Origin of the sequence: Pseudomonas sp. RIT-PI-o, assembly GCF_001297215.1 — a bacterium.
GTDB lineage: Bacteria > Pseudomonadota > Gammaproteobacteria > Pseudomonadales > Pseudomonadaceae > Aquipseudomonas > Aquipseudomonas moraviensis_A.
Genome location: NZ_LHPA01000046.1, coordinates 57,195 through 114,865, shown reverse-complemented (window position 1 = coordinate 114,865; position 57,671 = coordinate 57,195). Strand labels below are relative to the sequence as shown.

General features: G+C 60.9%; 43 protein-coding genes (2 of these 43 cut by a window edge). 22 read left to right on the top strand and 21 right to left on the bottom strand.

All coding sequences use genetic code 11. From position 1 onward, the window contains the following. The 8 genes from AEQ63_RS25785 to betI all read right to left on the bottom strand — a co-directional run. A protein-coding gene (locus AEQ63_RS25785) for an NAD(P)/FAD-dependent oxidoreductase (protein ID WP_064365336.1) crosses the window boundary here: on the bottom strand, positions 1-432 show its 5' portion. It extends 747 nt beyond the left edge of the window; only the first 432 of its 1,179 coding nucleotides appear in the window; its start codon is at positions 430-432; the stop codon falls past the left edge of the window. A 153-nt stretch (positions 433-585) separates the two neighbouring features. Beyond that, on the bottom strand, positions 586-1,971 hold the full coding sequence (gene dbpA / locus AEQ63_RS25780; protein WP_024014613.1) for an ATP-dependent RNA helicase DbpA: 1,386 nt from the start codon (positions 1,969-1,971) through the stop codon (positions 586-588). Between the two features lie 229 nt (positions 1,972-2,200). Next, on the bottom strand, positions 2,201-3,628 hold the full coding sequence (gene mdtD, locus AEQ63_RS25775) for a multidrug transporter subunit MdtD (protein WP_064365335.1): 1,428 nt from the start codon (positions 3,626-3,628) through the stop codon (positions 2,201-2,203). A gap of 212 nt (positions 3,629-3,840) precedes the next feature. Beyond that, entirely contained in the window at positions 3,841-5,178 is a 1,338-nt protein-coding gene (locus AEQ63_RS25770; RefSeq protein ID WP_042606618.1) for a TldD/PmbA family protein, read from the bottom strand. Continuing rightward, on the bottom strand, positions 5,178-6,620 hold the full coding sequence (locus AEQ63_RS25765) for a TldD/PmbA family protein (RefSeq protein WP_064365334.1): 1,443 nt from the start codon (positions 6,618-6,620) through the stop codon (positions 5,178-5,180). The genes AEQ63_RS25770 and AEQ63_RS25765 overlap by 1 nt, the downstream gene beginning before the upstream one ends. Before the next feature lie 252 nt (positions 6,621-6,872). Further along, the gene (gene betA, locus AEQ63_RS25760; protein WP_064365333.1) at positions 6,873-8,576 is read right to left on the bottom strand and encodes a choline dehydrogenase; all 1,704 of its coding nucleotides are present in this window, start codon (positions 8,574-8,576) and stop codon (positions 6,873-6,875) included. Between the two features lie 209 nt (positions 8,577-8,785). Next, positions 8,786-10,258 carry a betaine-aldehyde dehydrogenase gene (gene betB / locus AEQ63_RS25755; protein WP_042606621.1) on the bottom strand — a complete coding sequence of 491 codons (1,473 nt, stop codon included), beginning with the start codon at positions 10,256-10,258 and terminating at the stop codon, positions 8,786-8,788. A gap of 87 nt (positions 10,259-10,345) precedes the next feature. Continuing rightward, entirely contained in the window at positions 10,346-10,939 is a 594-nt protein-coding gene (gene betI, locus AEQ63_RS25750; RefSeq protein ID WP_042561476.1) for a transcriptional regulator BetI, read from the bottom strand. Positions 10,940-11,425: 486 nt separating this feature from the next. Here betI and AEQ63_RS25745 point away from each other — a divergent pair, with 486 nt between their 5' ends. Then, complete coding sequence (locus AEQ63_RS25745) at positions 11,426-13,366, top strand: BCCT family transporter (protein WP_231991047.1); 1,941 nt, start codon at positions 11,426-11,428, stop codon at positions 13,364-13,366. A 249-nt stretch (positions 13,367-13,615) separates the two neighbouring features. On the opposite strand, the gene choV is transcribed toward AEQ63_RS25745, so the two are convergent. From choV to AEQ63_RS25730, 3 genes are all read right to left on the bottom strand, one after another. Continuing rightward, positions 13,616-14,794: a choline ABC transporter ATP-binding protein gene (choV, locus tag AEQ63_RS25740; RefSeq protein WP_016772804.1), complete on the bottom strand. Its 1,179-nt coding sequence runs from the start codon at positions 14,792-14,794 to the stop codon at positions 13,616-13,618. After that, the gene (choW, locus tag AEQ63_RS25735; RefSeq protein WP_016772805.1) at positions 14,791-15,636 is read right to left on the bottom strand and encodes a choline ABC transporter permease subunit; all 846 of its coding nucleotides are present in this window, start codon (positions 15,634-15,636) and stop codon (positions 14,791-14,793) included. The genes choV and choW overlap by 4 nt, the downstream gene beginning before the upstream one ends. 77 nt (positions 15,637-15,713) lie before the next feature. Then, positions 15,714-16,661, bottom strand: a complete 948-nt coding sequence (locus tag AEQ63_RS25730; protein WP_064365331.1) for a choline ABC transporter substrate-binding protein — start codon at positions 16,659-16,661, stop codon at positions 15,714-15,716. Positions 16,662-17,096: 435 nt separating this feature from the next. Here AEQ63_RS25730 and AEQ63_RS25725 point away from each other — a divergent pair, with 435 nt between their 5' ends. Beyond that, positions 17,097-18,473, top strand: coding sequence for an L-serine ammonia-lyase (locus AEQ63_RS25725; RefSeq protein ID WP_064365330.1), 1,377 nt, complete (start codon positions 17,097-17,099; stop codon positions 18,471-18,473). A gap of 603 nt (positions 18,474-19,076) precedes the next feature. After that, positions 19,077-20,180: a GlxA family transcriptional regulator gene (locus tag AEQ63_RS25720; protein ID WP_007949927.1), complete on the top strand. Its 1,104-nt coding sequence runs from the start codon at positions 19,077-19,079 to the stop codon at positions 20,178-20,180. Positions 20,181-20,267: 87 nt separating this feature from the next. On the opposite strand, the gene AEQ63_RS25715 is transcribed toward AEQ63_RS25720, so the two are convergent. Continuing rightward, entirely contained in the window at positions 20,268-20,531 is a 264-nt protein-coding gene (locus AEQ63_RS25715) for a hypothetical protein (RefSeq protein WP_016772808.1), read from the bottom strand. 426 nt (positions 20,532-20,957) lie between these two features. Here AEQ63_RS25715 and AEQ63_RS25710 point away from each other — a divergent pair, with 426 nt between their 5' ends. Next, positions 20,958-22,295 (top strand): AAA family ATPase, encoded by a 1,338-nt coding sequence (locus AEQ63_RS25710; RefSeq protein ID WP_236705285.1) that lies wholly within the window; start codon positions 20,958-20,960, stop codon positions 22,293-22,295. Continuing rightward, positions 22,292-23,218 (top strand): hypothetical protein, encoded by a 927-nt coding sequence (locus tag AEQ63_RS28840; RefSeq protein WP_177330620.1) that lies wholly within the window; start codon positions 22,292-22,294, stop codon positions 23,216-23,218. Before AEQ63_RS25710 ends, AEQ63_RS28840 begins: the two co-directional genes overlap by 4 nt. A gap of 36 nt (positions 23,219-23,254) precedes the next feature. On the opposite strand, the gene AEQ63_RS25700 is transcribed toward AEQ63_RS28840, so the two are convergent. The 5 genes from AEQ63_RS25700 to AEQ63_RS25680 all read right to left on the bottom strand — a co-directional run bounded on the left by AEQ63_RS25700 (position 23,255) and on the right by AEQ63_RS25680 (position 28,180). Continuing rightward, positions 23,255-24,418 carry a gamma-butyrobetaine dioxygenase gene (locus AEQ63_RS25700; RefSeq protein ID WP_064365328.1) on the bottom strand — a complete coding sequence of 388 codons (1,164 nt, stop codon included), beginning with the start codon at positions 24,416-24,418 and terminating at the stop codon, positions 23,255-23,257. A gap of 25 nt (positions 24,419-24,443) precedes the next feature. Next, entirely contained in the window at positions 24,444-24,920 is a 477-nt protein-coding gene (locus AEQ63_RS25695; protein WP_064365327.1) for a thioesterase family protein, read from the bottom strand. Between the two features lie 227 nt (positions 24,921-25,147). Further along, the gene (locus AEQ63_RS25690; RefSeq protein ID WP_042606626.1) at positions 25,148-26,113 is read right to left on the bottom strand and encodes an L-carnitine dehydrogenase; all 966 of its coding nucleotides are present in this window, start codon (positions 26,111-26,113) and stop codon (positions 25,148-25,150) included. 130 nt (positions 26,114-26,243) lie between these two features. Continuing rightward, positions 26,244-27,131, bottom strand: a complete 888-nt coding sequence (locus AEQ63_RS25685) for a 3-keto-5-aminohexanoate cleavage protein (protein WP_064365326.1) — start codon at positions 27,129-27,131, stop codon at positions 26,244-26,246. A 104-nt stretch (positions 27,132-27,235) separates the two neighbouring features. After that, positions 27,236-28,180: a choline ABC transporter substrate-binding protein gene (locus AEQ63_RS25680; RefSeq protein ID WP_064365325.1), complete on the bottom strand. Its 945-nt coding sequence runs from the start codon at positions 28,178-28,180 to the stop codon at positions 27,236-27,238. Positions 28,181-28,370: 190 nt separating this feature from the next. Between AEQ63_RS25680 and AEQ63_RS25675 the strand changes: the two genes are divergently transcribed. Beyond that, on the top strand, positions 28,371-29,315 hold the full coding sequence (locus AEQ63_RS25675) for a GlxA family transcriptional regulator (protein ID WP_064365324.1): 945 nt from the start codon (positions 28,371-28,373) through the stop codon (positions 29,313-29,315). Between the two features lie 121 nt (positions 29,316-29,436). Here AEQ63_RS25675 and AEQ63_RS25670 read toward each other — a convergent pair whose 3' ends face one another. Together AEQ63_RS25670 and AEQ63_RS25665 are read right to left on the bottom strand one after the other, a co-directional pair. Further along, positions 29,437-29,853 (bottom strand): DUF3010 family protein, encoded by a 417-nt coding sequence (locus AEQ63_RS25670; protein ID WP_042606629.1) that lies wholly within the window; start codon positions 29,851-29,853, stop codon positions 29,437-29,439. 47 nt (positions 29,854-29,900) lie between these two features. Further along, the gene (locus AEQ63_RS25665; RefSeq protein ID WP_064365323.1) at positions 29,901-30,302 is read right to left on the bottom strand and encodes a lysozyme inhibitor LprI family protein; all 402 of its coding nucleotides are present in this window, start codon (positions 30,300-30,302) and stop codon (positions 29,901-29,903) included. A gap of 231 nt (positions 30,303-30,533) precedes the next feature. On the opposite strand from AEQ63_RS25665, the gene AEQ63_RS25660 reads away from it, so the two are divergent. From AEQ63_RS25660 to AEQ63_RS25615, 10 genes are all read left to right on the top strand, one after another. Beyond that, entirely contained in the window at positions 30,534-31,511 is a 978-nt protein-coding gene (locus AEQ63_RS25660; protein WP_027610650.1) for a dipeptidase, read from the top strand. Positions 31,512-31,614: 103 nt separating this feature from the next. Further along, a complete protein-coding gene (locus AEQ63_RS25655; protein ID WP_064365322.1) occupies positions 31,615-32,145 on the top strand; it encodes a 4-vinyl reductase in 531 nt (176 codons plus the stop codon). A gap of 15 nt (positions 32,146-32,160) precedes the next feature. Continuing rightward, complete coding sequence (gene dgcA, locus AEQ63_RS25650) at positions 32,161-34,221, top strand: dimethylglycine demethylation protein DgcA (RefSeq protein ID WP_064365321.1); 2,061 nt, start codon at positions 32,161-32,163, stop codon at positions 34,219-34,221. Positions 34,222-34,430: 209 nt separating this feature from the next. Beyond that, a complete protein-coding gene (dgcB, locus tag AEQ63_RS25645; RefSeq protein ID WP_064365320.1) occupies positions 34,431-36,380 on the top strand; it encodes a dimethylglycine demethylation protein DgcB in 1,950 nt (649 codons plus the stop codon). Further along, positions 36,380-37,600 carry an electron transfer flavoprotein subunit alpha gene (etfA, locus tag AEQ63_RS25640; protein WP_064365319.1) on the top strand — a complete coding sequence of 407 codons (1,221 nt, stop codon included), beginning with the start codon at positions 36,380-36,382 and terminating at the stop codon, positions 37,598-37,600. Before dgcB ends, etfA begins: the two co-directional genes overlap by 1 nt. Positions 37,601-37,611: 11 nt before the next feature. Next, positions 37,612-38,382 (top strand): electron transfer flavoprotein subunit beta, encoded by a 771-nt coding sequence (gene etfB / locus AEQ63_RS25635; RefSeq protein WP_042606636.1) that lies wholly within the window; start codon positions 37,612-37,614, stop codon positions 38,380-38,382. Between the two features lie 131 nt (positions 38,383-38,513). Next, entirely contained in the window at positions 38,514-39,080 is a 567-nt protein-coding gene (locus AEQ63_RS25630) for a GNAT family N-acetyltransferase (protein ID WP_064365318.1), read from the top strand. 959 nt (positions 39,081-40,039) lie between these two features. Continuing rightward, positions 40,040-43,492 (top strand): GMC oxidoreductase, encoded by a 3,453-nt coding sequence (locus AEQ63_RS25625; RefSeq protein WP_064365317.1) that lies wholly within the window; start codon positions 40,040-40,042, stop codon positions 43,490-43,492. Between the two features lie 197 nt (positions 43,493-43,689). Next, a complete protein-coding gene (locus tag AEQ63_RS25620) occupies positions 43,690-45,558 on the top strand; it encodes a hypothetical protein (RefSeq protein ID WP_064365316.1) in 1,869 nt (622 codons plus the stop codon). A 25-nt stretch (positions 45,559-45,583) separates the two neighbouring features. Continuing rightward, positions 45,584-46,828 (top strand): metallophosphoesterase family protein, encoded by a 1,245-nt coding sequence (locus tag AEQ63_RS25615; RefSeq protein ID WP_064365315.1) that lies wholly within the window; start codon positions 45,584-45,586, stop codon positions 46,826-46,828. A gap of 101 nt (positions 46,829-46,929) precedes the next feature. Here AEQ63_RS25615 and gbcA read toward each other — a convergent pair whose 3' ends face one another. Further along, positions 46,930-48,225, bottom strand: a complete 1,296-nt coding sequence (gene gbcA / locus AEQ63_RS25610; protein ID WP_039757637.1) for a glycine-betaine demethylase subunit GbcA — start codon at positions 48,223-48,225, stop codon at positions 46,930-46,932. A gap of 297 nt (positions 48,226-48,522) precedes the next feature. On the opposite strand from gbcA, the gene gbcB reads away from it, so the two are divergent. Next, a complete protein-coding gene (gbcB, locus tag AEQ63_RS25605; protein WP_064365314.1) occupies positions 48,523-49,623 on the top strand; it encodes a glycine-betaine demethylase subunit GbcB in 1,101 nt (366 codons plus the stop codon). Positions 49,624-49,859: 236 nt separating this feature from the next. Here the strand turns inward: gbcB and AEQ63_RS25600 are convergent, their stop codons facing one another. Next, positions 49,860-50,900 carry a threonine aldolase family protein gene (locus AEQ63_RS25600; protein WP_042606642.1) on the bottom strand — a complete coding sequence of 347 codons (1,041 nt, stop codon included), beginning with the start codon at positions 50,898-50,900 and terminating at the stop codon, positions 49,860-49,862. Positions 50,901-51,026: 126 nt separating this feature from the next. Between AEQ63_RS25600 and AEQ63_RS25595 the strand changes: the two genes are divergently transcribed. The 5 genes from AEQ63_RS25595 to AEQ63_RS25575 form a co-directional block, all read left to right on the top strand. Beyond that, positions 51,027-51,737: a TraX family protein gene (locus AEQ63_RS25595; RefSeq protein WP_042606643.1), complete on the top strand. Its 711-nt coding sequence runs from the start codon at positions 51,027-51,029 to the stop codon at positions 51,735-51,737. A 255-nt stretch (positions 51,738-51,992) separates the two neighbouring features. Continuing rightward, on the top strand, positions 51,993-53,246 hold the full coding sequence (gene glyA, locus AEQ63_RS25590; RefSeq protein WP_042606644.1) for a serine hydroxymethyltransferase: 1,254 nt from the start codon (positions 51,993-51,995) through the stop codon (positions 53,244-53,246). A gap of 21 nt (positions 53,247-53,267) precedes the next feature. Next, positions 53,268-54,518, top strand: coding sequence for a sarcosine oxidase subunit beta (locus AEQ63_RS25585; protein WP_016772829.1), 1,251 nt, complete (start codon positions 53,268-53,270; stop codon positions 54,516-54,518). A gap of 14 nt (positions 54,519-54,532) precedes the next feature. Continuing rightward, positions 54,533-54,862, top strand: a complete 330-nt coding sequence (locus AEQ63_RS25580; RefSeq protein WP_064365313.1) for a sarcosine oxidase subunit delta — start codon at positions 54,533-54,535, stop codon at positions 54,860-54,862. After that, a protein-coding gene (locus AEQ63_RS25575) for a sarcosine oxidase subunit alpha (protein ID WP_042606646.1) crosses the window boundary here: on the top strand, positions 54,859-57,671 show its 5' portion. Its footprint extends 205 nt past the window's final position; 2,813 of the gene's 3,018 nt are visible here — the first part of the coding sequence; the start codon lies at positions 54,859-54,861; the stop codon falls past the right edge of the window. Before AEQ63_RS25580 ends, AEQ63_RS25575 begins: the two co-directional genes overlap by 4 nt.

The following is a 57,671-nucleotide window of genomic DNA, read 5'->3' as shown; positions in this document are numbered from 1 at the left end:
GTCGAGCAAGTAACCGCTTTCGACCTTCTCGATAGTCTGGATCGACGTGTCGAGGTGCAGTTCGACACCGGCCTGATCGCACTCGGTCAGGAGCATTTCGAGGATGTCGCTGGATTTGTTATCGCAGAACAGCTGGCCGAGTTTCTTCTCGTGGTACGGGACGCCGTGTTTGCCGACCAGACCGATGAAATCCCACTGGGTGTAACGCGCCAGCGCGGATTTGCAGAAATGCGGATTCTGCGAGAGGAAATTGCTCGGTTCGGTGTACATGTTGGTGAAATTGCAGCGGCCACCGCCGGACATGAGGATTTTCTTCCCCGCCTTGTTCGCGTGGTCAAGCAGCAACACCTGACGCCCGCGCCCGGCGGCAGTCAGGGCACACATCAAGCCGGCGGCGCCAGCGCCAATGATCACGACTTCGGTAGAGCGCAAAACGGTGTCCTCTTGGTGGGTCGCTACAACACAAACTGTGGGAGCGAGCCTGCTCGCGAAAGCGCTGTGTCATTCAACAATGATGTCGACTGACCGATTGCATTCGCGAGCAGGCTCGCTCCCACAGGGGATCTCCTTTGGATGGAAGATCGCTTAGAGAATGCGTACGCGCAACGAGCGGCCCTTGATCTTGCCGTCGTTCAGGCGCTGCAAGGCCTGCATGGCCACGGTGCGCTCGACAGCGACATAGGCCTGGAAATCGAAGATCGCAATCTTGCCAACCTGCGCACCGGGAATGCCCGCTTCGCCAGTCAATGCGCCAAGAATGTCGCCTGGACGCACCTTGTCTTTACGGCCAGCGCCGATGCACAGGGTGGTCATCGGTGGTTGCAGCGGTGCCAGGCCCTGGGACTTGAGGTTGTCGATCTGATCCCAGTTCAGTGGCGCTTTCTGCAGTTGTTCGATGGCTTGCGCACGATGAGCCTCAGACGGCGCGACGAGGCTGATGGCAATGCCTTTCTCGCCCGCGCGACCGGTACGGCCGACGCGGTGGATGTGGATTTCCGAATCCCGCGCCAGCTCGACGTTGATCACCATGTCCAGCGCATCGATATCCAGACCACGGGCTGCGACGTCGGTGGCAACCAGCACCGAGGTGCTGCGGTTGGCGAACATCGCCAGCACCTGATCGCGGTCACGCTGTTCCAGATCGCCGTGCAGGCCGACGGCGGAAATGCCTTTGGCGGTCAGGTGATCAACGGTTTCCTGCACTTGCTGCTTGGTGAAGCAGAACGCCACGCAGGACGCCGGACGGAAGTGGTGCAGGACTTTGGTCACTGCGCTCATGCGCTCTTCCGGGGAAATTTCGTAGAAGCGCTGTTCGATCTGCGTGTCGTCGTGGAAGGCTTCAGCCTTGACGGTCTGCGGATCGCGCATGAATTTCGAGGCCAGTTGCTTGATGCCCACCGGGTAGGTCGCGGAGAACAGCAGAGTCTGGCGACGCTCCGGGGTCTTGATGATGATGTCTTCGATGGCGTCGTAGAAACCCATGTCGAGCATGCGGTCGGCTTCGTCGAGGATCAGCGTGTTCAGACCATCGAGCACCAGCGAACCCTTGCGCAGGTGCTGCTGAATGCGCCCCGGGGTGCCGACGATGATATGCGCGCCATGCTCCAGCGAAGCGATCTGCGGGCCGAACGACACGCCACCGCAGAGGGTCAGGACCTTGATGTTGTCTTCGGCGCGGGCCAGACGACGGACTTCCTTGGCCACCTGGTCAGCCAGCTCACGAGTCGGGCAGATCACCAGCGCCTGGCAACCGAAGTAGCGCGGATTGATCGGGTTGAGCAGGCCGATGCCGAACGCGGCGGTCTTGCCGCTGCCGGTCTTGGCCTGGGCGATCAGGTCCATCCCCTTGAGGATCACCGGCAAGCTCTGCGCCTGGATCGGCGTCATCTGGGCATAACCGAGTGATTCGAGGTTAGCCAGCATGGCGGCGGACAGCGGCAGAGTATTAAAAGCGGTGGCGATGGTGGTCACGGGACTGGCCTGCAAAACAAAATGTCGCGCAGTGTAGCAGCCCCGTGCCAGTTTCCTCGACAGTTCTGGACGAACAGCCACGTTTATCCAAGTGGCGTTAAACCTGTGGCGAGGGAGCTTGCTCCCGCTGGGGCGCGAAGCGGCCCCCGCTTTTCTACTCAAAAAGCAGGGCCTGCTGCGCAGTCCAGCGGGAGCAAGCTCCCTCGCCACAAAAGCCCTTCATCCCACATCAGTGTTCGATGTGTTCCTGCGGCCGTTTCGCCCGGCGCCCGTCTTCCTTGGACAGTTGCGAGAAGATCGTTGCCGCGAGCATCGCCATCACGCCGACCGTAACGAAGGTCAGCTGGAAAGCGCCGAGCACGGTTTCCACACCATCGTTGCCGACCTTGGCAGTGAAGCCGCCGAGCAGCGCGCCGGCGCAGGCCACGCCGAGGCTCAGCGACAATTGCGCGACCACCGACAGCAAACTGTTGCCGCTGCTGGCGCTGGCATCGTCGAGGTCGATCAGGGTCACGGTGTTCATCGCGGTGAATTGCAGCGAGTTGATCGCCCCCAGCACCGCCAGCAGGCACAGCAGCAGCCAGTACGGCGTCTGCTCGCTGACCAGGCCCATGCTCGCCAGCATGATCCCCAGTGCCAGCGTGTTGCCGGTGAGGACGATGCGATAGCCGAGGCGTTCGATCAGCGGTCGGGCGACCCACTTGGCGATCATCGCCGCAGCGGCCAGCGGCAACATGCTCATCCCGGCTTGCGAGGGCGAATAGCCCAACGCCACTTGCAGCAACAACGGCACAAGAAACGGCAGGGCACCGCTGCCCAGTCGTGCGAACAGGTTGCCGAGAATGCCGACGGCAAAGGTGCGGGTCTTGAACAGTGACGGCGCGAACAGCGGATTCTCGATATGCCCGGCGCGCAGCCAGTACGCCGCCAGACAGGCCATGCCGGCGAACAGCAGCAACATCACCCGCAGGTGCGGCAAGTGCAGTTCGCCAAGGCCTTCCATGGCAATGGTGATGAGGATCATCGCCGCGCCGAACAGCAGAAAACCGAGGCTATCGAAACGCGTGCGCTCCGTGCCGCGCAGGTCAGGAATGAATTTCCACACCGCATAACAACCGATGACCCCGACGGGCAGGTTGATCAGGAAGATCCAGTGCCACGTTACGTATTCCACCATCCAGCCGCCCATGGTCGGGCCGATCAGCGGGCCGAGCAGGCCGGGAATGGTGATGAAACCCATGATCCGCACCAGTTCCGAGCGCGGATAGGCGCGCAGCACCACCAGTCGCCCGACCGGCAACATCAGCGCACCGCCGAGGCCCTGGATCACCCGCGCCCCGATGAGCATGCTCAGGCTGCTGGACAAGGCGCAGAGCAGCGAGCCGAAGCTGAACAGCAGGATCGCACCGAAGAAGATTTTCTTGGTGCCGAAGCGGTCGGCGATCCAGCCTGACGCCGGGATCAACAGGGCGACGGTGAGCATGTAGGCGATGATCACGCCCTGCATGCGCAACGGGTCTTCTGCGAGATCGCTGGCCATGGCCGGCAGCGCGGTGTTGAGGATGGTCCCGTCGAGGGACTGCATGAAGAACGCAATGGCGACGACCCGCGGCAACCAGCGTGCGGTGATGGCGTCGAGAGGCGGGCGGTTGGGCATGGAACCTCTGAAGGTGGTTAATCCGGCTTGTCGGTCTGAATGGAACTCTGTGGCGAGGGAGCTTGCTCCCGGTCGGCGGCGCAGCCGTCGTGAATCCGGCCAGCGCGGTATTACTGGAACACCGTGAGCTCCGGCTTTGGGGTCGCTTCGCAACCCAGCGGGAGCAAGCTCCCTCGCCACAGTTGAGTGTGCCCCCCTCACCGGGGGGCGATTTACAGGGTCAAGGTCAGTCGGCTGACCAACGCTCCCGGCAACAACGCCGACGAGGTATTGCGCTGGCTGTAGGTGCTCGCCGACAGCAGCAGCTCGCGCTCGGTGGTCAACGCTTCCAGCTGCGAACCGAGCAGGTTGTAAGCGCTGTCATCGAAACGCATGGTGCTGACCGGCGCCTGGATCTCGCCGTTCTCGACCCAGAATGTCGCGAAGCGGGTCATGCCGGTCATACGCGCCGCCGGTTGGTCCGAGTAGTTCAAGTACCACAGGTTGCTGATGTACAGCCCGGTGCCCAACTGCTTGAGGATCTCTTGCTGCGACAAATCACCTGCCGCCATGTTCAACGCGCTGGGCATCTCGCCGCCGCCCGCACCGTTCGCCGCCAGACCATATTCGGCAGCGCTGCGCGAGCCGACCAGTTGATCCCCGGCCTTGCCCTCGATGATCAGACGCAGATCGCTGCGCGGATAGCCTTCGGCGGAGAACGCCGGGCTCAGCGACTCACTGACTTTCTCATCCAGCGACAGCAACGGGCTGAATGCCTGATCCCCGACGTAGAGCTTCTGCAACGGACTGCTCTTGCTGGCAATCGACTGCGCCGAAAAGCCGCCCCAACTGAGCATGCCCATGATTTCTTCCAGCGCCGCCGGCGCCAGATAGGCGCGGTACTGACCCGGCGCCAGGGTGCGTAACGGTCGGCCGAGAAACTCAAGCTGTTCGCGAGCCTGGGCGAAACGCCTGGCGAAACCCTCGTCGCTCCAGTCGTGCCCGGCGTAGCTGGCCTTCACCGCTTCGCCATTTTCATGGAACAGGCTGAAGTCGAAATTGAAGCTGTTGGCTTCATGCCAGCCGAACGCGCCGGCGGAACTGGCGAAACCGCGGCTGATCGGACCGGCAGCATAAAAACCGACCAGGTCGAGACCTTCAGCGGCGGCGCAGATTTGCCCGACGACATCTTCGGTGTCCGGCAGCGGATGCGCTTGTACGTGCGTGCTCTGCCAACTGTTGTGATTGAGCAGCAGATACGGATCCTGCGGCAGCAGCGGCAGGGTTTCGCGCAATTGCTGCAGGCCCTCGGCGAGCCGTTGCAGATCGGCTTCCTGATCCCCTGACAGCGTGATCTGCAGGTCGGCGTGGCGACCGTCGTTGATCAGTTTCAGGCCGACGTTGGCCTGTTGCACCTGCCCGGCCTGGCGCACCTTGGCGTGATTGAAGCGCACGAACGCCGAGGCTTCGGCGGCGTAGCTGAGCGTGAACTGTTCTGGCTCGCGCACGCTGTCGCGCAGCCAGTTGACCATGACCTTGAAGGCGTCGGACTGACGCTTCGAAATGCTCATCAGGCGTCTCCCCCAAACACATCAATGTTGCTGAATACGCAGGCCGGCGAAGCGTGGCCGACGCGAATCACCTGGTTCGGTTCGCCCTTGCCGCAGTTCGGCGTGCCCAGCACCTTGACGGTGCTGGCATCGCCGACGGCGCGCAGGCTCTTCCAGAAGTGCGCGGAAATCGCCCGGTAGTTGGGATTTTTCACCACGCCTTTAAGTTCACCGTTCTCGATCAGCTGGCCCCATTCGCAGCCGAACTGGAATTTGTTGCGCGCATCGTCGATCGACCACGAGCGGTTGGTGCTCATCAGGATGCCGTGCTCGATACCGCCGATCATCTGCTCCAGCGTTTGATCACCCGGCTCGATGTTGAGGTTGGCCATGCGGTCGATCGGCGGGCGGTTCCAGCCGCAGGCGCGGCTGTTGGCGACGCCATCGAGGCCGGCGCGATATTGCGACAGCGCTCCGCCCAGTGGCCGCAGCAGCAGGCCGTCGCGAATCAGGAATTGCTTGCTGGCCGCAGTGCCGTCGTCGTCATGGCCGTAGCTGGCGAGTTCTTCGGGAATGTCCGGATCGAAGGTTACGTTGAGCAGCCTGGAGCCGTATTGCAGGCTGCCGAAATCGCTGGTTTTGACGAAACTGGTGCCGGCGTAATTGCGCTCATCACCCAGGATCCGGTCGAGCTCCAGCGGGTGGCCGATGGACTCGTGGATCTGCAGCATCATCTGATCGGGCATCAGCAGCAGATCGCGCGGGCCTTGCGGGGTGTTCGGCGCGAGCAGCAGTTGCAGGGCCTGATCGGCCACTTGCGGGCCGGCACCGACCAGTCCGCAACGGCTGATGACATCGGCGCCACCCTGTTGGCCGAAATTCTCCCGGCCCAGGCTACGGGTCTGGCTGTCGTTGCCGTCGTAGGCCGTGACGTCGAGGCCCGGATAGACGAAGCGCTGGGCCTGACGCAGTTCGGCGCCAGCGCTGCTCAAATAAATCTGCTCGACGTGAGTGATGCCGATGCTCACTTGCCAATTGACCAGGCGCTCATCCTTGGGCACCGAGGCGGATTCCGCGCCGAGCAGCTCGAAGCATTCGCTCAGGGACGGGAAGGGCTGTTCGAGGTTAGGCGAAAAATAATCAGCGCGGTCGCTGGAAACCGGCTGCTCGCGCAGATCGAGCAAGGCGTGCGGCTTGAGGCGGCGGGCCTGTTGCTCGGCGCGTTCGAGGGCGGCTTGCAGGCCCTGTTGCGAAAGATCGTTGGTCGCCGCGTAGGCTTCGACGCCATTGACCCGCACGGTGAGCATCGCCCCTTCGTCGCGGCGCAGGCTCGGCGGTTCGGCGACGTTCTTGCGCACCGACAGATACTGCCCGGACTCGCGCACATACCGCAGGGAAAAAAATTCAGCGCCCGTGCGCAAGGCAGCGAAGCGCTGCTTGAGCTGGGGGTGGAAATCGAACATTCGGGAACCTCCTTGTAATGGAGTAGCGGCAGGGCGACAGCGGGGAGGGGTGAAACGGTTGCGCGAGGTCTAGAGTAGGCCTGCGTGGGGGTAGGATCAAGTGAAGAGGGGGTGTAGGAGGTTTTACTGTGCAGCGGGGGAATTTGTGCTGAATCTGAGGGCCCCTTCGCGAGCAGGCTCGCTCCCACAGTTGAAATGCATTCCAATGTGGGAGCGAGCCTGCTCGCGAAGGTCGCGCCTAGGTCTTACGACTTACTGGGTAACCGGTGTGATATCCCGCATCGGCTTGCCTTTGACCGGCGCGCCGTTCGCGACGTAGTACGCAGCGTTGCTGCGCGGCAGCGGTTTGCGACCACGGATCTTGTCGGCGATTTTCTCCGCCATCATGATCGTCGGTGCGTTGAGGTTGCCGGTGGTGATGATCGGCATGATCGAGGCATCGACCACGCGCAGGCTCTGCATGCCGTGCACACGACCTTCGCCATCGACCACGGCCATCTCGTCGGTGCCCATCTTGCACGAGCAGGACGGGTGGAACGCGGTTTCGGCGTGCTCGCGGATGAACTTGTCGAGCTGCTCATCGGTTTGCACTTCGATGCCCGGGCTGATTTCGCGACCACGGAACGCGTCGAGGGCCGGCTGCTGCATGATTTCGCGGGTCAGGCGGATGCCGTCGCGAAATTCCTGCCAGTCCTGCTCGGTAGCCATGTAGTTGAACAGGATGCTCGGGTGCTGGCGCGGGTCCTTGGATTTGACCTGGACGCGGCCACGGCTCGGCGAGCGCATGGAACCCATGTGCGCCTGGAAACCGTGCTCTTTCACACCGTTGCTGCCGTTGTAGTTGATCGCCACCGGCAGGAAGTGGTACTGGATGTTCGGCCACTCGAATTCCGGACGCGAACGAATGAAACCGCCGGCCTCGAACTGGTTGCTGGCACCGATGCCGGTGCCGTTGAACAGCCACTCGGCACCGATCGCCGGCTGGTTGTACCAGAGCAGCGACGGGTACAGCGAGACCGGTTGGGTGCAGGCGTATTGCAGGTACAGCTCAAGGTGATCCTGCAGGTTTTCACCAACGCCCGGCAGATCGTGAACCACCGGGATGTCGAGGCTTTCCAGCAGTTTCGCCGGGCCGACACCGGAACGCTGCAGAATCTGCGGCGAAGCGATCGCGCCGGAGCACAGCAGCACTTCTTTGCGCGCCTTGGCTTCAACGCGCTCTTCTGCGTCGCCGATCAGGTAACGCACGCCGACCGCACGCTTGCCTTCAAACAGAATCTTGTCGGTCAGGGCGTGGGTGACGATGGTCAGGGTCGAACGCTTCTTGGCAATGTCGAGGTAGCCACGGGCGGTGGAAGCACGGCGGCCATTCGGCGTCACGGTGCGGTCCATCGGGCCGAAGCCTTCCTGCTGGTAGCCGTTGAGGTCTTCGGTGCGCGGGTATCCGGCCTGCACGCCGGCTTCCACCATGGCGTGGAACAGCGGGTTGTTGCCGGCCTTTGGCGTGGTCACGCTGACCGGGCCTTCGCCACCGTGGTAATCGTTCGGGCCGATGTCACGGGTTTCGGCTTTGCGGAAGTACGGCAGGCAATCGAGGTACGACCAGTCTTCCAGCCCCGGCAGTTTCGCCCAGCCGTCGTAGTCCATGGCGTTGCCACGGATGTAGCACATGCCGTTGATCAGCGAAGAACCGCCGAGGCCCTTGCCGCGACCGCATTCCATCCGGCGACCGTCCATATGTGGCTCTGGATCGGTTTCATAGGCCCAGTTGTAGCGACGCCCTTGCAGCGGGAACGCCAGCGCGGCGGGCATCTGCGTGCGGAAGTCGAGGCGGTAGTCCGGGCCCCCGGCTTCGAGCAGCAGAACGGTGACGCCTTCGTCTTCAGTCAGACGGGTCGCCAGGGTGTTACCGGCCGAGCCGGCACCTATGATGATGTAATCGAATTCTTGGGACATTGAATGCACCCTCTTTAAATGTGGTCAGGCTGCCGAGTGGCCACTTGCTGTGGCGAGGGAGCTTGCTCCCGCCCGGCTGCGCAGCAGTCGCAAAGCCTGCAACTGAGTTCTGTCTGGATAACTGCGGTGTCTGCAGTTGGGGCCGCTTCGCAGCCCGGCGGGAGCAAGCTCCCTCGCCACAAGGGCCCCGACTTCAGCGTTGCGGCAGATCAGAACACCGAGACGTAATCGCCCAGCTCGACCTGTACCGATTTGATCCGGGTGAAGTTATTCAGCGAGCTGATCCCGTTCTCACGGCCCACGCCCGACTGCTTGTAGCCGCCGACCGGCATTTTCGCGTCGGACTCGCCCCAGGCGTTGATCCAGCAGATACCGGCTTCCAGTTGATGAATCACGCGGTGGGCGCGGTTCAGGTCTTTGGTGACGATACCGGCAGCCAGGCCGAAGTCGGTGTCGTTGGCGCGGCGGATCACTTCTTCTTCGGTTTCGTAGGAGAGGATCGCCATGACCGGGCCGAAGATTTCTTCGCGGACGATGGTCATGTCGTCGCTGCAATCGGTGAACACGGTCGGTGCAACGAACGCGCCTTTGGCGAATTCGCCGTCGGTCAGACGACCGCCGCCGCACAGGACGCGGGCGCCTTGTTCTTTACCTTTTTCGATATAGGCCAGCACGCTTTCCATATGGGCGAAGCTGACCAGCGGGCCGAAGTTGGTATTTTCGTCTTCCGGGTTGCCGACGCGGATGCGTGCAACGCGTTCAACGATCTTGGCTTCGAACGCAGCTTTCAGGTGCGCCGGTACGAATACGCGAGTGCCGTTGGTGCAGACCTGACCGGAGCTGTAGAAGTTGGCCATCATCGCGGTATCGGCGGCGCGATCGAGGTCGGCGTCGTCAAAGATGATCAGCGGCGACTTGCCGCCCAGTTCCATGGTCACGTCTTTCAGCGACGAAGCCGAGGCGCTGGCCATGACTTTCTTGCCGGTGTCGGTGCCGCCGGTGAAGGAGATTTTCTCGATGCGCGGGTGCTCGGTCAGCCAGGTACCGACTTCGCGGCCGCTGCCGGTCAGGACGTTGAACACGCCGTTCGGCACGCCGGCTTCGGTGTAGATCTCGGCCAGTTTCAGGGTGGTCAACGAGGTGACTTCGCTTGGCTTGAAGATCATCGCGTTACCGGCCGCCAGGGCTGGAGCGGATTTCCACAGGGCGATCTGGATCGGGTAGTTCCACGCGCCGATACCGGCGACCACACCCAGCGGCTCGCGACGGGTGTAAACGAAAGAGGTGTCACGCAGCGGGATCTGCTCGCCTTCGATGGCGGGCACCAGGCCTGCGTAGTATTCCAGCACGTCGGCGCCGGTGACGATGTCGACGTATTTGGTTTCGGAGAAGGATTTGCCGGTGTCCAGGGTTTCCAGCGCGGCCAGTTCATCGTTGCGCTCGCGCAGGATGTCGACGGCGCGACGCAGGATGCGCGAACGCTCCATGGCGGTCATCGCGGCCCAGATTTTCTGGCCCTTTTCGGCGCTGACCACGGCGCGCTCGACGTCGTCCTTGGTCGCACGCTGCACCAGTGCGAGGACTTCACCGTTCGCCGGGTTGATGGCTTCGAAGGTGGCGTCGCTGCCGGCATCGGTATACGCGCCATCGATGTAGAGTTTTTGCAGTTCGAAACGGGCCATAGTGTCCTCGCAAGTGCATTGGTGGTTGGCGTTGACCACCGCGATGACGCTGCGGTGGAGTTCAGGGGCTGAGCGTTTCTGTGTGCTCTAGCTCACCTGCTTGGCCAATTGGAAATCCATGTATTCGTAAGCGATCTGTTGCGCCTGCGCCGTGTCGAAAGCGTCTCCCGACAGCGCGCCGCGCAACCACAAGCCGTCAATCAACGCTGCCAGACCCCGGGCCGCACTGCGCGCATCTTCGAGCGGCAGCACACGGCGGAACTGGCAGCACAGGTTGGAATACAGACGGTGATCGTTGATCCGCTGCAACCTGTGCAAAGACGGCTGGTGCATGCTGGTGGCCCAGAAGGCCAGCCAGGTTTTCATTGCCGGGCCATTGACCTGGCTGGCGTCGAAGTTGCCTTCGATGATCACCTGCAGATGCGCCCGTGGGCTGTCATCTGCCAGCGCCTGACGGCGCGCGGTGACGCTCTCGCTGAGGGCGGTCATCAGGTACCGCATCGTGGCGGCGATCAGGCCGTTCTTGTCCTGAAAGTAATGACTGATGATGCCATTCGAGACACCGGCCAAACGGGCGATCAGCGCAATGCTGGCGTCCCCCATTCCGACCTGATCGACGGCCTGCAAAGTGGCTTCGATCAGTTGTTGGCGGCGGATGGGTTGCATACCGACCTTGGGCATCTTGCACATCTCCTTAGGCCTTCCGAGGGGCGAATGACGCCGATCGGATTGAGGGCCAGTCTATTTTGTTTTGATTGAACGTTCAATCAACAAAGAATAAGATCTGCGACAATTCGTCGCTGCCTACAGAAAATTCCTACGCGTGATGACGATAAAAACCGACACCTGAAACGGCTCGAAACCTGCGTGGGGCATGGCGCGGTTCGTGATTCGAAGGACGTGTTGAAAGGGCAAGACGCTCGGGGCCAGGTTTCGGATGAACGTCCGGCACCTCTGGCCACGAAAGCGAATACGCAACGCCATTTCGGCAGGTTCGGGCTTTTTTCGGAGTGTCTTTATATCACCCGCCGGTCGGCTGCCAACTAACCGATTGGTCGGGTGCCGTGATGCCTTGTGTTCTTCTCTCGCACTGCCTGGAGCATTTGTGCCATGAGTTCTGCCTCGCTAATAAAGACCCCGCCCGAGAAGGTGACGGTCAACGGTTGGGTGTTCTACACCTCGACCGCGCTGATTCTGTTGTTGACCGCCATTCTGATCATCGCCCCGCAAGAGGCCGGCAGAATGTTGGGGATGGCCCAGGCCTGGTTGTCGCGCAGCTTCGGCTGGTACTACATGGTGGTGATCGCCGCCTACCTGGTGTTCGTGGTCGGCCTGGCGTTTTCCTCGTACGGCAAACTCAAACTGGGCAGCAAGGACGACACCCCGGATTTCAGTTACGGCGCCTGGGCGGGGATGCTGTTCTCGTCAGGCATCGGCATTTCGCTGTTGTACTTCGGCGCGTCCGAGCCGCTGGATCACTATTTCAATCCGCCGGAAGGCACGTCGGCCAGCAACCTGGCCGCGCGGCAGGCAGTGCAACTGACGTTCCTGCACTGGGGCCTGCACGGCTGGGCGATCTACGCACTGGTCGGTCTGGCCGTGGCGTATTTTGCCTATCGGCATAACCAGCCGCTGGCGCTGCGTTCGGCACTGTATCCGCTGGTCGGCGAGCGCTGGGTCAAGGGCGCGGCCGGGCACGCGGTAGACGGCTTCGGCATGTTCGTAACGCTGCTGGGTCTGGTGACCAACCTGGGGATTGGCTCGCTGCAAGTGTCGTCCGGGCTGGAGAACCTGTTCGGCATGGAGCACAGCAACACCAACCTGCTGATCGTCATCATCGTCATGAGCACCGTGGCGACCATCGCCGCCGTGTCGGGGGTGGAAAACGGCATTCGTCGCCTGTCCAACCTGAACATCGTGCTGTTCAGCGGCCTGCTGATTTTCGTCCTGTTGTTCGGCCCGACCCTGCACTTGCTCAACGGCTTTGTGCAGAACATCGGCGACTACCTCAACGGCGTGGTGTTGAAGACTTTCGACCTGTACGTCTATGAAGGCGACAACGCCAAGTCCGACCGCTGGCTCGGCCTGTGGACCCTGTTCTATTGGGCATGGTGGATTTCCTGGGCGCCATTCGTGGGCATGTTCATCGCGCGGATTTCCCGTGGCCGCAGCGTGCGGGAACTGGTCGCTGGCGTGCTGCTGATTCCGCTGGGCTTCACCTTGGCGTGGCTGTCGATCTTCGGTAACTCGGCGCTGGATCTGGTGATGAATCAGGGCGCGGTGGAGTTGGGCAAGACGGCGCTGGAACAGCCGTCGATGGCGATTTATCAGTTGCTTGAGCATTACCCGGCGTCGAAAGTCGTCATCGGTGTGTCGATCTTCGTCGGCTTCGTGCTGTTCCTGACCCCGGCCGACTCCGGCGCCGTGATGATGGCGAACCTGTCGTGCAAGGGCGGTAACGTCGATGAAGACGCACCGCACTGGCTGCGGATTTTCTGGTCGGTGGTAATCACGCTGGTGACCATTGGCCTGCTGTTCGCCGGCAACTTCGAAGCCATGCAGACCATGGTCGTGCTGGCCGGCCTGCCGTTCTCGGTGGTGCTGATCTGCTTCATGTTCGGCCTGCACAAGGCGATGCGCCAGGACGTGCAGATCGAACAGGAGCAAGCGCAACTGGCCGAGCGCGGACGCCGTGGTTTCAGCGAGCGCCTGACTCAGCTGGATCTGCAGCCGAGCCAATCGGTGGTGCAGCGCTTCATGGACAAACATGTCACCCCGGCGCTGGAAGATGCGGCCGCACAATTGCGCAATCAGGGGATTGAAGTGCAGACGCTGTTGGGCAAGGCCAAGCGTTGCATGGGTGTGCGGGTCGAAATGGAAGAGGGCAACCCTTTCGTTTATGAAGTGAGCCTGGACGGCTATCTGGCGACTCCGACCGAATCGGCGCAATCGGATGAAGCGCGCCAGCGTTATTACCGGGCCGAGGTGTATCTGCACAATGGCAGTCAGGATTACGACTTGATGGGCTTCACCCCGGAGCAGATTACCCGGGATGTGCTCGATCAGTTCGAGAGCCATCGGCAATTGTTGGGGCGGGTTTATAGCTAAAGTCAAAAGCTGACCCTCACCCCAGCCCTCTCCCGGAGGGAGCGGGAGCCGACTAAGGTGTCTGGCGTTGTACATTGACCTGAAAGATCGAGTCGATTATGGATTCGGTAAAGCAAGATCAGGTCGGTGCAGATCTGCAGCATCCCCCGATCGGTCCCCTCTCCCTCTGGGAGAGGGCTAGGGTGAGGGGCTTTTCCCTGACCCAATAAAAAAGGGATCGCTCACCGCGATCCCTTTTTTTATCCCGCCTTAACCGAGGTTCTTGCCCAACAACGCGTGATACAGCTCGCTGTCGCCGAGGATCCCCACCACATGATTGTTATCGTGCAGCACCAGCTTGTTGCCGGTCTGATAACGGATCTGCAGCGCGTCACGCATGCCGATGTTCGAGTCCACCAGCGTCGGTTTGCGCTCCAGGCCTTCCACCGCTTGCCCTGGCGCCCAGTTCTGCAGGTTCAGCACCGAGCCGTTCTGCCGTGCGCCCTTGATGGTGTTGCCTTCGGCCAGGTCCAGCCATGAATCGCCGCCCGGATCGAGGCAGACTGAGCCGTTGATGCGTTTGCACTTGTCCAGCGTGCGCATCAGGCTGCGGCCGCAAAGCACGTTGAGCGGATTGGTGTGGGCAACAAAGGTCCGCACGTAGTCGTCCGCCGGGTTGAGGACGATTTCTTCGGGGACGCTGTACTGGATGATCCGGCCGTCCTTCATGATCGCGATGCGGCTGCCGAGTTTGAGGGCTTCATCGAGGTCGTGGCTCACAAACACGATGGTCTTGCTCAACTTGCGTTGCAGTTCCAGCAATTCGTCCTGCAGACCCTGGCGGATCAGCGGGTCGAGCGCCGAGAACGGTTCGTCCATCAGCAGGATATCGGCGTCCATCGCCAGCGCGCGGGCGAGGCCGACGCGCTGCTGCATGCCGCCGGAGAGTTCGTCCGGCTTCTTGTTGCGCCACTGGGTCAGGCCAACCAGTTCAAGTTTCTCATCGACCAGTTTTTTGCGTTCCTTCTCCGGTCGGCCCTGCATCTCCAGGCCGAAACTGATGTTCTCGCGCACCGTCAGCCAAGGCATCAGGGCGAACTTCTGGAACACCATCGCAATACGCTTGGTGCGCATCATCTTCAGCTCGGCGGGCGTGCAGGACGCGATGTCGATCTGGCGGTTTTCATGCTCGACGAACAACTTGCCGCGGCTCACGGTGTTAAGGCCGTTGATGCAGCGCAGCAGGCTCGACTTGCCCGAACCGGACAGGCCCATCAGCACGCAGATCTCGCCCTTGTTGATGTCCAGCGTGGCCTTTTCCACGCCGACGATCTGCCCGGTCTTCTTGAGGATCTCGTTGCGGGTCATGCCCTGATCGAGCAGCTTGAGTGCCTCGCGCGGGTCTTTGGAGAAGATTACGTCGACGTCTTCGAAGCGAATTATGCTCATGCGTCACCCCCTACTTTGGCGTCGGGTTGTTTGCAGATACGGTCGAGCATGATCGCCAGCAGTACGATTGCCAGACCTGCTTCGAAGCCCAGCGCAATATCAGCAGTGTTCAGTGCGTTGACCACCGGTTTGCCGAGTCCGTCGGCGCCGACCAGTGCCGCGATCACCACCATCGACAGCGACAGCATGATGCACTGGGTGATGCCGGCCGCGATGCTTGGCATGGCGTGCGGCAGTTCGATCCTTGAGAGCAATTGGCGACGCGAGCAGCCGAAGGCCTTGCCGGCGTCCATCAGTTCTTGCGGGACATCGCGGATGCCCAGGTAGGTCAGGCGGATCGGCGCCGCGATGGCGAAGACCACCGTGGAGATCAGGCCCGGTACCACACCCAGCCCGAAGAGGGTCAGGGTAGGAATGAGGTAAACGAAGGTCGGCACGGTCTGCATCAGATCGAGCACCGGCCGCATCATGGTGTAGAACATCGGTTTGTGCGCGGCGACGATGCCCAGCGGCACGCCGATCAACACGCAGACCAGGGTGGCGAACAGCACCTGGGCGAGGGTTTCCATGGTTTCCTGCCAGTACCCCAGATTAAGGATCAGCAGGAACGAGGCGACCACAAACGCGGTCAGGCCCCACTTGCGTTGAATCAGATGGGCGATGATGGCAATCAGGCCAATCAGCACCAGTGGGTTGAACCAGGTCAGCGCAAACGTCACGCCGTGGATCATCGTTTCCAGTGTCACGGCGATTGCGTCGAAGGTGTTGGCGCCGTGTTGCGTCAACCATTCGACGAAGCCCGCGATGTACTGGCCTAGAGGTATTTTCTGATCAATCAGCATGGTAGTGAACGTCCGCATGCAAGGAAATTAACAGCCCGGGCAGGCACGCCTGCCCGGCATAAGCGATGCCCCTCGAATCAAGGCGCGAGCTTGGCTTTCACGGCCTCCAGGCCTGGTTTACCGTCAATGGTGGTCACGCCAGCGAGCCAGGTTTCGAGCACCTGTGGATTCTTTTTCAGCCAGGCCTTGGCGGCCGCGTCAGGCTTCATCTTGTCGTCGAGGATGTTGCCCATCAGTTCGCTTTCCATGTCGACGGTGAACTCCAGGTTTTTCAACAGCTGGCCGACGTTGCTGCATTCTTCGGCGTAACCCTTGCGCGTGTTGGTGGCCACGGTGGCTGCGCCGAAATCGGGGCCGAAGAAGTCGTCGCCGCCGGTCAGGTATTGAATCTTGAAACGCTTGTTCATCGGGTGCGGGGCCCAGCCGAGGAAGACCACGGCGGTGTCGCGTTTCTGCGCCCGGTCGACTTGCGAGAGCATGCCGGCCTCGGAGGATTCGACCACCTTGAAACCGGCGGTTTTCAGGCCGAAGGCGTCCTTGTCGATCATGCTCTGGATCAGCCGGTTGCCGTCGTTGCCCGGCTCGATGCCGTAGATCTTGCCGTCGAGCTCTTTCTTGAATTTGGCGATATCGGCGAAGTCATGCAGGCCTTTGTCGTACAGGGCTTGCGGCACGGCGAGGGTGTACTTGGCGCCCTTGAGGTTGGTGCGCACGGTGTCGACAGTGCCGGCATCGCGGTACGGCTTGATGTCGTTCTCCATGGTCGGCATCCAGTTACCGAGAAACACGTCCATGTTCTTGCCGTCGGCCAGCGACTTGTAGGTCACGGGCACGGAGATCATGGTGGTCTTGGTCTTGTAGCCGAGGGCGTTGAGAACGACGGAAGTGGTGGCGGTGGTCGCGGTGATGTCGGTCCAGCCGACATCGGAGAAGTTAACGAGGCTGCACTGTGCCGGTTCTGCGGCTTGCGCCAGTAACGGCAGACTCAGGAGGGCGGCCAACAACAACGACGGGGAACCTTTCATGGATGGACTCCTTGGTGTTTTTTTTGGCAGTGTTCCGACTGTGGACCACCGCACTTATGGGTTGCGGTTGGTGGCGTTCGTAAGACAGCTCTACCGCAGCGCCTGGCAATCGAGTCATCCCGATCATGTACCAGTGAAAATCTGACGCCTACAGGGAGGGTCGTATCCAGTACAGGGATGGTCGCTTCCAGTGTCGGTGACGTCGCTTACAGCTTTTTTCCGCCTCCGATGAACTGCACAACTGCATAAAAGCGGCGTATTTGCGGGGCGAAAACGTAACGACGCTGCTGGACATGAGTGCGTCGGTGTCAGACGCCGTGCGCGCCGACAAAAGCCCGATGATGCCGGCATTCGGCGGATCGCAGCTTGAGCGTAGCAGCTCCGCCAGCGGGCGCTTTTGCCGCCCGGACCGGTATTCTCAGGAGCTCTGCAGCAATGGCTATCAGCGTTTTCGACCTGTTCAAAATCGGCATCGGCCCTTCCAGTTCCCACACCGTCGGCCCGATGCGCGCCGCCGCGCTGTTCGTCGAGTCGCTGCGCGGCAAGCATCAGCTGGAACAGGTGCGGCGCATCGAGGTGCAGTTGTTCGGTTCGCTGTCGGCCACCGGCGTCGGTCACGGCAGCGATAACGCGGTGATCATGGGCCTGATGGGCGAGTGGCCGGACGCAATCGACCCGTCGCAGATCGGCCCGCGCATTCAGGCGCTGCGCGAAACCCATACGCTGTTATTGGATGGTCGTCTCTCGGTGCCGTTTGTCTGGGCCCGGGACATGCGCCTGATCGATGAAAACCTGCCATTCCATCCCAACGCCATGACCCTGGTTGCCGAAGGCGAGTTCGGTGAGCTGCACCGTGACACCTACTATTCAATCGGCGGCGGCTTTGTCGTTGATGAGGCGCAAGCGGCCAGCGGTGTGGTTGATCTGGATCGCACCGAATTGCCCTACGACTTCTCCAGTGCGGTCGAGCTGCTGGAACTGTGCAAGACGCACAATCTGCGCGTTGCCGAACTGATGATGGCCAACGAAAAGGTCTGGCGCAGCGAAGAAGAAATCCGCGCCGGCCTGATGAAGCTGTGGCGGGCGATGCAGGATTGCGTCGAGCAGGGCCTCAAGCACGAAGGCATTCTGCCCGGCGGCTTGAACGTGCGCCGGCGCGCGGCGAAGTTGCACCGCAGCCTGCAGGAACTGAACAAACCCAACGTCATCGGCTCGACCCTGAGCGCGATGGAGTGGGTCAACCTGTTCGCCCTGGCCGTCAATGAAGAGAATGCTGCCGGCGGGCGTATGGTCACCGCACCGACCAACGGCGCGGCGGGGATCATCCCGGCGGTGTTGCACTATTTTATGAAGTTCAGCGAGGCGGTGACCGACGCCAACGTCGTCGACTATTTCCTCAGCGCGGCGGCGGTCGGCATTCTGTGCAAGAAGAACGCTTCCATCTCTGGCGCTGAAGTCGGTTGCCAGGGTGAGGTCGGTTCGGCTTGCGCGATGGCGGCGGCGGGGCTGGCGGAGATTCTCGGCGCCACGCCTGAACAGTTGTGCAACGCAGCGGAAATCGGTCTGGAGCACAACCTTGGCCTGACCTGCGACCCGGTTGGTGGGCTGGTGCAGGTGCCGTGCATCGAGCGCAATGCGATTGCGGCGGTGAAGGCGATCAACGCCGCGCAAATGGCCCTGCGTGGCGACGGTCAACACTTCATTTCCCTGGACCGGGTGATCCGCACCATGCGCGATACCGGCGCCGATATGCATGACAAATATAAAGAAACGTCGCGCGGTGGCCTGGCAGTCAGTGCCGTGGAGTGCTGACGCATATTTATTGTGGCGAGGGGGCTTGCTCCCGCTCGGCTGCGCAGCAGTCGCAATCAGCTTGATGCATTTCAATTGCACAACCGCAAGCCTGGTTTCGGGCCCGCTTCGCAGTCCAGCGGGAGCAAGCTCCCTCGCCATACTGGTCCACGAACGGCATTCAGTGTGATGAGGCCAGACCAGTCAAAACTGCTCACCAAATGAACACCTCATTTCATTCACGCCACCTTTTGGCGCGTCGCAATCAGACAAGCGTCTTTATCAGCCGTGACTTATCAGTCGTTACCTGACCGTCTGTCGCCCGTGCTTGCGGTGACACTCTGTGCAAATCCTCTGCAGGCCAGTTCCCACAAGTGCTACCGATCTGCTCACAGGCTGCGCGGCAGGGCGGTCAAGGCGCTTGATGGCACTTCGAAATGCCGTGATCCGGGGTCTCGTATAGACGCGTCGCGAGGTCGTTTTCAGGAGTTATTGAATGGCCGTCCAATTTCAGGCACGGCAATTGCTCTGTCATAACAAAGCCTGCTTCCCTCGTGAGAATGCCGGCAATAACAAGAGCCTCCGCCTGAGGCCACCACCCGCTTTGTGTGAGGAGATACCGCGATGACGTCGTTCAACTCCGGGGCCCAACCCCAGAACCGTGCGCCTCAATCCATCGGCTTTCTGCTGCTGGACAATTTCACGCTGATTTCCCTGGCGTCCGCCGTTGAGCCACTGCGCATGGCCAACCAATTGTCCGGTCGTGAGCTGTATCGCTGGAGCACCCTCACTGTCGATGGCGGCCAGGTCTGGGCCAGTGACGGTCTGCAGATCACCCCCGACGCCTCCATGCACAAAGCCCCGCCACTGGACACCGTGATTGTCTGCGGCGGCATCGGCATTCAACGCACCGTGACCCGTGAGCACGTGTCCTGGCTGCAAAGCCAGGCGCGTCAGTCCAAGCGTCTTGGCGCGGTGTGCACTGGCAGTTGGGCGCTGGCCTGCGCCGGTCTGCTCGACGGCTTCGACTGCAGCGTGCACTGGGAATGCCTGGCGGCGATGCAGGAAGCTTTCCCGCGCGTGGCCATGAGCACACGCCTGTTCACCCTCGACCGTAACCGCTTCACCAGCTCCGGCGGCACTGCGCCGCTGGACATGATGCTGCACCTGATCAGCCGCGACCACGGACGCGAGTTGTCTGCCGCGATTTCTGAGATGTTCGTCTACGAGCGTATCCGCAACGAACAGGATCACCAGCGTGTGCCGCTCAAGCACATGCTCGGCACCAATCAGCCGAAGCTGCAGGAAATCGTCGCGCTGATGGAAGCCAATCTGGAAGAGCCGATCGATCTTGATGAGCTGGCGGTGTATGTCGCGGTGTCGCGTCGACAGCTGGAGCGGTTGTTCCAGAAATACCTGCACTGCTCACCGTCGCGCTATTACCTGAAGCTGCGGCTGATCCGCGCCCGGCAACTGCTCAAGCAGACGCCGATGTCGATCATCGAAGTGGCATCGGTGTGTGGTTTCGTCTCCACGCCGCACTTCTCCAAGTGCTACCGCGAGTACTTCGGCATTCCGCCGCGTGACGAGCGCGTCGGCTCCAACACCACCCAGCAAGTGGCCATGCTGCCGCTGCCGCAGGCGATCGTGATGTCGCCGCTGTCGGGGCCGATGTCGGCGTTGAGTCAGGCGCGCAATGAATCGACGTTTGCCAGCGTAAGGCTGTAGACCGAGTCATCGTTCTTCGCGAGCAGGCTCGCTCCCACAGTCGGATGCATTCCAGGGTGGGAGCGAGCCTGCTCGCGAAGGAGGTTCTCAGGCGCTGTGGGACTGCTGGTAATCCGAAAGGGCCGGTAACAACTGCTTGTCGATCGCCTGACGCACCGCCGGCTGGATGCTGGCGCCGCTGGTGTACATGTCCTTGACCATCTTGCGCAGTTCAAATGCGCGGACGTTATCCAGTCCTCGTACTGCGCACTCACAGGCCTGCTCGGCGGTGGTACCGCTCGGCACCTGAATACCCAAGGCCTTGAGCTGGCCCAACAGATCTTCCTGGTCAATCAAATCGGCGTACATCATTACGCAAATCCTTCTGTGGCAACGGAGGTCTTGGCTCGATTCTGGTGGCCCCGACCGGACGCGGCAAGGGCGTTTTGTCGCGGTGGCCGGGACGACTATGAACAGGTCGTTTTCGGCTAACCGAGTGGATTGGCGAGTAGGCAAACTGGCTCCAGCTTGCTTCACGAAGGTTTGGTCACCCTCGCCTGGCAGCTCCTCAACAGTACCCTCCTCAGCTCCGATCCTGTCACGGCTTGATCGGAGTTTTTTTTGCCTGCCACCAATGCATGACGTTACTCATTCTTCACTGTTACATCCAAAGGATGGCTACGTAACGTTGTTTGGCATTAGCATTGCACTCAATCAAATACAGGAATGCCAATGTTTCAGCGTTCATTTGACCATCGACGAATGAGTGTTGAGGACAAGAAGCTGTAAACGATTCGAATGCAATCGGATCTCGGTTTCTCAGGCAAAACGGAAGGTAGTGCAATGCTAAAACTCTTGTCCCTAAAAGGCGTCGGCCCTGCTGAAAAGTTCGGCCCTGTCGAGTTCGCTCCTCGCTTGAACTTCATCACCGGGGACAATGGTCTTGGAAAGAGTTTTTTACTCGATGCAGCTTGGTGGGTTTTGACTCGAACATGGGCAAGAGGCGTTGAGGCCGTTCCACGGGAAAACTCAACCTCACCCAGTATCCGCTTCGCTTTCAGCAAAGTAACGGAGGGCGACAAAGAGGGTGAGATTTCATTCAAGGATGGGAGCTGGCGACAGCCGAAGGCTCGCCCCTCAATTCCGGGCGTGGTGATCTATGCTGGCGTCGATGGCAGTTTTTCGGCGTGGGATCCCGCCCGTAATTACTGGAGCGATCAGGCGGCTGAGTCCGAAGAGAAAATTCGCGCCTTCAACTTTTCTCCCGATCAGGTCTGGAAGGGCGCGATATCCGAGAAAGGCACCAATATATGCAACGGTTTGATTCACGATTGGGTTCGCTGGCAACGCACTGCCAATGATTCATCGTTCGATGAACTGACTCGGGCTTTGGATGCGCTCTCGCCTTCAGGCATTGAACAGCTGGTGCCGGGAGAGCCCTGTTACATTGGGGCGCTTGACGAGACCGAGTATCCAACCCTTAGGATGCCCTATGGGCAGGACGTTCCGCTGGTACATGCCTCCGCAGGTATGCGTCGAATTGCAGCTCTGGCCTATATGCTGGTTTGGACATGGAATGGTCACAAGCGTGCTTGCAAGCAGAGGAAAATCAATCCTGCCAAAGAAATCATTTTTCTGATCGATGAAGTGGAGTGCCATCTCCATCCCCAATGGCAGCGACGCATCGTGCCCGCATTACTGCGTGTAGTTCAGGCTATGACGGGTGAGAAGGTTGCTGTGCAACTGATAGTTGCGACTCACTCTCCTTTGGTACTTGCCTCTATCGAACCTAATTTCGATGAGATCGACGATGCCGTTTTCAACATCACCCTTCATAAAAATGATGCGAGAATTTCCAAGGAACTCTGGGCTAAACAAGGAGATGTCGTTAATTGGCTGGTTTCAGATTCATTCGGTCTACAACAGGCCAGGTCAGTTGAAGCTGAGGAAGCAATAGAAGCCGCGGAGGCCTGGATGCGAGGTGAAAAGCGGTTACTTCCCCCTAACCTGCAAACTGAAAAAGCGATTCATCGCGAGTTGATGAGGGTATTGCCTGATTTCGATCACTTCTGGCCTCGTTGGATAGTGTCCGTAGAGAAAGACTCGGTGGAACAAAGAGGTAACGTTAAAAAATGATTCCGACCTCTAATCCTATTGATGAACCGGATCTTTTCGATGAGGCGTGTCGAAAAAAAGGAAGAGACTGGTTAGCCGCAAATCCGGAAAAAATTCGTCCAAGGGATCTCTGGACCCAATTTAAACCCGATCTCGCCGAGGGGTTTGAACATCGTTGTGCCTTTGGCGCAATGTGGATTCCGGATGGGACGGTTGATCATTTCGTCAGTTGTAATGAGGACATGACACTAGCTTATGAGTGGTCGAACTATCGATACATGGCTGGCTGGCTAAACAGTTCAAAAAGCAAAAAGAAGGCTGCCGATCTTCTGGACCCCTTCGATGTTTGTGAAGGATGGTTTGAAGTACTGCTACCTTCTCTGCAACTCGTAGTGACGGACGAGGTACCCGCGGTCTTCCGCGAGATTGCAAAAAAAACGTTGGCCAGTCTTCCTATTCGAGATGACGAGCGATTGCTGAAAACGCGTCGTGAATGGCTGAGGATGTATGAGGATGAGGAGCTGAACTTGGAGGGGTTGCGAAGAAAAGCCCCGCTCATAGCCGCTGCCATTGATAGACGAGCAGCGCTTCCCCACCCCATCGAATTCCCTGCACCTTCTCGACGACAGGTTCGAGAAGCCTATGAACATGCATGTACGAGCGCTCAGCAGAAAGTGCAGGAGTTGATTAAAGGCAACGGGAACTCGAATGTAAATGCCCACCGGTGGAAGCTATCTATTTGGGCTGAACTGGATGACTCTCAAGTCGTGGCAACGTTGATAGCGATGAACCTCGCTACGCCGACAGGTGCTCGTTTTTTAGAACTCTCTGTCGGCACAGTTGAAACTTCTGCCGACTTCGCTCTTCGTGCTACCACCTACGCGGCTGAAGCTCTTTCTGAAACCCTGAAATCCACTTTCCACGCTAACGAGCCTCGTGAATAAGGCAAAACGGCGCTCATGTCGGGGAGGGGCGTTGGTCTAGCGCTGCAACACCAGAATCCGCGACAACAACTCATCCCGGTCGACATAGCAGCCCTGGAAATGCCGTGCCCCGGTGGCTGGGTCAAAGGCATTGCGCGCATGCAGCGTGCGGCGGTTGTCAAAGCACCACAACTCTCCCGGATTGAGGCGCTGCACCAGCCGAAACCGCGGCTCGCGGGTCATCGCGATAAAACGTCGATAGGCTCGATACAGCAATGGCATCTGCGCCACCGACGTCTCGAACGCGCCGCGCAAAAAGTTCGCCATGCGAATTTCCGCCACACGCCCCAACGCATCCACAGCAATGATTGGCGCCAGGCAGCGATAGTCGCTGTGGCGGTCCTTGTTGCGAAACTCCACGGGGATTTCACACAGGGCCTGAAACAGCTGCGGATCCTCTCGACGCAAGGCGTCGGCGATCGCGAAACCATCGACGAAAATGCTTTCGCCACCCTCGGCATCGTTCACCATGCAGTGCAGAAATTGCAGCCCCGGTTGCAGCTCTCGAGTCGGCAGATCCGTGTGCAACGGCAGGTTGAAGGCGGTGTAGGCGTTGCTGTCGGCGTCGGCTTTGGACTGCACATTGAACAGCACGCCGAAATTGCTTTCGCGGATGAAGGAAATCCGCTGCGCAATGAGCTTCAGCGAGCCCGGCTCGGTGGGCACGCCGCGCACTTGAGTCAGGCCGATGTCACGCACGGCGAGCAACCATTGCAGCAGGGCAGCGTTGTCGTTCATCAGAGCGGCGTGCTCGAACACCGGCAACTGCAGATCGCTATGCCACAAACGGCTCTGCGGTTTGCCGGCCAGGCGTTCGGCGCGGGACTCGTCGTCATAGGCGTGAGCGCGCAACCAGCCCGGATCGAAGCGGCTGAGGTGACCATCCTGCCAGTCGATGCGCAGGCAGCCGTCGGTGTCGATGCGCGTGGCCAGTGGTTGCAGATCCTCGGCGGCATCGACGCTCTCGAAGACCTGCTCGCGGGTCACGCTATAGACGCAGCGATCACACGGGCAATTGTCGCGCAGCCATACGTGGTGAAACGGGCTGACACGACTGTCAGCCCATTCGATGACAACGCGATCCGCCAGACCCTGCACGCCGCGTAGCGCGCTGATCAACGGATAAGTACGAAAATCGGCAACAGCGACGGCGGTGTTCATGGCGGCTCCTTGATGATGGAGGGATTTACCGGGCAGGTGGCAGCGCGATCACGCGGCCGATGTAAGCGGGAGCGGGCAGGTCGGTCTGCTCAGCGACGATCGCTTGCAGGCGATGCAGCGTGTCGGGGCTGAACGGCGCCGAGCGCGGGCCGGCGAGGTCGACGTGCAGGAGCATCTGTTCATTGCCGGCCAGTTCCTGTTCCTCGCCGATTGTGTGCAGGCTGTGGTAGAGGTGCAGACGCTTGCTGTCGTGGCCGATGATTTGCGTGCGCACTTCGACCTCGGTTTCGAGCTTCACTTCGTGCAGGTAATTGAGGTGCAGCTCGAGGGTGAACAGCGAATGGCCGCTGGCCTCGCGGTTGTTGCTGTCCATGCACAGGCGATCCATCAGCGCGTCGGTGGCATAGCTGAAGATCAGCAGGTAGAAGGCATCGCGCAGGTGGCCGTTGTAGTCGACCCAGTCGGGGATGATCCTGGTTTGGTAAGTGGTGAGGTGCGGCATGGTTTGGGTTCCGGGCATTGGGCGGGTTTTTAAGATCAAGAGCTACCCCTCACCCCAGCCCTCTCCCCCAGGGGGAAGAGGGGGAAAGGGAGCCGATCTTTATGCTATTCAAAACCTGAGTTCGGCTCAGTGGTGCAAGTCGGCGTAGCTCGAACAATCAACTCGGTCAGTCCCCTCTACCTCTGGGAGAGGGCTAGGGTGAGGGCAGCGATGTCATGCCAACCCCATCACTCGCTGAAACTCATCCCATGCTTCTCTTTGGTGGTCTTCACCGCCTCAAGCACCGCCAGCAGGCAGTCATCACGATAGCGCTCCAGCGCCGAGATGCTGTGGCGGCCCAACTGTTCACTGGTGCCATCGACCACATCATCGATCAGCTTGTCGGTCAGCTCCGGCGCTGGCAGATACGTCCAAGGCAACTGCAACGCCGGGCCGAATTGCGACATGAAGTGGCGCATGCCGGCATCGCCGCCGGCCAGGGTGTAAGTCAGGAATGTACCCATGAACGACCAACGCAGGCCGGCGCCAAAACGAATCGCATCGTCGATCTCGCCGGTCGTCGCCACACCGTCATTTACCAGATGCAGCGCCTCGCGCCACAGCGCTTCAAGCAAGCGATCGGCGATGAACCCCGGCACTTCCTTGCGCACATGCAACGGACGCATGCCAAGAGATTCGTAGACTTGCATCGCCGCTTGAACCGCCTCAGGCGCGGTGTGCCTGCCGCCGACCACTTCCACCAGCGGTAACAGATAGACCGGATTGAACGGATGCCCGACCACGCAGCGTTCAGGGTGCGTCGAACTCTCGTAGAACTCGCTGGGCAGCAGGCCTGAAGTGCTCGAGCCAATCAAGGCGTCGGGCTTGGCGGCGGCGCTGATTTTGCTGTGCAGATCGAGTTTCAGTTCCAGCCGCTCGGGGGCGCTCTCCTGAATGAAATCGGCGTCGCGCACGCATTCCTCGATGGTGGCGACAAAGCGCAGGCGATCCTGCGAAGCGCCCGGCGCCAGGCCGTTCTTCTCCAGCGCGCCCCAGGCATTGGCCACGCGCTGGCGCAACGCCGCTTCGGCGCCGGGCGCCGGATCCCAGGCCACCACGTCGAGGCCATGAGCGAGGGCGCGGGCGACCCAGCCACTGCCGATGACACCGCTGCCGAGGGCGGCGAAGGTTTTGATTTCGGTGATAAAGCGCATAGGTATTCCCTGATAGTCGAGGACCCCGTAGGAGCTGCCGAAGGCTGCGATCTTTTGATCTTGCTTCTAAAAATCAAAGGCAAAAGATCGCAGCCTTCGGCAGCTCCTACAGGTGGAATGGGTGATGGGATCAGCCGCGCTGGGTCAGGCCCATTTTCTTGCGGCCTTCCGCCGGCGTGAGCACGCGGGCACCGAGGCGGCTGAGGATCTCCGTGGCGCGCTCAACCAATTGGCCATTGGTCGCCAGCACGCCTTTGTCCAGCCACAGGTTGTCTTCCAGCCCGACCCGCACGTTGCCGCCGAGCAGCACCGCTTGCGCGGCCATCGGCATCTGCATGCGGCCAATGCCGAATCCGGCCCACACCGCATCGGCGGGCAGGTTGTCGACCATGGCTTTCATGGTGGTGGTATCGGCCGGCGCGCCCCACGGGATGCCCAGGCACAGCTGGAACAGCGGGTTGTCGAGCAAGCCTTCCTTGATCATCTGCTTGGCGAACCACAGATGCCCGGTGTCGAAAATCTCCAGCTCGGCTTTCACCCCCAGTTCGGTGATGCGCTTGGCGCCGGCGCGCAGTTGTGCCGGCGTGGAGACGTAAATGGTGTCGCCGTCGCCGAAATTCAGCGTGCCGCAATCGAGGGTGCAGATTTCCGGAAGCAGCTCTTCAACGTGGGCGAGACGGGTCAGCGGGCCGACCAGATCGGTGTTCGGGCCGAACTCCATCGGCTGCTCGCCAGCGCCGATTTCCAGGTCTCCGCCCATCCCGGCGGTGAGGTTGACGATGATGTCGACGTCGGCCTCGCGGATGCGCTCCATCACTTCGCGATACAGCGCCACGTCACGGCTGAACTTGCCGGTCTGCGGATCGCGCACATGGCAGTGCACCACGGTGGCGCCAGCCTTGGCCGCTTCCACTGCCGCAGCGGCGATCTGTTTCGGGGTGACCGGCACATGCGGGCTCTTGGCGGTCGTGTCGCCAGCACCGGTGAGTGCGCAGGTGATGATGACGTCGTGGTTCATGGTGCGTTTCCTTCAGGCGTGATGGGTCTGTCCGCAGCCCGTTACGGGGCTGTGAAGCTTGATTGAAATACCCTCTCCCTGTGGGAGAGGGTCAGGGCGAGGGGTTATTTGCTGGTCAGTTGCAGATTTTCAGCGGCCGGTTTGCCATCGAAAGTCGTCACACCTTCAAGCCAGCGCTGTTTGTCTTCGGGGTGATCCTTGAGCCACTGCTTCGCCGACTCGAAGGCATCCTTGTGATCGAGCAGCGGCTGCATCATCCGGCTCTCGGCTTCGGCGGTGAAGGTCAGGTTGGTCAGCAGGCGGCCGATGTTCGGGCACTGCTCGGCGTATTTCGGTGAAGTGACAGTCCACACCGTAGCCATGCCTTCGTTCGGGCCAAGGGCATCTTCGCTGCCGGTCAGATAGGTCATCTGAATGTTGACGTTCATCGGGTGCGGCGCCCAGCCGAAGAACACCACGGCTTCCTTGCGGCGCACGGCGCGATCGACGGCGGCAAGCATGCCGGCTTCGCTCGACTCGACGAGCTGGAATTTGCCGAGGCCGAACTGGTTCTTGGCGATCATCGCTTTGATCTGGGTATTGGCGCCCGAGCCAGGCTCGATGCCGTAGATCTTGCCGCCCAGTTCTTTCTCGAACCTGGCGATGTCAGCGAAGGTTTTCAGGCCTTTGTCGGCCAGATACGTCGGCACGGCGAGGGTGGCGCGGGCATCTTTCAGGCTCGGTGCCTCGAGCACTTTCACCTGCTTGGCCTCGACGAACGGCGTGATGGTCTGCGTCATCAACGGGTTCCAATAGCCGAGGAACAGGTCCAGGCGCTGATCACGGATCCCGGCGAAGATGATCTGCTGGGAGGCGCTGGTCTGTTTGGTGTTGTAGCCGAGGCCGTCGAGCAGGACCTGGGTCATGGCACTGGTGGCGATCACGTCAGTCCAGTTGACCACACCCATGCGTACGTTCTTGCAGGAGGCCGGTTCGGCCGCCATCACGCCGGTGCTGAAGAAAGCGGTACCGCTGAGTGCAAGAACGCAGCTGCTGATCAGTCGTTTCATGTCGGGTTCCTCGGCAGTTCGATTATTGTGGTTCCCGGCATCTGCGCGCCGGTGATGCCAAGTTACGCAGCTATACGCCCGTGAAAGCGCACTGCGGCGACTGGCATTTGCACTGTAGCGACCTGCACGCTTGAACGCCGCCGACAATCGGCGTATCAACGAGCCACGCGTCCGCCAACCGAGTGCGCCCATGTCCCAGGATTTCTATTTTTTGCTGATGCCGGGGTTCTCCGCCATCGGCTTTATCTCCGCGATCGAACCGCTGCGGGTGGCCAACCGCTTTCGTGGCGAGCTGTACCGCTGGCATGTGCTCAGCGCCGATGGCGGCGCGGTACTGGCAAGCAACGGCATGTCGGTCAACGCCGATGCGGCTCTGGAACCGCTGAAAAAAGGCGCGACGTTACTGGTGGTGGCCGGCTTCGAACCGCTGAAGTTCATCACGACGACCTTGGAGCACTGGTTGCGCAGGCTGGACAAGGACGGCGTGAACCTCGGCGCGATCGACACCGGTAGCTTCGTTCTCGCCGAAGCGGGTCTGCTTGATGGCCATCGCCTGACCCTGCACTGGGAGGCGATCGATGCGTTCAAGGAGTCTTATCCACAGCTCAGCGTTACCCAGGAACTGTTCGAGATAGACCGCCGGCGCATCACTTCGGCCGGTGGCACGGCGTCGATAGATCTGATGCTCGATCTGATCGCCCAGGCCCACGGCCCGCAACTGGCGATTCAGGTCAGCGAGCAGTTTGTGCTCGGGCGCATCCGCCCGCGCAAAGACCACCAGCGCATGGAAGTCGCCACACGCTACGGCATCAGCAACAAGAAACTGGTGCAGGTGATCGGCGAAATGGAGCAGCACAGCGAACCGCCGCTGAGCACGCTGCAACTGGCGGAGTCGATCAAGGTGACGCGACGGCAGCTGGAGCGCTTGTTTCGCCTGCACCTGAACGACACGCCGAGCAATTTCTATCTGCGGTTGAGGTTGGAAAAGGCCCGGCAGCTGTTGCGTCAGACCGACATGAGCGTGCTTGAGGTCAGCATTGCCTGCGGGTTTGAATCACCGTCGTACTTCACCCGCAGCTATCGCGCCAGATTTGCCCGTTGCCCGCGCGAGGATCGGCGTACCGCGCAGGCCTGAGTGAATGCACACAAAACCCCTGTAGGAGTGAGCCTGCTCGCGATAGCGGTCTATCGGCTCACATGTGTGGGACTGACCCACCGCTATCGCGAGCAGGCTCACTCCTACAATTCGATCGACATTATTTCTTCACCAACGCCGAGCACGCCGCCTTGTAAGCCTCATGCTGATACTTGTTCAGCGTCCCCGGCAGCTCGAAATTGTGCTTCTTGGCCTGTGCATTGATCGTCTGCGGCGACAACAGCGTCACCTCACAACCATCGAGCAACTGAAACACCCCCTCAATCTTGAACGTCGTCGGCCCACCGGCAAACTCACCCTTCTTGCTGCGCTTCTTGATCGCAATCCGGTCCACCGAGTTCTCCCGCACGAACGACGCCACCTGCGCCGCGAACCGCCGCACGTTCGCCGCCTCGTCATCATCATCGAGAGCGATCTTTTTCGTGGCGAGAGGGATGTGGCTCAACGTCGAACCGTCGAGCGCAGCCACGGCGATGATCGCTTCGCTGCCTTTGATTTCAATGCCGCAGATGTTCATGGGAATCCTTAGACTGGCTTAAGAGGTTCAGCTTACAGCTCAAACACTCACTCCTGCCCAATCGACTCCAAAAACTCCGACCGCTCGTCACTCATCCGCGCGACACAATCATTCTGCGCAATGGTGAACGCTTTGCTCCCCGCCGTCGCCGGGAAGGCTTCCACCGCGCAATCGGCATCGCGGGTTTTCAGCCATTGCTGCTGGGCGGTTTTCAGTTTGGCGGTGATGTCGGCCAGTTGCGTCGGGTGCTTGCCGTAGGCGGCCTGCATGCGTTCGTTGAGGCTGGCGTAGTTGTCCTTCAGCAGGTCTTCGGCGGTGGTGCGGCTGTAGGCGGAGCATTCCAGGGTCTGGATGTCGTTTTCCACCGCGTCGCACGGGTTGTTCTCGGATTCTTCGGCGGCGTGGGCGCCGGTCGCAATCAGTGCCAGGGCGAGGAAGATCGATTTCATTGGGGTCGCTCTAATCCGTGGGTAGGTGCAGGCTGCGGCAGATTCTGGCGCAAGCGCGCGGGCTTGAACAGCCGGCCGAGGAGGGCGGCTGACGACCCTTTGTCGCGGATTGACGCTTTCGGCAATTCCCCTGTCGTTTTTGCACCCGGTCGCCCCGGCACCGAGGCATATGCTGGCCCCAAAGCGCCGGCAGACGATTCGGCGCACGAATCGCCAATAAGGGGACGCCTGATGAGCCCAGCCGAATTACACGCCGACAGCATCGTTATCGACGGTCTGATCATTGCCAAATGGAACCGCGAGCTGTTCGAAGACATGCGCAAGGGCGGTCTGACGGCAGCCAACTGCACTGTGTCGGTGTGGGAAGGCTTTCAGGCGACCGTGAACAACATCGCTGCCAGCCAGAAACTGATCCGTGAAAACAGCGACCTGGTGATGCCGGTGCGCACCACCGCCGACATCCGTCGCGCCAAGGAACAAGGCAAGACCGGCATCCTCTTCGGCTTCCAGAATGCCCATGCCTTTGAAGACCAGATCGGCTATGTCGAGGTGTTCAAGCAGCTCGGCGTGGGCATCGTGCAGATGTGCTACAACACCCAGAATCTGGTCGGCACCGGTTGCTACGAACGTGACGGCGGCCTGTCGGGTTTCGGTCGCGAAATCGTCGCCGAGATGAACCGCGTCGGCGTCATGTGCGACCTGTCCCACGTCGGTTCCAAGACTTCCGAAGAGGTCATCCTCGAATCGAAAAAACCGGTCTGCTATTCCCACTGTCTGCCGTCGGGTCTCAAAGAGCACCCGCGCAACAAGTCCGATGAAGAGCTGAAGTTCATCGCCGACCACGGCGGTTTTGTCGGCGTGACCATGTTCGCGCCGTTCCTCGCCAAGGGCATCGATTCGACCATCGACGATTACGCCGAAGCCATCGAATACACCATGAACATCGTTGGCGAAGACGCCATCGGCATCGGCACCGATTTCACTCAGGGTCACGGCCAGGATTTCTTCGAATACCTGACCCACGACAAGGGCTACGCCCGCCGCCTGACCAGCTTCGGCAAGATCATCAACCCGCTGGGCATCCGCACCGTCGGCGAATTCCCCAACCTAACCGAAACCCTGCTCAAGCGCGGTCATTCCGAACGTGTGGTGCGCAAGATCATGGGTGAGAACTGGGTGAACGTCCTCAAAGACGTCTGGGGCGAATAACGCTTTCACGACCGCCGCCGAACTGCCCCCTCTCCTGCGGGAGAGGGCTGGGGTGAGGGCCGCGGCCACCACTGAACCATAATTTTTCTGGAGTTAAGTTTCCATGGCCAAGATCGCCCCGCAATTGCCTATCGAAGTCGACAGCGAGACCGGTGTCTGGACCTCCGACGCCTTGCCCATGCTCTATGTGCCGCGGCATTTCTTCGTCAACAACCACATGGGCATCGAGGAAGTGCTGGGCGCCGAAGCCTATGCGGAAATCCTCTACAAGGCCGGCTACAAATCCGCCTGGCACTGGTGTGAAAAGGAAGCCGAATGCCACGGCCTGGAAGGCGTCGCGGTGTTCGAGCACTACATGAAGCGCCTGTCGCAACGCGGCTGGGGCCTGTTCAAGATTCAGGACATCGACCTCGACCAGGGCACCGCCAGCGTCAAGCTCGAGCACTCGGCATTCGTCTATGTCTACGGCAAGGTCGGGCGCAAGGTCGATTACATGTTCACCGGCTGGTTCGCCGGTGCCATGGATCAGATTCTCGAAGCCCGTGGCAGCAAGATCCGTACTGTGGCCGAACAAGTCTACGGAGGCTCCGAAGAGGGCCACGATGACGGCTTGTTCATCGTCAAGCCGTTGTAAGCCGAGGACCGTGCCATGGCTTTCGAAGCAATGTTCCAGCCGATCCAGATCGGCAAACTGACCATCCGCAACCGCGTGCTCAGCACCGCGCACGCCGAGGTCTACGCGACTGACGGTGGCATGACCACCGACCGCTACGTCAAGTATTACGAAGAGAAGGCCAAGGGCGGCATCGGCCTGGCCATCTGCGGCGGTTCGTCCGTCGTGGCGATCGACAGCCCGCAGGAATGGTGGAGCTCGGTCAATCTGTCTACCGACCGGATCATTCCGCACTTCCAGAATCTGGCCGACGCCATGCACAAGCATGGCGCCAAGATCATGATTCAGATTACCCACATGGGCCGGCGCTCGCGCTGGGACGGCTTCAACTGGCCGACGCTGATGTCGCCGTCGGGCATCCGTGAACCGGTGCACCGCGCCACCTGCAAGACCATCGAGCCGGAAGAGATCTGGCGGGTGATCGGCAACTACGCACAGGCGGCGCGCCGGGCCAAGGCCGGTGGCCTCGATGGCGTCGAGCTGTCGGCCGTGCACCAGCACATGATCGACCAGTTCTGGAGCCCGCGCGTCAACAAGCGCACCGACGAGTGGGGCGGCAGCTTCGAAGGGCGGATGAAGTTCGGTCTGGAAGTGCTCAAAGCCGTGCGCGCCGAGGTTGGTGACGATTTCTGCGTCGGCATGCGCCTGTGCGGTGACGAGTTCCACCCGGACGGCTTGTCCCACGAGGACATGAAGCAGATCGCCAAGTATTACGACGACACCGGCATGCTCGATTTCATCGGCGTGGTCGGCTCGGGTTGCGATACGCACAACACCCTGGCCAACGTGATTCCGAACATGAGTTATCCACCGGAGCCGTTCCTGCATCTGGCCGCCGGAATCAAGGAAGTGGTCAAGGTGCCGGTGCTGCACGCCCAGAACATCAAGGATCCGAACCAGGCTACGCGCATCCTTGAAGGCGGTTACGTCGACATGGTCGGCATGACCCGCGCGCACATCGCTGACCCGCACCTGATCGCCAAGATCAAGATGGGCCAGATCGACCAGATCAAACAGTGCGTCGGCGCCAACTATTGCATCGACCGCCAGTATCAAGGTCTTGATGTGTTGTGCATCCAGAACGCTGCGACGTCCCGGGAATACATGGGCGTGCCGCACATCATCGAGAAATCCACCGGGCCGAAACGCAAAGTGGTCATCGTTGGTGCCGGCCCGGCCGGGATGGAAGCTGCGCGTGTGGCGGCCGAACGTGGCCACGACGTGACCTTGTTCGAGAAGAAAGAATTCATCGGTGGGCAGATCACTACTGCATCGAAAGCGCCGCAGCGCGATCAGATCGCCGGCATCACCCGCTGGTTCCAGCTGGAACTGGCGCGGCTGAAAGTCGATCTGCGCCTCGGCACGGCGGCGGACGCCGATACGATCATGGACCTGCGTCCGGATGTCGTGGTGCTGGCGGTCGGCGGGCATCCGTACCTGGAGCAGAACGAACACTGGGGCGCCGCCGAAGGGCTGGTGGTGAGCAGCTGGGACGTGCTCGACGGCAAAGTCGCGCCGGGCAAGAACGTGCTGGTCTACGACACCATTTGCGAGTTCACCGGGATGTCGGTGGCCGACTTCCTCGCCGACAAGGGCAGCCAGGTCGAGATCGTCACCGACGACATCAAGCCGGGCGTGGCCATCGGCGGTACGTCGTTCCCGACCTACTACCGCAGCATGTACCCGAAAGAAGTGATCATGACCGGCGACATGATGCTGGAGAAGGTCTACCGCGAAGGCGACAAGCTGATTGCGGTACTGGAGAACGAATACACCGGCGCGAAAGAGGAGCGGGTGGTCGATCAGGTGGTCGTCGAAAACGGCGTGCGCCCGGACGAGGAAATCTACTACGCCCTCAAGGACGGCTCGCGCAACAAGGGCCAGATCGACGTCGAAGCGCTGTTCGCGATCCAGCCGCAGCCTTCGCTGAGCGAGGCGGGTGACGGCTACTTGCTGTTCCGCATCGGCGACTGCGTGGCGCAGCGTAATACCCATGCCGCGATCTATGACGCCCTGCGACTGTGCAAGGATTTCTGACGGCATCACCACGATCACCTGTGGCGAGGGAGCTTGCTCCCGCCGGGCTGCGAAGCGGCCCCAAATCTGTAGTCACGGTGTATCAGGCATATACCGGCGACGGTAGTGGGAGCGCTTCGCACTCCAGCGGGAGCAAGCTCCCTCGCCACAGGTAGGTGCGTTGCTCTTGCCAGCGCACAAATGACCCCGAGGTCTTTGGGAGCTTCACCATGTTGAACACCCTTCTTCCAATTTTGTTGTTCGCTGCTCTGGGCCTCGCTGTCCTCGGCGCGTTGCGGCGGATGAACATGTGGCGCCGGGGGCGGGCGGCGAAGGTCGATCTGCTTGGCGGTCTGCTGGCCATGCCCAAGCGCTACATGGTCGACCTGCACCACGTCGTGGCGCGGGACAAATACATCGCCAACACCCACGTCGCCACGGCGGGCGGTGCGGTGGCGTCGATTGTGCTGGCCATTCTGGTACACGGCTTCGGCCTGCATAACCGTATCCTCGGCTACGCCTTGCTGCTGATGTCGGCGGTGATGTTCGTCGGCGCGATCTTTATGTACCTGCGTCGGGTCAATCCGCCTGCGCGTCTGTCGAAAGGCCCGTGGATGCGCCTGCCAAAAAGCCTGCTGGCGTTCTCGGCGTCGTTCTTCCTGGTGACCCTGCCAGCGGCCGGGATCCTGCCGGAGAACTTCGGTGGTTGGGTGCTTGCAGCCATTCTCGGCGTTGGCGTGTTGTGGGGCGTGACGGAACTGTTCTTCGGCATGACCTGGGGCGGGCCGATGAAACACGCCTTTGCCGGTGCCCTGCACCTGGCCTGGCATCGCCGTCCGGAACGCTTTGGCGGCGGTCGCTCGACCGGTTTGAAACCGCTGGACCTGAACAATCCCGATGCGCCGCTGGGCGTGGAAAAACCCAAGGATTTCACCTGGAACCAGTTGCTCGGTTTCGACGCCTGCGTGCAGTGCGGCAAGTGCGAAGCGGCCTGTCCGGCTTTCGCTGCCGGCCAGCCGCTGAATCCGAAAAAACTGATTCAGGACATGGTCGTCGGCCTCGCTGGCGGCACCGACGCCAAATTCGCCGGCAGCCCGTATCCAGGCAAACCGATTGGCGAGCATGGCGGCAATCCGCATCAACCGATCGTCAACGGTCTGGTCGACGCCGAAACCCTCTGGTCGTGCACCACCTGCCGTGCCTGCGTCGAGGAATGCCCGATGATGATCGAGCACGTCGACGCGATCGTCGACATGCGCCGTCACCTGACCCTGGAAAAAGGCGCGACGCCGAACAAGGGCGCCGAAGTCCTCGAAAACCTGATCGCCACCGACAACCCCGGCGGTTTCGCCCCGGGCGGGCGGATGAACTGGGCGGCGGATCTGAACCTCAATCTGCTCAGCGAAAAGAAATCCACCGACGTGCTGTTCTGGGTCGGCGACGGCGCCTTCGACATGCGCAACCAGCGCACCTTGCGCGCCTTCGTCAACGTGTTGAAAGCGGCAAAAATCGACTTCGCCGTGCTCGGCCTCGAAGAGCGCGACAGCGGTGATGTGGCGCGGCGTCTGGGCGACGAAGCGACGTTCCAGTTGCTGGCCAAGCGCAACATCCAGACGTTGGCCAAATACAGCTTCAACCGCATCGTCACCTGCGATCCGCACAGTTTCCATGTGCTGAAAAACGAGTACGGCGCTTTCGATGGCAACTACCTGGTGCAGCACCACAGCACCTACATGGCCGAGATCATTCAGGCCGGCGCGCTCAACCTCGGGCAGCACAAAGGCAACAGCGTGACCTATCACGATCCGTGCTACCTGGGCCGCTACAACGGCGAGTACGAAGCACCGCGTGAAGTGCTGCGTGCGCTCGGCATCGAAGTCAAAGAGATGCAACGGTCCGGTTTCCGCTCGCGCTGCTGCGGCGGCGGTGGTGGCGCGCCGATCACCGACATTCCGGGCAAACAGCGCATCCCCGACATGCGCATGGAAGACATCCGCGAAACCGGCGCCGAGCTGGTGGCGGTGGGTTGTCCACAGTGCACGGCGATGCTCGAAGGCGTGGTCGAACCGCGTCCGCTGATCAAGGACATCGCCGAACTGGTGGCCGACGCGCTGCTCGAAGACGCCGCGCCAGGCAAGCCTGCCACGCCGGCCAAACGTGAACCTGCGGAGGTGCATTGATGAGCGACATTATCCGCCGCGACCCGCGCGCCGAATGGATCGCGCGTAACCGTCTGCATCCGCTGCACGCGGCGATGCAACCGGCGCAACACAGCTGGATGGGGCCTAACGGCGTCATCCGCAAGAATCCCCATGGCATGGGTTTTATCGGGCCCAACGGCATCAAACGGATCGACCGCAGCGGCGCGCAGCAGGGCGGGGCGGTCAAACGCTCGGCCACGGTGGAAGTGCAGTTGCCGCTGCATCAGGTTCCGGCTCCGGCGTTCTATATCGGCGTGGTGCCGGATATGGTCGGCGGCCGCCTGAGCAGCCACGATCGCGATCTGCTCGGCCTCGCTCATCAGTTGGCCGGCACCGACGGCGCGGTGCTCGCTGTGGTCTTCGGTGAGCACAAGGAAAGCACGTTCGAAACCGCTGGCGTCGATCGCCTGCTGGTGCTCGAAGGCGAGCATTTCAGCGGTTATGCACCGGAACAACGAGTGCAGGGTTTGCGCGCTGTGGATAACCAGTTCAATCCGCGTCACTGGTTGCTGCCGGACAGCCGCAGCGGTGGCGGTGAACTCGGTCGGCGCTTTGCCGCAGCCTTGGGCGAGCGCCCGGCTACACGGGTCTGGCAGGTCAAGGATCAGGAGTGCATCGGCCGCGCCGGTGCCGGGTTGCAAGACCTGGCGCGTCCAGTGGCGCGGTTGATTCTCGCCGCTGCCGAATGCGCCGAGCCGGTCAGCGAAACCCGACACGAAGCGTTACCGGTGGAGTTATCCACAAGCGTCGTGCGCAGCCTGTCGCGAATCGAAGATCTCGGCGCGGTGGCGGTGGATCCGGCGGCGATCCCGATGGCCGAGGCCGAGTTCATTTTCTCCGGCGGCAACGGCGTCAAGGACTGGCAGCTGTTTCACGAAACGGCATCAGCCCTCGGCGCTACCGAAGGCGCTTCTCGCGTGGCGGTGGACGATGGCTTCATGGCCCGCGATCGCCAGGTCGGCGCGTCCGGCACCTGGGTCACCGCGCGAGTCTACGTCGCGGTGGGTATTTCCGGGGCGATCCAGCACCTGCAAGGCATCGGTGCCTGCGACAAGGTGGTGGCGATCAATCTTGATCCGGGTTGCGACATGATCAAACGCGCCGACCTCTCGGTGATTGGCGAAAGCGCAGAGATTCTGCAGGCCCTGATCGAGGCGGTAGAGGCCTACCGCAACGACGGCCGACGCGACGCGGCATAAGGAAAACAGTTATGAGCACCAACGTGATCAGCCTCGTCTCCATCGGCGCCCACCCGACTTCGGGCCGCCCGCGCCGCGCCGATCAGGATGCCCGCGCAGTGGAACTGGGTCTGCAACTGGCTGGGGATAACCTGCAAGTGCTGCACGCCGGCGACATCGCCGAACCGGCACTGCGTGCCTATCTGGGCATGGGCCTGGAACAGCTGCATGTGCTGGAACAACCCGTTGGCGCCGACGCTTTGCCGGCGCTGACCGCGTACCTTCGCGATGCCGGGGCGCAAGTGGTGCTGACCGGCAGTCAGGCGGAAACCGGTGAAGGCTCGGGGATGTTGCCGTTCCTGCTGGCGGAAGGTCTGGGCTGGCCACTGGTGGTCGGCCTGGCGCAGGTCGAGTCGATCAATGACGGTTCGGCGCTGGTCCTGCAAGCCTTGCCGCGTGGGCAGCGGCGGCGCCTGAAGGTCAAATTGCCGTTTCTGGCCACTGTGGATAACGCCGCGCCGAAACCTCGGCAGAGTGCATATGGCCCGGCACAGCGAGGGATTCTGGAGGCTGATGAGGTTGAAGTCGTCGACGATGAGCTCTTGTCTGTCGCCACTCTGCAACCGGCCAAACCACGGCCCAAACGCCTGAAAGTGATCAAAGCCAAAAGCGGCGCCGACCGCATGAAGGCTGCGACCGCCAAAGCCAGTGGCGGCGGCGGGCAAGTGCTCAAGGGCATCACCCCACAGGCCGGTGCCGAAGCGATCCTCAAGTTGCTGATCGAGGAAGGCGTGGTCCGCTGACCCCCGCAACCAATGCTCGTAGGGGCGCGCCGACAGCTGTCATTGGTTGACACGAAAAACCTGGCGCTTCTGTTTGCGGCCGGTTTCAAACGCAGGGTAAAAAGCCACTCACCCCACAAGGAGTCAACTGAATGACCGTCAAGTTTCGCCCTGCCCGGCGCTCGGATGCGCGCGACATTGCGCGTCTGTTTCAGATTTCCTCGGAAGGCGCCTCGGATTACATCTGGAGCCAGTTGGCGGAGCCTGGGGAGGCGCTGCTGGATGTCGGCGAGCGCCGTTATGCCCGCGACGATGTGGATTTCTCCTGGCAGAACTGCATGGTCGCTGAGGCCGAAGACCGGGTCGTTGGCATGATGCACAGTTATGCGATGCGCGAGGATCCCGAGCACACGCCGTCCACTGATCCGGTGCTGGCACCGTACGCCGATATGGAAGTGCCCGATTCGTTGTACATCTCCAGCCTGGCGCTGCATGAAGGCTGGCGCAATCGGGGCCTGGGTGTGCAGTTCCTCGAGCATGCTCAGGCGCGCGCTGATCAGATGGCGCTAAACGGCCTGAGCCTGATTGACTACGCAGCCAACACCGGTGCGCGGCGATTTTATGAGCGCCATGGCTTCCGCATCATCAAGACTTGCCAGGTCACGCCGCATCCGCTGATTCGGGTAACCGGAGAAGCCTATCTGATGCACCGCGCTTAGCGTTGGGTTATCCACCGGACAGCGGTTACGCACAATCCCTGTTGGTCAGTCTGTGGATAACGTGTTGGCCCTTCATCACAGGTCAAGTAAGCCGTGGCCTGCAGCCCGCAGATCAAAAAACAACCAGCCTAACTTACGGTTTTTATGAGGTTTTTCTGCGGGATAACGCCGCAAGTTGCCCCCAAACTCTGTTGGTGCTTCTGTGGATAAGATGTTCGTTGCCCGCTGGGAGCCTTATAAACCAAGCCCTTCACTGCATTGGTCAATATTTGATCGCTTTACGCTTTTCAGCCTCGAATTCATTTGTAAGCCCTGGTTATTCGCACGTTTGAGCGTTTTTCCACAGGCGCCGCAAAGTTACCCCCGAACTCTGTTGGCGCTTCTGTGGATAACATGTTCGCTGTCCTCCACAGGCCATTAAAATCATGGCTTGCAAAGATATGATTAAAAAACAACCAATGTCCCCCGCAACCGCCTGTTCTGCATAAGTCACGATTTTTCTTTGTAAATCAGCACGATAATTTTTGGCTCATGCACAGTTACCCCCATTTGCTGTGGGTGGCTATGTGGATAACTTGTTCGCCAAACCTTGCAAGCCCCGGCCGGCTTAGTCCAAATGGCAATTGATTACATTTCATACAGTTCTAAGAAGTTGCCTTGACTTCGATTCCTGTGCTGTCTTCACTGCAATGGCACAAGGACAGCCGTCATTTATCCACATCAGGTTCTGGGAGAACGCATGATGGATAGCCAGCCGCACCCCCCCCCGCCCTCCCCACGCAAGCGCACGCCCCGACGCGCTGCCAATCAGCACGCTCGCCTGTAGCGCGCCCCCCCCGCCAGACCCGCCAGACCGCTGTGCTGTGGCCGGAATTTCTCCGGTGGCCAGGTACCCGTTCGCCCATTGATTGCAGGCAACCGCAGAGTTGCCCCATCTGCCTGATTAGAGGAATCACTTCATGACACGGATCGCAACGCCTCTCAGCGAGATCAAGGAACACTACGATGTGATTGTCATTGGTTCAGGCTACGGCGGCGGTATTGCTGCCTCGCGCCTGTCCCGTGCCGGCAAGCGTGTGTGCCTGCTTGAACGCGGTCGGGAAATCCTGCCCGGCGAATACCCAAACACCATGATCGCCGCCACCGAGGAACTGCAGGTGCATGACCCGGACGGGCATATCGGTTCGCGTACCGGTATGTTCGATTTGCACGTGAACGCCCAGCAAAACGTCGTGGTCGGTTGCGGCCTCGGCGGCACGTCGCTGATCAATGCCAACGTTGCCCTTGAGCCGGAGCCCGGCGTATTCGACGATCCGCGTTGGCCGCAAGCGGTGCGGGAACACCGTGATACGTTGCTCAAGGACGGTTACGCCCGCGCCCGGGAGATGCTCAAGCCCAACCCTTACCCGAGCACTGCACCGAACCTGCCGAAACTCGACGCCAACAGGAAATCCGCCGACTACCTCCAGCAGGGCGCGCATTTCTACAAGCCGCCTATCAACGTGACTTTCGACAAGCTGCCGAACAACCTCAACCATGTCGGCGTCGAGCAGCTGCCGTGCAACCAGTGCGGCGACTGCGTTTCGGGCTGTAACAACAAAGCCAAGAACACCACGCTGATGAACTATCTGCCCGACGCCTGGAACCACGGCGCGGAGATTTTCTGTCAGGCCGAAGTGCGGCATCTGGAGCGTGATGGCGACGGCTGGATCGTGCATTTCCAGTACCTGGACAGTGGTCGCGAGATGTTCAGTGCACCGACCCTGTTCGTGAAGGCCGACATCGTTGTGGTCTCTGCCGGCACGCTCGGTTCAACCGAAATCCTCCTGCGTTCCCGGGACAAAGGCGTGGTGATGTCCGGCCAGCTCGGCGAGAACATGAGCGGCAACGGCGACATCCTCGGCTTCGGCCACAACTGCGAGCAGACCATCAACGGCATCGGTTTCGGTGCGCACCCGGCCAAGGAACTGCACCCGGTTGGCCCGTGCATCACTTCGGTCATCGACATGCGCACCGAAGGCGACTGGCGCAGCCGCATGGTCATCGAGGAAGGCTCGATTCCCGGCGCCCTCGGGCGGCCGATGGTGCCGGCGATGGCCGGGTTTGCCGAGATGATCGGCGTGGCCACTGACGAGAGCTTCAGTGGCAAGCTGAAGTACAAGGAACGTGAAGCCGAAAGCTTCCTGCGCGGCCCTTATTACGGCGCACTGCACAACATGCAGACCTACCTGATCATGAGCCATGACAGCGGGCAGGGGCGGATGGTCCTCGACAGCAAGGATCAGTTGCGCATCGATTGGCCAGGTGTTGGCGAGCAGGAGAACTTCAAACTCGGCAACGAACGTCTGCGCCAGAGCACCAAGGCATTGGGCGGGGTCTGGGTGGAGAACCCGATCTGGACCAAACTGCTCAAGCACAGCATCGTTTCGGTACACCCGCTGGGCGGTTGCGTGATGGGTGAAGACGCGGCGCAAGGCGTGGTCAATCACAAGGGCCAGGTGTTCAGCGGTGCCAGCGGCACTGATGTTTACGCCAATCTCTACGTCACCGATGGCGCGGTGATTCCGACCTCGCTGGCGGTCAATCCGCTGCTGACCATCTCTGCGGTGAGTGAGCGCAACATGGTCCTGCTCGCCGCCGACCGTGGCTGGCAGATCGACTACACGTTGCCTTCTGCGCCGCGCAAACCGGTGGCGCCGCCCACCCTCGGCGTGCAGTTTACGGAAACCATGAAGGGCTATTTCTCCCGCGCCTTCACGGCGGCGCAGAGCACCGACCTGAAAGTTTATGAAGCAGCGGCCAAGCGCGGAGAGGCGGACAACTCGCCGATCGACTTCACCCTGACGATCACCGCCAGCGACATGAACCGGATGATCAGGGAGCCGGAACACGCGGCGACCATCGTCGGCACGGTGAACGCTCCGGCACTGTCACCGCAGCCGCTGACCGCCAGCAACGGCGTGTTCAACCTGTTCGAGCAATTCGAGCAACAGGTCGATACGCGCCACATGAAGTACGACATGAAACTGACCGCCGAGGACGGCAACGACTATTTCTTCAGCGCCTTCAAAACCGTACCGGAAGATAACGGCGTGCTGAATATCTGGCACGACACCAGCACCCTGTACGTGACGCTGTATCGCGGGCCGGACAAGTCGGGCGAAGTGATCGGCTCGGGAGTGATGCACATTCACCCGACCGATTTCGCCAAGCAGATGACCACCATGAAAGTGCTCAATGCACGCAATGAGCGCGAGCGCATCGAAGGCCTGGCACGGTTCGGCAAGTTCTTCGCCGGGATTCTCTGGGAAAGTTACGGCGGGGTGTTTGCCGGCGATATCTACTTCAACCCCGACGCGCCGCCACGGCTGAAACGACCATTGGATGCCCCCGTCCCGGCAGTGCATTTCTTCCCCACCGAGGATGGCGTCGAACTGCGTCTGACTCGGTACCAGGCCGGGAGCAAAGGACCGGTGATGCTGGTGCATGGCTTGGGTGTGGGGTCGAACATCTTTTCCACCGATACCATCCAGACCAATCTGCTGGAGTACCTGTGCAAGCACGATTACGACGTGTGGTTGCTGGATTTTCGCGTGAGCATTTTGCTGCCGGCGAGCAAGAAGGAGTGGAACGGCGATCAGATCGCCCGATACGACTTCAAGGCGGCCATCGCGCAGATACAGCAGCAAACCGACGCCCGTGATGTGCAATGCGTGGTGCATTGCTACGGCGCAACGACCTTCTTCATGTCGCTGCTCGCCGGTTTGCAGGGGGTGCGTTCGGTGGTCTGCTCACAAATTGCCGCAGACACCGTGGTCGCCACCGCGACGGGTTTGAAAGCCGGATTGCACCTGCCGGGCATGCTCGATGCGATCGGCATCAAGTCGATGACCGCTTACGCCGACAGCAAGGAAAACTGGTTCAACAAACTCTACGACAAGGCCCTCAACGGCTACGCGCGGATCGAGGCCCAGGGTTACTGCACCAACCCGGTGTGTCACCGCATCACCTTCATGTACGCGTCGCTGTATCGCCACGACACCCTCAACGAAACCTTGCACGACAACCTGCACGAATTGTTCGGCGAATCGAACATCGAGACCTTCGAACATCTGGCGCTGATCGTGCGCAAAGGACATCTGGTGGATTTCAAAGGCAACGATGTGTACATGCCGCACTTTGATCGGCTGACCATGCCGATCTGCTTTATCAGCGGCGCCGATAACCAGTGTTATCTGCCGGAAAGTACGCTCAAGACCTACCAGCGAGTGTGCGAAGTCAACGGGCCGGAGCGCTACAGCCGGCAGGTGGTGCCGGGCTACGGCCATATCGACTGCATGTTCGGCAAGAACGCGGTGGTCGATGTCTACCCGATCATCCTTGAACACCTGGAGAAAACGGCCCTCGGCTGATGAAGTCCCTGTGGCGAGGGAGCTTGCTCCCGCTCGGCTGCGCAGCAGTCGTAAACCCGGCAGATGCGGTGTTTCAGGAAAACCGCACTCTCAGGTTTTGGGACCGCTTCGCAGCCCAGCGGGAGCAAGCTCCCTCGCCACAAAGGCCGATCAGGCTGTGTATTTCTTTCTAGGGTCTGCACAAGGAAATGGATGACATGGACAGCTACATCCGCTGGTTTCAACGCTTCATCTGGATCGGCATTGCGATGAACATGGTGTTCGCCATCCCCGCGCTGTTCGCGCCGGGCTTGCTGACATCGGTGGTCGGACTGCCGCCGCAACTCTCTGACCCGTGGCTGGAGAACGCCGGAATGCTGCTGGTCGGCATCAGCGTGTTCTACATGCCGTCGGGCTTCAACGCGCCCCGCTACGTGGTGCATTCCTGGCTGTGCGTGCTGACGCGGTTGATCGCCGTGATCTTCTGGATTTACCTGATCAACACCAGCACCCAGGGCTCGCTGTTCGTGCCGATGTTGATGGGCGATCTGAGCTTCTTCCTGATCCTCGGCATTTTGCTCTACCTCGGCACCACGCCGGCGAACCGACCATGGGCGCTGCTGTGCGATGGCTGTCGCGAATGGCGCGCGGCGTGGCGGCGGCGATGGCAGAGTCACGCCTTCAAGGTCGGCACGCTGATCGTGGTCGCGGTGTTGGGCTTCATTGGTTATGAAACCTGGTATCAGATGCTCCGCGTCGTGCCTGAACAGCAATACGCGTCGGACGAAGACCACTACAAATATGCCGCTATTGGTCTGGGCATCGAAGCGCGCATCCCCTATTACCTGTTCGCCGTGCTGCCGCAGATGTGCCCGGAGAAAATGCCCAGACCCGGTGGCTGGGAGGTGTTCGGCTTCCTGTTCGAAAACGGCAAGGACCTGCCGATCGGCATGGCCAAGCGGCAGATCGGCTACCCGACCGTCGAGCCGAACTGTGCGCTGTGCCACACCGGTTCCTACCGCGCCAATGCCAGCGACGTCGCCGTCAACGTGCCGAGCGCGCCGGCCAACACTCTGCAACTGCAAGCCTTCCAGTGGTTTGCCTACGATTGCGCCAGTGATCCGAAATTCACCACCGACGCGGTGATGGCGGCGATCAACGGAGAATTCCAGCTGGGTTTCTTCGAGAAACTCTACAACCGCTACCTGATCATGCCGATGGCCAAAAGCGCCTTGCTCAAGCAGAAGCAGGCCTACGCCTGGCAGAAGCTGCGTCCGCAACAGGGCCCAGGCCGCACCGACACCTTCAATCCGACGAAAATGGTGGTGTTCGGCTTCCCGGATGACTCGACCATCGGCACCGTCGACCTGCCACAAGTGTGGAACCAGAAACCCAGGGAATCGATGTACCTGCACTGGGACGGCAATAACAACAAGATCCACGAACGCAATTACGCCGCCGCGATGGCCGTGGGTGCGACGCCGGAATCGGTGCTGCCGCCCAGCTTCAACCGCGTGACCAACTGGCTGCTCGGGCACAAGGCACCGGCGTGGCCGTGGGCGCTGGATCAGGCCAGGGTTGCCCAGGGCAAGCCGATCTGGGAGGCCAACTGCGCGGCTTGTCATGATTTTGGTCGTGCCGATACCGGCCAGGTCACCACCGATATCGACCAGCTCGGCACCGATCCGCACCGGCTCGACTCGTTCACCACCGGTCTGGTGACGGCATTCCACACCTTCAAGAAGCCGCCGTTCGACTTCGGTGCGTATCGCAAGACCCAGAGCTACAGCAATACGCCCACCGACGGCATCTGGTTGCGTGCGCCCTACCTGCACAACGGTTCGGTACCGACGTTGTGGGACTTGCTGCAACCGCCGGAAAAACGTCCGCAAGTGTTCATCACCGGTTCGGACATCTACGACCCGGTCAACGTCGGTTTCGTCACCAGCGGCGCCCAGGCCAAAGCCTCGGCGGACTTCAAATACGACACGCGCCTGGAGGGCAACCACAACAGCGGTCACCTGTACGGCACGACCTTGTCGGACGACGACAAACGCGCGTTGATCGAATTCATGAAAACCCTGTGAACCCTTACGGAGAGAGGATTACGCCATGTCACTGGTCAGTCATTTGGAACACGAATATGACAAGGTCAAATTGCGCATTCACGGCTTGTTCACGCGCATGGAAATGGCCTGGATGAAGCTCATCAGCGAGCTGGAGCCACAGGAGTTTCAGGCAATCATCAAGCTGTTGCAGCGCGGCCACGATCAGGCGCATTACGTGCTGAAAAACGGCGAATTGCCGACTGACGAGCCGGCGGTGCCGTGGGAGTTGGCCCATGGTCTGTCGATCCTGCGCATCGGCAATGCCACGCCGTTGCCGCAGTCCACCGATCAACTGGCGACCCGGGTGCTCAAGGACGGCAGCCTGCTCGGGTGTCGCAAGTGGGAACTGCTCGATCTGCTGTGGAGCGAGGCGCTGTTGAAGTGGATCGAAAACCTGCGCCATCACGCAACGTTCGGCACTGACCCGGCGGTGGTGCAGATGGATCGCGACGTGACCCTGGCGATTGCCGGTGACTGGGGCACCGGACCGTTCGACAGCCATGCGCCGGCGGTGTCGGTGGCCAACCAGATGCAACTGGCCCAGGCCGATTTCACCATTCATTTGGGCGATGTGTATTACGCCGGCAGTCATTCCCAGGAAGACGTCGACATGGCGGGTTGGCCGATGGGCACACACGGCTCGTTCACCCTCAACTCCAACCACGAGATGTACAGCGGCGCCCATGGCTACTTCAAGGAACTGGCCAGGCAATTTCCCGGGCAACAGGGCACCAGTTATTTTGCCCTGGTCAATGATGACTGGCTGGTGGTCGGGCTGGATTCTGCCTATGCGTCTGATGCGATGAATCTGTACATGGACGGCACCTTGAACGAGCCGCAGATCCAGTGGATGAAAGGCCTGCCGAAACGCAAAAAACTCATGGTGCTCAGTCATCATCAGGGCTTCGATATTTCCGGGCACCACAAGACGGCGCTGTATCAACCGGTGTGCGATGCGCTGGGGCGCGAGCCGGATTATTGGTATTGGGGGCATCTGCACAACGGCATCGTCTATGCGCAGCAGGGCGGTCTGCATGCGCGCTGTGCCGGGCACGGGGCGATCCCCTATGGCAATGCCAGCGAACTGAACGGGCATTCGCGGGTGTTGTGGTCGGAGACTCAGGACGCCAACGACCCGGCGTATCCGCTGCGGGTGTTGAACGGATACGCGAAAATCAGGTTGGTGGGGGAGGAGATTTTCGAGGAGTTTATTGGCGAGGATGGCAGTGTGAGGTGGTCATCCAAATAAATGGGTGAATGTGAGGGCGCCATCGCGAGCAGGCTCACTCCTACAGTTGGAATGCATTCCACCTGTAGGAGCTGCCGAAGGCTGCGATCTTTTGATCTTGATCAGCCCTGGACCGGGACGCCTTTGAGGTATGGTGCAGGTTCGGCGCCGAGGTTGTTCAGCATCCGCTCGCTGTACCAGTCGACGAAGTTGACCACGCCAAACTCATACGTCTTCGAGTAAGGCCCCGGCTGGTAAGCGGTGGAGTTGATCCCGCGCTGGTTTTCCTCAGCCAGACGCCGGTCCTGATCGTTGGTCGCGTCCCACACCTGGCGCATGCGCTCGACGTCGTAATCGACACCTTCCACCGCATCCTTGTGCACCAGCCATTTGGTGGTGACCATGGTTTCCTGAGCGCTGATCGGCCACACGGTGAAGACGATGATGTGATCGCCCATGCAGTGGTTCCACGAGTGCGGCAGGTGCAGGATGCGCATCGAGCCCAGATCCGGGTTCTTGATCCGGCCCATCAACTTCGCGCAGCCCTGTTTGCCGTCGAGGGTCATCGACACGGTGCCCTTGAGCAGCGGCATGCGCACGATGCGGTTGCGCAGGCCGAAACTGGCGTGGGCGTAAGGGATCTTTTCCGCTTCCCAGGCAGCGGCGGACGCGGCAACGTGGTCCTTGAACGCCTGATCGGCGCGCGGGTCGGTGACGTCGTCCCACTCCAGCAGGGTTTTCAACAGTTCCGGGTGCGACGCGTTGCAGTGGTAGCACTCGCGGTTGTTTTCCAGCACCAGTTTCCAGTTGGCCTTCTCCATCAAGGTGGTGGTGATCGCCACCTTGGTGTTCTCCATGTCGTACGGTTCCATGTAATGGTTGAGCGTCGACAGGAAGTCATCGATGGCCGGCGGGTTTTCCGCCAGGCTGATGAAGATGTAGCCGCCAGCGGTTTTCACGTTCACCGGCTTCAGGCCGTACTGCTTCATGTCGAAGTCGGCGCCCATTTCGGTGCCGGCGAACAGCAGGCGACCGTCCAGCTCGTAGGTCCACTGGTGGTAGTGGCAGACCAGCTTGGCGACCTTGCCTTTTTCACTGGTGCACAGGCGCGAGCCCCGGTGGCGGCAGACGTTGTGGAAGGCATGCACCACACCCTCGGCGCCACGGATGACAATGATCGGGTTCTTGCCGATCTGCAGGGTCAGGTAATTGCCTTTGGCCGGGATCTCGCAGGTCATGCCGGCGATCAACCATTCCTTCTGGAAGATCTCCTGCATGTCGATATCGAACAGCCGCTCGTCGCTGTAGAACGGTTGCGGCAGGGAAAATGTGCGCTCGCGCTCCTGGAGCATTTGCGCGGTGGCCTTGCGTGCGGGTTCCAGCGGATCGCCCAGGCTGATTTTTGCGGTGACGTCCATCGATGTAATCCTCATGGCCCTCTGCGTGGCCGGCGAAAGTGGCTGATCAGGTGTGCTGCAAAAACGGTTGCTACGCAAGGTGTAAAGAAGTCGTCTTGTGTTGGGGCGAGTGTGGGGCCGGCGCTGGGCGGAACCTTATCCATGCGCGACATGGTGCAATCTGTTCCCGACGCGCAAGCCCCGGTGTTCAAGGGCTGGTCGCGATAAGTATGTCAATGTCGCGGATAGGTAAACGCGCGCTCTGCGCTATACGCAGAATCGCCGACATGAGGCCGACAGTCGGCCGTGGAGAACAGCATGTCCAACAGCTTCCTGAATCCGGTCACCACCCAGACCTGGGCCAATGGCCGACACATTGTCCGTTGCGTCAAAGTCATCCAGGAAACCTGGGATGTGCGCACGTTCTGCTTCATGGCCGACCAGCCGATCCTGTTCTTCTTCAAACCGGGGCAGTTCGTCACCCTCGAGCTCGAAATCGAAGGCCAGCCGATCATGCGCTCGTACACGATTTCCAGCTCGCCGTCGGTGCCGTACAGCTTTTCGGTGACGATCAAGCGCGTGCCGGGCGGCAAGGTCTCGAACTGGTTGCACGACACCCTGCATGAAGGTCAGGAGCTGGCAGTGCACGGCCCGGTCGGGCTGTTCAACGCCATCGACTTCCCGAGTCCGAAAGTCCTGTATCTGAGTGGCGGCGTCGGTATCACCCCGTGCATGTCGATGGCGCGCTGGTTCTACGACACCAACGCCAACGTCGACATGACCTTCGTGCACAGCGCACGCTCGCCGAAAGACATCATTTACCACCGCGAACTCGAGCACATGGCGTCGCGGATCGACAACTTCAGTCTGCACCTGATCTGTGAAAAGCATGGCCTCGGTGAGCCCTGGGCCGGTTATCGCGGTTATCTGAATCACAAGATGCTCGAACTGATGGTTCCGGACTTCCTCGAGCGCGAAGTGTTCTGCTGCGGCCCGACGCCGTACATGACCGCAGTCAAACGCCTGCTGGAAGCGGCTGGCTACGACATGTCGCGCTACCACGAAGAATCCTTCGGCGCCACGCCACCGGAAGCGCGTGCCGACGCAGTGGAGCAAGCCGAACAAGCCGCCGATGCACCGCAAGTCGACGCGGCGGATCTGCATCAGGTCGAATTCATCGCGTCCGGCAAAAGCATCCGCGTCGGCCCGGGTGAAACCGTGCACGCAGCAGCCGCCAAGCTCGGTCTGATGATCCCCAAAGCCTGCGGCATGGGTATTTGCGGCACGTGCAAAGTGATGAAACTGGGCGGCGAAGTGGAGATGGAGCACAACGGCGGGATTACCGAGGAGGATGAGGCCGAGGGGTTCATCCTGTCGTGCTGCAGCGTGCCCAAGGGCGACGTGCGGATCGAGTTCTGAGTGAGGCGAAGGGGCTGCGTCCGGCTCGCCCCTCACCCCAGCCCTCTCCCCAAGGAGAGGGCTGGGGTGAGGGGTCTGTCGCTTTGCATCGACCTGAGACACCGAGTCGATTATGGATTCAACACTTCACGTTCAGGTCGGCGTAATTCTTGAGCATCCCCCAATCAGTCCCCTCTCCCTCGGGAGAGGGCTAGGGTGAGGGGCATCGCTTTTGCGATCAATCCGCTGGTTTGGGATCAGGCCGACATGACCTCGCGAATATCGCGCGCCAGTTCGCGCACGCGTTCCTCTTCGGTATCCCACGAACACATGAAGCGTGCGCCGCCCTTGCCGATGAAGGTGTAGAAACGCCAGTTCTTCGCGGTCAGGGCGGCGATTGCTGGCTCGGACAGTTGCAGGAACACGCCGTTGGCCTGCACCGGGAACATCAGTTCGACGCCGGGGATATCGCTGACCAGTTCTGCCAGCAGTTGCGCGCAGTGGTTGGCGTGGCGGGCGTATTTGAGCCAGGCGTCGTTTTCCAGAATGCCGACCCAGGGTGCCGACAGGAAGCGCATTTTCGATGCCAGTTGCCCGGCCTGTTTGCAGCGGTAGTCGAAATCTTCGGCCAGTTTGTGGTTGAAGAACAGGATCGCTTCACCCACCGCCATGCCGTTCTTGGTGCCGCCGAAACACAGCACATCGACGCCGGCCTTCCAGGTCAGGTCGGCAGGCGAGCAGCCGAGGAATGCGCAGGCGTTGGAGAAGCGTGCGCCGTCCATGTGCAGGTGCAGGCCGAGCTCCTTGCAGGTGACGCTGATCGCGCGGACTTCTTCCGGGGTGTAGACGCTGCCGACTTCGGTGGCCTGGGTCAGGGTTACCACGCGCGGTTTCGGGTAGTGAATGTCCTGGCGCTTGAGCGCCACTTCGCGGATCGATTGCGGGGTGATCTTGCCGTTTTCAGTGCCGGCGATCAGCAGCTTCGAGCCGTTGGAAAAGAATTCCGGAGCGCCGCATTCGTCTGTTTCGACGTGGGCGGTTTCCGAGCAGATCACGCTGTGGTAACTCTGGCACAGCGACGACAGGGCCAGCGAGTTGGCGGCGGTGCCGTTGAAGGCGAAGAACACTTCGCAGTCGGTCTCGAACAGTTTGCGGAAATGATCGGCCGCGCGCGCGGTCCATTCATCGTCGCCGTAAGCGCGCTGGTGGCCGTGGTTGGCCTGCTCCATGGCGGCCCAGGCTTCAGGGCAGATACCGGAATAGTTGTCGCTGGCGAATTGTTGGCTCTTGTCGGTCATGGCCGGCTTCCGTAATCGAGACTCTTGTGAAGACTCGTGGTCAATGAGGATGCGCACTTTACCGAAGATCTTCCGGGGAGCACATGTGATGTCGGGTGCAGAAAATTACCAGTTTATGGGCCGATTATGCACCTGAGCCAACGCGACGGTGCCCTGGATCTGCTCAAGTGGCTGGCGCTGCTGAGCATGTTGCTCGATCACCTGCGATATGTCGGCTTCTCCGTCGACTGGCTGTATGTGCCGGGGCGCCTGGCATTTCCGTGGTTTTGCCTGGCGATGGCGGCGAACCTGGCGCGCGACGGTTCGCGGAGGATGGAGTGGCGGTATCTGGGCTGGTTGTTGCTGTTCAGTGCCGTCAGTGAAATCCCTTATCGCTTGTACATACCCGAACCTGACACCTTGAACGTGATGCCGACGCTGGCACTGGGCCTGCTGGTGGCCCGCGCTTGGCAGGACTCTGCGTCGGTGGCGCGATTGCTCGCACTGGCCGCGCTGGTGGTCGCGATGGTTTTTTCAGAGCGACTGATGTTCGGTTTCTTCGGCGTGCTGCTGCCGTTGGCGATGCTGCTGGTCTTTCGCCGGCCGTGGTATCTCAGTCTGTTGCCCGGGCTGGTTTGTCTGGCTGCGAACCAATGGCAAGTGCTGCTCGAATCGGCGCGGTTCGGCAACAGCGTGGCGATGCTCGGTCTGGCGACGTGTCTGTTTGCGCCGATGCTTGGAATGTTCCTGTTGCGACATGGGCGACATGTCCGGCCACCACCGATGCGGCGCTGGGCTTACGCACTCTATCCCGCGCATTTTCTCTTGCTCCTCGCCGCCCGCCAGTTGATCGCATAACCCGTGTAGGAGCTGCCGAAGGCTGCGATCTTTTGATCTTCAAAGTCAAAGTCAAAAGATCGCAGCCTTCGGCAGCTCCTACAGGGGAACGCATTCTGCAGTCATTTCCAGCCATGTCGTAAACGCACCTTTGCGTGGCGTCCGCAGGCATTTGAGCTGTCTGCGCCGGTCATACCATCGCATCAAAGGGCACTGCCATCACTGCCGGTGCCTTACCGAGACGAATGGCGCACAGATGCCGCTGGGAGAGACGCGATGTTCAGCAAGCAAGACCAGATCCAGGGTTACGACGATGCACTGCTGGCGGCGATGAATGCCGAGGAGCAACGTCAGGAAGATCACATCGAGCTGATCGCGTCGGAGAACTACACCAGCAAGCGCGTGATGGAAGCGCAAGGCAGCGGCCTGACCAACAAATACGCCGAAGGCTATCCGGGCAAGCGCTACTACGGTGGCTGCGAGCACGTCGATAAAGTCGAGGCACTGGCCATCGAGCGCGCCAAGCAACTGTTCGGCGCAGATTACGCCAACGTCCAGCCGCACTCCGGCTCCTCGGCCAACAGCGCCGTGTACCTGGCGCTGATCCAGCCAGGCGACACTATCCTCGGCATGAGCCTGGCTCACGGTGGTCACCTGACCCACGGCGCGAAAGTGTCGTCCTCGGGCAAGCTCTATAACGCCGTGCAGTACGGCATCAACACCGACACCGGGCTGATCGACTACGACGAGGTCGAGCGTCTGGCCGTCGAGTGCAAACCGAAAATGATCGTTGCCGGTTTCTCGGCTTACTCGAAGACGCTGGACTTCCCGCGCTTCCGCCAGATCGCCGACAAGGTCGGTGCGCTGCTGTTCGTCGACATGGCCCACGTGGCCGGTCTGGTTGCCGCCGGTCTGTACCCGAATCCGCTGCCGTACGCCGATGTGGTCACCACCACCACCCACAAGACCCTGCGCGGTCCGCGTGGCGGGTTGATCCTGGCCAAGTCCAACGAAGAGATCGAGAAGAAGCTCAACGCCGCGGTATTCCCCGGCGCCCAGGGCGGCCCGCTGATGCACGTCATCGCCGGTAAAGCCGTGTGCTTCAAGGAAGCGCTGGAGCCTGGCTTCAAGGCGTATCAGCAGCAAGTGATCGACAACGCCCAGGCGATGGCCAGCGTGTTCATCAAGCGCGGCTACGATGTGGTCTCCGGCGGCACCGACAACCATCTGTTCCTGGTCAGCCTGATCCGTCAGGGCCTGACCGGCAAAGACGCCGACGCTGCACTGGGCCGCGCGCACATCACCGTCAACAAGAATGCTGTGCCGAACGACCCGCAGTCGCCGTTCGTCACCTCGGGCCTGCGCATCGGCACCCCGGCGGTGACCACTCGCGGCTTCAAGGTCAGCCAGTGCGAAACCCTCGCCGGCTGGATCTGCGACATCCTCGACAACCTCGGCGACGCCGATGTCGAGGCCAATGTCGCCCAGCAGGTCTCGGCCCTGTGCGCAGACTTCCCGGTTTATCGCTGAGTCGGTTCTGGAGTAATGACTATGCAACGCTATTCCGGCTTCGGCCTGTTCAAACACTCGCTCAGCCACCACGAAAACTGGCAGCGCATGTGGCGCACGCCCACGCCGAAAAAAGTCTATGACGTGGTCATTGTCGGCGGCGGCGGGCACGGCCTGGCGACGGCCTACTACCTGGCCAAGGAGCACGGCATCACCAATGTCGCCGTGGTCGAGAAGGGCTGGCTGGGCGGTGGTAACACCGCGCGCAACACCACCATCGTGCGCTCCAACTACCTGTGGGACGAGTCGGCGCACCTCTACGAACACGCGATGAAATTGTGGGAAGGCCTGTCGCAGGATCTCAACTACAACGTGATGTTCTCCCAGCGCGGCGTCTACAACCTGTGCCACACCCTGCAGGACATCCGTGATTCCGAACGTCGGGTCAGCGCCAACCGCCTCAACGGCGTCGATGGCGAACTGCTCGACGCCAAACAGGTCGCTGACGAAATTCCGTACCTCGACTGCTCGAAAAACACCCGCTATCCGATCATGGGTGCAACTGTTCAGCGTCGCGGCGGCGTCGCACGTCACGATGCCGTGGCCTGGGGCTTCGCGCGTGCCGCCGATGCCCTCGGTGTGGACCTGATCCAGCAGACCGAAGTGATCGGTTTCCGCAAGGAAAACGGCGTGTGCATCGGCGTTGAAACCAACAAGGGTTTCATTGGCGCCAAGCGCGTCGGTGTGGTCACTGCCGGTAACTCCGGGCACATGGCCAAGCTTGCCGGATTCCGTCTGCCGATCGAATCTCACCCGCTGCAAGCGCTGGTGTCCGAGCCGATCAAGCCGATTATCGACAGCGTGATCATGTCCAACGCCGTGCACGGTTACATCAGCCAGTCCGACAAGGGCGACCTGGTGATCGGCGCCGGTATCGACGGCTACAACGGTTATGGCCAGCGTGGCTCGTATCCGGTGATCGAACACACCATTCAGGCCATCGTCGAGATGTTCCCGGTGTTGTCCCGCGTTCGCATGAACCGCCAGTGGGGCGGCATCGTCGACACCACCCCGGACGCCTGCCCGATCATCTCGAAAACGCCGGTGCCGAACATGTTCTTCAACTGCGGTTGGGGCACCGGTGGCTTCAAGGCCACACCGGGTTCGGGCAACGTGTTTGCCGCGAGTCTGGCCAAGGGTGAAATGCACCCGCTGGCCGCACCGTTTTCCATCGACCGTTTCCACAACGGCGCGCTCATCGACGAACACGGCGCTGCTGCCGTCGCCCACTAACAGGAGAAATCCCTATGTTGCACATCTTCTGTCCTCACTGCGGCGAACTGCGCTCCGAAGAGGAATTCCACGCATCCGGCCAGGCCCACATCCCGCGGCCGCTGGATCCGAACGCCTGCACCGATGAAGAGTGGGGCGACTACATGTTCTTTCGTGATAACCCGCGTGGTCTGCACCATGAGCTGTGGGACCACGTTGCCGGTTGCCGCCAGTACTTCAACGTCACTCGCGATACCGTGACCTACGAGATTCTCGAGAGCTACAAGATCGGCGAGAAGCCGCAATTCACCGACAAGGCTGGCACTGCGAAAACAGCCTCGACGGCGCTGGGAGAGAAGGTATGAGCCAGACCAATCGCCTGTCCAACGGTGGACGGATCGACCGCAACAAAGTGCTGAGCTTCACCTTCAACGGCCAGACCTACAAAGGCTATGAAGGCGACTCGCTGGCTGCTGCCCTGATCGCCAACGGCGTCGACATCATCGGCCGCAGCTTCAAGTATTCGCGCCCTCGCGGCATCTTTGCCGCCGGTTCCGAAGAGCCGAACGCGGTGCTGCAGATCGGTGCCACTGAAGCCACGCAGATTCCCAACGTGCGCGCCACGCAACAGGCGTTGTATCAGGGCCTCGTTGCCACCAGCACCAACGGCTGGCCGAGCGTCAACAACGACATGATGGGCATTCTCGGCAAGGTCGGCGGCAAGCTGATGCCGCCGGGTTTCTACTACAAAACCTTTATGTATCCCCAGTCGTTCTGGATGACTTACGAGAAATACATCCGCAAGGCTGCCGGTCTCGGCCGTTCGCCGACCGAGAACGATCCGGACACCTACGACTACATGAACCAGCACTGCGACGTGCTGATTGTCGGCGCCGGCCCGGCCGGTCTCGCCGCTGCCCTGGCCGCTGCGCGCAGCGGTGCTCGTGTGATTCTTGCCGATGAGCAGGAAGAGTTCGGCGGCAGCCTGCTCGATTCCCGCGAAAGTCTCGACGGCAAACCGGCGATGGAGTGGGTCGCCAGTGTCATCGCTGAATTGAAGAACACCCCGGACGTGCTGCTGTTGCCTCGCGCCACGGTCAACGGTTACCACGACCACAACTTCCTGACCATTCACGAACGCCTTACCGATCACCTCGGCGACCGCGCGCCGATCGGTCAGGTGCGTCAGCGCATCCACCGCGTCCGCGCCAAGCGTGTGGTACTGGCGACCGGCGCCCACGAGCGTCCGCTGGTCTATGGCAACAACGATGTGCCGGGCAACATGCTCGCCGGCGCGGTGTCGACTTACGTGCGTCGCTACGGCGTCGCACCGGGCAAAAAACTTGTCCTCAGCACCAACAACGATCACGCCTATCGCGTCGCTCTGGATTGGCTCGATGCCAGTCTGCAAGTGGTCGCCATCGCTGATGCACGCAGCAATCCGCGCGGTGCATTGGTCGAAGAGGCGCGCGCCAAAGGCATTCGCATCCTCACCGGCAGCGCCGTCATCGAAGTGCGTGGCAGCAAGCGTGTGACCGCTGCCCGCGTCGCCGCGATTGACGTCAAGGCACACGCCGTGACCAGCCCGGGCGAATGGCTCGACTGCGACCTGGTTGCCAGTTCAGGCGGTTACAGCCCTGTGGTTCACCTGGCTTCGCACCTCGGCGGCAAACCGGTCTGGCGTGAAGACATTCTCGGTTTCGTACCGGGTGAAGCACCGCAGAAACGCGTGTGCGTCGGTGGTATCAACGGCGTCTACGCGCTCGGCGATTCGCTGGCCGACGGTTTCGAAGGTGGCGTGCGCGCTGCCGCCGAAGCCGGTTTCCAGACCGTCGAAGGCGTGTTGCCGAAAGCCCTGAGCCGTCTCGAAGAGCCAACCCTGGCGCTGTTCCAGGTGCCGCACGAGAAGAACTCGGCGCGTGCACCGAAGCAATTCGTCGACTTCCAGAACGACGTCACCGCCGGTGGCATCGAACTGGCGACCCGCGAAGGTTTCGAGTCGGTCGAGCACGTCAAACGCTACACCGCGCTGGGCTTCGGCACCGATCAGGGCAAGCTCGGCAACGTCAACGGCCTGGCCATTGCCGCCCGTTCGCTGAACGTGACCATCCCGCAGATGGGCACCACCATGTTCCGCCCGAACTACACGCCGGTGACCTTCGGCGCCGTGGCCGGTCGGCACTGTGGGCACATCTTCGAACCGGTGCGCTACACCGCGCTGCATGCCTGGCATGTGAAGAACGGCGCCGAATTCGAAGACGTCGGTCAGTGGAAGCGTCCGTGGTACTTCCCGAAAAACGGCGAAGACCTGCACGCGGCGGTCAAGCGTGAATGCAAAGCCGTGCGCGACAGCGTCGGCCTGCTCGACGCCTCGACCCTCGGCAAGATCGACATTCAAGGCCCGGATGCCCGCGAGTTCCTCAACCGCGTGTACACCAACGCCTGGACCAAGCTCGACGTGGGCAAGGCTCGCTACGGTCTGATGTGCAAGGAAGACGGCATGGTCTTCGACGACGGTGTGACCGCGTGTCTGGCCGACAACCATTTCGTCATGACCACCACCACCGGCGGCGCCGCGCGCGTACTGCAGTGGCTGGAGCTGTATCACCAGACCGAATGGCCGGACCTGAAGGTGTACTTCACTTCGGTGACCGACCACTGGGCGACCATGACTTTGTCCGGGCCGAACAGCCGCAAGCTGCTCAGCGCCGTGACTGACATTGATCTGAGCAACGAAGCGTTCCCGTTCATGACCTGGAAAGAAGGTCTGGTCGGCGACGTGCCGGCACGGGTGTTTCGTATCTCGTTTACCGGTGAGCTGTCTTACGAAGTCAACGTGCAGGCCGACTACGCGATGGGCGTGCTGGAGAAAATCGTCGAGGCCGGCAAGCAGTACAACCTGACCCCGTACGGCACCGAAACCATGCACGTGCTGCGGGCCGAGAAGGGTTTCATCATCGTCGGTCAGGACACCGACGGGTCGATGACCCCGGACGACCTGAACATGGGCTGGTGTGTTGGTCGCACCAAACCGTTCTCGTGGATCGGCCAGCGCGGCATGAACCGCGAAGATTGCGTCAAGGATCAGCGCAAGCAGCTGGTGGGCCTCAAGCCGGTCGATCCGACCAAATGGCTGCCGGAAGGTGCGCAACTGGTGTTCAACACCAAGCAGGC

Coding starts and splice junctions, on each gene's coding strand:
- AEQ63_RS25655 (WP_064365322.1), top strand. CDS start 31,615: ATGGCCAAGATCGCCCCGCAATTGCCTATCGAAGTCGACAGCGAGACC.
- dgcA (WP_064365321.1), top strand. CDS start 32,161: ATGGCTTTCGAAGCAATGTTCCAGCCGATCCAGATCGGCAAACTGACC.
- AEQ63_RS25580 (WP_064365313.1), top strand. CDS start 54,533: ATGTTGCACATCTTCTGTCCTCACTGCGGCGAACTGCGCTCCGAAGAG.
- AEQ63_RS25770 (WP_042606618.1), bottom strand. CDS start 5,178: ATGAGCATTTCGAAGCGTCAGTCCGACGCCTTCAAGGTCATGGTCAAC.
- AEQ63_RS25695 (WP_064365327.1), bottom strand. CDS start 24,920: ATGCCGCACCTCACCACTTACCAAACCAGGATCATCCCCGACTGGGTC.
- AEQ63_RS25585 (WP_016772829.1), top strand. CDS start 53,268: ATGCAACGCTATTCCGGCTTCGGCCTGTTCAAACACTCGCTCAGCCAC.
- AEQ63_RS25680 (WP_064365325.1), bottom strand. CDS start 28,180: ATGAAACGACTGATCAGCAGCTGCGTTCTTGCACTCAGCGGTACCGCT.
- AEQ63_RS28840 (WP_177330620.1), top strand. CDS start 22,292: ATGATTCCGACCTCTAATCCTATTGATGAACCGGATCTTTTCGATGAG.
- betI (WP_042561476.1), bottom strand. CDS start 10,939: ATGCCCAAGGTCGGTATGCAACCCATCCGCCGCCAACAACTGATCGAA.
- choV (WP_016772804.1), bottom strand. CDS start 14,794: ATGAGCATAATTCGCTTCGAAGACGTCGACGTAATCTTCTCCAAAGAC.
- AEQ63_RS25715 (WP_016772808.1), bottom strand. CDS start 20,531: ATGATGTACGCCGATTTGATTGACCAGGAAGATCTGTTGGGCCAGCTC.
- AEQ63_RS25660 (WP_027610650.1), top strand. CDS start 30,534: ATGAGCCCAGCCGAATTACACGCCGACAGCATCGTTATCGACGGTCTG.
- gbcA (WP_039757637.1), bottom strand. CDS start 48,225: ATGGACGTCACCGCAAAAATCAGCCTGGGCGATCCGCTGGAACCCGCA.
- AEQ63_RS25615 (WP_064365315.1), top strand. CDS start 45,584: ATGTCACTGGTCAGTCATTTGGAACACGAATATGACAAGGTCAAATTG.
- AEQ63_RS25665 (WP_064365323.1), bottom strand. CDS start 30,302: ATGAAATCGATCTTCCTCGCCCTGGCACTGATTGCGACCGGCGCCCAC.
- AEQ63_RS25600 (WP_042606642.1), bottom strand. CDS start 50,900: ATGACCGACAAGAGCCAACAATTCGCCAGCGACAACTATTCCGGTATC.
- AEQ63_RS25720 (WP_007949927.1), top strand. CDS start 19,077: ATGACGTCGTTCAACTCCGGGGCCCAACCCCAGAACCGTGCGCCTCAA.
- AEQ63_RS25595 (WP_042606643.1), top strand. CDS start 51,027: ATGCACCTGAGCCAACGCGACGGTGCCCTGGATCTGCTCAAGTGGCTG.
- dgcB (WP_064365320.1), top strand. CDS start 34,431: ATGTTGAACACCCTTCTTCCAATTTTGTTGTTCGCTGCTCTGGGCCTC.
- etfB (WP_042606636.1), top strand. CDS start 37,612: ATGAGCACCAACGTGATCAGCCTCGTCTCCATCGGCGCCCACCCGACT.
- AEQ63_RS25675 (WP_064365324.1), top strand. CDS start 28,371: ATGTCCCAGGATTTCTATTTTTTGCTGATGCCGGGGTTCTCCGCCATC.
- glyA (WP_042606644.1), top strand. CDS start 51,993: ATGTTCAGCAAGCAAGACCAGATCCAGGGTTACGACGATGCACTGCTG.
- AEQ63_RS25670 (WP_042606629.1), bottom strand. CDS start 29,853: ATGAACATCTGCGGCATTGAAATCAAAGGCAGCGAAGCGATCATCGCC.
- gbcB (WP_064365314.1), top strand. CDS start 48,523: ATGTCCAACAGCTTCCTGAATCCGGTCACCACCCAGACCTGGGCCAAT.
- AEQ63_RS25700 (WP_064365328.1), bottom strand. CDS start 24,418: ATGAACACCGCCGTCGCTGTTGCCGATTTTCGTACTTATCCGTTGATC.
- AEQ63_RS25765 (WP_064365334.1), bottom strand. CDS start 6,620: ATGTTCGATTTCCACCCCCAGCTCAAGCAGCGCTTCGCTGCCTTGCGC.
- betA (WP_064365333.1), bottom strand. CDS start 8,576: ATGTCCCAAGAATTCGATTACATCATCATAGGTGCCGGCTCGGCCGGT.
- etfA (WP_064365319.1), top strand. CDS start 36,380: ATGAGCGACATTATCCGCCGCGACCCGCGCGCCGAATGGATCGCGCGT.
- AEQ63_RS25710 (WP_236705285.1), top strand. CDS start 20,958: ATGCAATCGGATCTCGGTTTCTCAGGCAAAACGGAAGGTAGTGCAATG.
- AEQ63_RS25620 (WP_064365316.1), top strand. CDS start 43,690: ATGGACAGCTACATCCGCTGGTTTCAACGCTTCATCTGGATCGGCATT.
- AEQ63_RS25690 (WP_042606626.1), bottom strand. CDS start 26,113: ATGCGCTTTATCACCGAAATCAAAACCTTCGCCGCCCTCGGCAGCGGT.
- betB (WP_042606621.1), bottom strand. CDS start 10,258: ATGGCCCGTTTCGAACTGCAAAAACTCTACATCGATGGCGCGTATACC.
- AEQ63_RS25725 (WP_064365330.1), top strand. CDS start 17,097: ATGGCTATCAGCGTTTTCGACCTGTTCAAAATCGGCATCGGCCCTTCC.
- choW (WP_016772805.1), bottom strand. CDS start 15,636: ATGCTGATTGATCAGAAAATACCTCTAGGCCAGTACATCGCGGGCTTC.
- AEQ63_RS25630 (WP_064365318.1), top strand. CDS start 38,514: ATGACCGTCAAGTTTCGCCCTGCCCGGCGCTCGGATGCGCGCGACATT.
- AEQ63_RS25625 (WP_064365317.1), top strand. CDS start 40,040: ATGACACGGATCGCAACGCCTCTCAGCGAGATCAAGGAACACTACGAT.
- mdtD (WP_064365335.1), bottom strand. CDS start 3,628: ATGCCCAACCGCCCGCCTCTCGACGCCATCACCGCACGCTGGTTGCCG.
- AEQ63_RS25685 (WP_064365326.1), bottom strand. CDS start 27,131: ATGAACCACGACGTCATCATCACCTGCGCACTCACCGGTGCTGGCGAC.
- AEQ63_RS25730 (WP_064365331.1), bottom strand. CDS start 16,661: ATGAAAGGTTCCCCGTCGTTGTTGTTGGCCGCCCTCCTGAGTCTGCCG.